We start from the raw sequence: 56,175 nt of genomic DNA, 5'->3' as shown, positions 1-56,175 counted from the left end.
TCTTTCCCCCCACGCCGTGCCCAACGCCGTCCATCCGGCATTGACGCCAACCAGGCCCGGTCAGGATCGATCCGATGAGTGACACCGCCATCCGTCCCGCACCCGTCGCGGCGCCAAAACTGCGCCGCCGCGCTGCATTATTGCCATATCTGCTCAGCCTGCCCGCGCTGCTCGTGTGCATCGGCATTCTGATCCCGTTTTTCACGGCCGCCTGGTACAGTCTCGAATCCTACAACATGGCGTTCCCGACCGGCCGACACTTCGTCGGCATCGGCAACTACATAGATCTGTTCTCGAGCAGCGAATTCTGGCAGACCATTGCTGTCTCCATGATCTACATGGGAGCCAGCGTCAGTCTCGAACTGCTGCTCGGCCTCGGCATCGCCATGCTGCTGCGCGAACGCACGCGCCTGAACAATGTCATCTCGGTCGCCCTGCTGATGCCACTGATGGTCGCACCGGTCATCGCGTCACTGATCTGGAAGTTGATGACCAATCCGAATTTTGGTGTGTATGCCTGGATCGTCAACGGATTGGGCTTGACCGGCTTCCGCTGGGCCTCGAGCCCGGATACCGCCATGTTCACCGTCGTGTTGATCGATATGTGGGTGAACACCCCGTTCATCATGATCCTGCTGCTCGCCGGACTGCGCAGCCTTCCGACCCAGCCGTTCGAGGCCGCGCGGCTCGACGGCGTGCCGGCTCGTTTCGTGTTCTTTCGCATCACGCTGCCGATGCTGATGCCCTACATCATCACCGCTGCCCTGTTCCGCCTGCTCTCGGCGATACAGGAATTCAGCATCATCTACGGCATGACGCAGGGCGGGCCGGGCGATTCCCTGATGGTCTTTCAAATTCGCTCGTATATCGATTTCTATCAGAACACCAATGTCGGCCGATCCTCGGCGATCCTGATGGTGCTCTGGGCGATCACCTTCGCGCTGTCCAAACTATTCGTCAATCAATGGCATGCGATGCGTCAACGGAGCAAAGCCGGTGCGTGATACCATCCTGAAATCCCTACGCGGCCTGGCACTGACGTTGATCGTGCTATTCTTCATGTTCCCGATCTTCTGGATCGTGGTGATGTCGTTGCAGACCAACACCGAAATCTTGTCGCTGCCGCCAAAGCTGGTGTTCGTCCCCACTCTGATCAACTATGCAGCCCTCATCACCGGGCATCTGAAAACGTCCGTCGGTGAACTGAACATCGCCTTCATGCATAATCTGTGGAATTCGTTCTTCTTGTCTGCCTCGGCCGTGATCATTGCCCTGCTGCTCGGCGTTCCGGCGGCATATGCCTTCGCGCGCTTCAAGTTCCGCCTCGGCGAAGACATGGCCTTCACGCTACTGTCGCTGAAATTCTCGCCACCGTTGCTCGTGCTGCTGCCGCTGTCACTCTATTTCGAGGAAATCCATCTCGACAACACCTATTTCGGACTGATCTGGATTTATCAGTTGATCACCCTGCCGCTCATCCTGTGGATCGTGCGCGGCTATTTCGAAGATGCGAGCCCCGACATCGAATACGCCTACCGCGTCGATGGTCATTCCTGGTTCAAGGGCTTCATCAAGATCGCCATTCCCCTGGCGGGACCGGGCATCGCCGCGGCCGGCCTGCTTGCCTTCATTTTTGCCTGGAACAATTTCATCTTCGCGCTCGTCCTGGCATCGGGCTCGAAGCAGCCGGTCACGCTCGGCGCACTCGCCTTCGTCACGGCATCGGGCATTCAATACGGCCAGATCGCGGCGGCCGTCGTGCTGTCGATCATCCCTACCCTGGCCATCGCCCTCTACGCGCAGCGCTGGCTGGTCGAAGGCCTCAGCCTCGGAGCGGTCAAAGGATGAGCGCGCCCGTGCATGCCGCCCTTGCGGTTACCGGCCTGTCGGTCGCCTACGGCGCCGATCCCGTGCTCGACGCGGTCGATCTCGATGTGCAACCGAATGAACGGGTCGTGCTGTTCGGCCCCTCCGGGGTCGGCAAAACCGTCATGCTGCGCGCCATCGCCGGGCTCGAACCCAACGCCGCCGGCCGCATCCTGCTCGCCGGGCGCGATGTATCGAACGACCCGCCGGAAGCCCGTCACCTCGGCATGGCGTTCCAGAACTTCGCGCTCTACCCGCACATGGCGGCGCTCGAAAACATCGCGAGCCCACTGCGTGCCCAACGGCTCGACGGCGCAACCATCACCCGAAAGGTCGATGCGGTGGCGGCGCTGCTGCGGATCGATCATGTGCTCGATCATTTTCCCCGCCAGCTTTCCAATGGCCAGAAGCAGCGCACCGCGCTCGCGCGTGCTCTGGTCGGCGAGCCCCGCCTGATCCTGTTCGATGATCCACTACGCAACGTCGATGCCAAGCTGCGTTACGAAATGCGCGTCGAACTGCCCCGCCTGCTCGCCCGCCGTGAAACAGCCGCAGTCTACGTCACCCAGGATTTTCGGGAAGCCATGGCGATCGGCGATCGGGTCGCGGTGCTGATCGGCGGCAGGATCGTGCAGTTCGCGACGCCGTCTGATGTCTATGATCGCCCCGCCACCATCGCGACCGCCCGTTTGTTCGGCGACCCGCCGATGAACCTGATCCCAGCCCGCGCCACCGCCCGCGGCAATGCGAGCCGGATTGACGCCGCCGGCCTCGCCTTCGGGTTCGATGCGCCGCCGGTTGCCGAACCGGTGTTCGGCGTGCGCCCGGAGGCGGTTATGCTGCATCCGGCTGGCGGGGCGGGCAGGGTGGCCGCCCAGATCATTGCCATCACGCCGATGAACGAGCGCTTCCTCGTGCTCCTGCGCACCGCCGATGGTGTCGAACTGGTTGCCAGCCACGATACGCCGCCACCCCACGGCACCGCCCTGTTCATCAGCGTCGCGCCCGGTTACGGCGCCTTGTTCGATGCCGAGTCGGGTCACTGCGTCGCGGCGACGCCGGCCGCGCTGGAGATCGCCTCATGAGCCTCAACCTCGCGGCGATCAACAAAATCTACGGCGAGGGGTCGCGCCACCCGGTCCATGCCGTCCGCACCATGGATCTCGATGTGCAGGATGGTGAAATCATCGCCCTGCTCGGCTCCTCGGGCTGCGGCAAAACCTCGACCTTGCGCATGATCGCGGGGTTCGAGGCGGTCAGTAACGGCGAAATCCACCTCGCCGGCCGGCGGATCGATACGTTGCCCCCCGCGCAGCGCGGCGTCGCGATGGCGTTCGAAGGCTATGCACTCTACCCGCCGCTCACCATCGCCGAAAACATCGGCTTCGCGCTCCGCAGCGACAAGGCCCAGGCGAACACGGCATCCGCCCAGGTTCGCGAAGTCGCCGATCTGCTTGAAATCGGCCCGATCCTGCACCGCCGCCCGAACGGTCTGTCCGGCGGCCAGCAGCAACGCGCCTCGCTGGCCCGCGCCCTGATCCGTCACGCCGATCTACACCTGCTCGACGAACCAATGGGCCAGTTGGAGCCGCAGTTGCGGGCCATTTTGCGCGGCCGCGTCAAGGCCCGCATCAAGGAGCGGGGCTACACCGCGGTTCTGGTCACGCACGACCAGGGCGAAGCCACCGCAATGGCGGACCGCATCGCGGTGATGGAGGCGGGCGCGCTCCAGCAATACGCCACCCCCGCCGCCCTGCGTGACCGGCCGGCCAATCTGTTCGTCGCGACGTTTTTTGGCGAACCGCCGATGAACACGCTGCAGGGCATCGTGACCGATCGCGGGTACGACGCGCTCGACGAATCCGGCGCCGTCGCTTTGCGCATTCCGCTCGCAACCCCGCGCACCCTCACGCTCGGGCAGCGCGTCGTGCTCGGGCTGCGGCCCCACCGGCTGCAACTGCACCTGGCGGATTATCAGGGCGTGCTGGTCTCGAACCAGTGGCTGGGCGATCAGGCGCATGTCGCCATCGAAGTTGCCGGCCGCACCCTCACAGCCATCCACAACACCCGCGTCGCCGCACGGTTGGGCGATACCATCCATTTCGGGTTCGACCCGGTCGATCTGCATATTTTCGATGCCGCCAGCGGCATCGCCCTCGCGCACGGAGCCATCGCATGACCACCGAACCCCGCATCATCGCCCTCGATGCCGGCACCTCCATGCTCAAGGCGGTCGCCTTCGATCTGGCCGGCCAGCCGGTCGCGATCGAGAGCCGGCCCAACCGCTATCGCGAAGCACCAGGCGGCCTCGCCGAACAGGACATGGCGCAAACCTGGGAGGATGCGGCGGCCACCATCGCCGCCCTGGTCGCCCGGCTCGATGGCGCGCCCGTCGCGGGCCTCGCCATCACCGGCCAGGGCGACGGTACGTGGCTGATCGATGCCGCGGGCGCCCCGGTCGGGCCCGCCCTGCTCTGGCTCGATGGCCGGGCCGGCCCGATCGTCGAGCGCATCCGCGCGAGCGAGGCCGGCCCCGCCATCTTCGCCGAGTCCGGTACCGGCCCAGCCGCCTGCCAGCAGGCCGGCCAATTGCTGTGGCTGGCCGCCAACCGCCCCGACCAGCTTGCCCACGCCACCACTGCGTTCCATTGCAAGGACTGGATTTATTTCAACCTCACCGGCGTCCGTGCGACCGATCCGTCTGAGGCGTGCTTCACCTTCGGGTCCTGGCGCACCCGGGCCTATTCGCCGGTCACCATCGCCGGCTATGCGCTCGAACCCTACCGCCATCTGCTCCCGCCGATCGTCGATGGCATGACGACGCAGCACGCGCTCACCCAAGCCGCCGCTGCAAGCCTCGGCCTCGCGGCGGGCACACCGGTGGTGCTCGGCTATGTCGATGTGCTGTGCAGTGCGCTGGGCGCGGGCATCTATGGCACCGGCGCCGATTGCGGCACCTCCATCATCGGTAGCACCGGCATGAACATCCGCCTCGCCGACGATGATTTCGAGCGCGAAGCCGGCGCGCCGCTGAGCGGCTATCGCATGGTGTTTCCGGTCAAGGGCAAGACCGCGCTGCTGCAATCGACCCTCGCCGCCACGCTCAACATCGACTGGCTGGTCGGCATCGCCGATCAGGCGGTCAAACTCGCCGGCCACCCGTCCGATCACGGCGCCATGTTGCGCGCCCTCGACGAACAGGTACTCGCCGCGCCGCCGGCGCGCGCCGTCTATCACCCCTATATTTCAGCGGCCGGCGAACGCGGGCCGTTCACCAATTCGAACGCCCGCGCCAGCCTCGCCGGGATCGACCGCAGCCTCGACCTGACCGGCCTGATGCGCACGATCTACGAAGGTCTCGCCCTTGCCGCGGCCGATTGCTACGCCGCGATCGGCGGCGCACCGGACATGATCAGCATAACCGGTGGTGCGTCCCGTTCGGTCGCGATGCGCCGGATCTTTGCCGCGATGCTCAACCGCCCGGTGCGGATCATCAAGGAACACGGCAGCGGTGCGCTGGGTGCGGCCATGATCGCCGCCGTCTCGCTCGGCATCGCGCCCAGCATGGATGATTGCGCCCGCGCCTGGGTCGCCCCGCTGCTCGGCGCGCCCGAACCGCCCGATCCCGCGCTCGCCGAGCATTACGCCCCGCTGCTGCCCATCTATCAGGCCGCCCGTGACGCCGCGCCGCCGTTCTGGCACCAGTTCGCCGGTTTCACGGAGACGAGGCATGGATAACCCAGCGCGCGACTGCGCGGTGATCGGCGATCATTTCATGCGCCCGGCGGCGTTCGAGCAGGCCATCCGCGCCGCGTGCGGCGATGCGGTGGCGCTCCGCTCGATGACGCTGCCTTGGCCCGACCTGCCGATGGAGCATGGCTATGCCACGCCGGGCATGGACGGGTTGAAGGAATACCAGGGCGATCCCGCAATCATCGCCGGTTTTGTCGGCGATGCGGAAATCCTGGTCACCCATCTCGCTCCGGTCTCGGCGCAGATGCTCGAACGGATGCCGCGCCTGCGGTTGATTGCAGTGTCGCGCGGCGGCCCGGTCAATATCGACATGCAGGCTGCCCGGCTGCGCCAGATCCGCGTGGTCAACACCCCCGGCCGCAATGCCGGCGCGGTGGCCGAATTCACCATCGGCGCCATCCTCTCGCAAACCCGCCTGATCGGCGCCGGTCATGACAGTCTGCGCCGGCAGGACTGGCGCGGCGATCTGTACCGCGCCGATCGCACCGGCCGCGAACTGTCCGAAATGACCGTCGGCGTGATTGGCTACGGCCAGATCGGCACGCGCGTCGTGCGCCTGCTCAAGCCGTTCGGCTGCCGCATCCTGGTGCACGATCCCTACGTGCCGCTCGATCCGGCGGATATTGCCGACGGCGTCAGCCCCGCCACGCTCGAAACCCTGCTCGCGCAAGCCGATGTCGTCACGCTGCACGCCCGCGTCACCGCCGAGACCACGGGATTGATGAACGCGCAGCGCATCGGCGCGATGAGGCGGGGTGCCTATCTGGTCAACACCGCGCGGGGCCCGCTGGTCGATTATCCGGCGCTCACCGCCGCGCTGCGCGACCATCACCTGGCCGGCGCCGCGCTCGATACCTTTGCGGTCGAGCCGGTCCCGCCAGACTGGCCGTTGCTGAGCCTGCCGAACGTGACCATCACGCCGCACATCGCCGGCGCGTCGGTCAAGACCGTCACCATCGCCGCCGCCGCCGCGGCCGAGGAACTCCGCCGTTTCCTCGCCGGCGAACCACCCCGCAACCCGTGTTGACGAACCGCCCCCTAACCCAAGGTGACCACACATGAACGAACGCGACCTGCGCGAATCCCTGATCCATGCCTGCCAGCAAATGAACGCGCTCGGCATCAACCAGGGCACCTCCGGCAACATCAGCATCCGCCACGGCGACACCATGCTGATCTCGCCATCCGCGACGCCCTACCACCTGATCGAGCCCGACATGGTGGCCGCCATGCCAATCGAGGGTGAGTACGGCAGCTGGAGCGGCCCGAAAAAACCTTCGACCGAGTGGCGCTTTCATCTCGATATCATGCGCGCCCGGCCCGATGTTCACGCCATCGTCCATAGCCATCCCACGTTCGCGACCACGCTCGCGATCGCGCGTAAACCGATCGAGGCCTGCCACTACATGGTCGCCGCCTTCGGCAGCACCGATATCCGTTGCGCGCCCTACGCGACGTTCGGCACCAAGGAACTCTCGGTGCACGCCCTCGCCGCCCTGCAGGACCGCATGGGCTGCCTGCTTGCCAACCACGGCATGATCGCCCTGGGTGAAACGCTCGACAAAGCCATGTGGCGCGCGGTCGAACTCGAAACCATCGCCCGGCAGTATTACTATGCGCTGCTGCTCGGCCAGCCGCATATCCTGTCCGCCGCCGATATCGATGCCACGCTCGATCAATTCGCCGGCTACGGCATCCAGGACGACGCCCCAGCGAGTGCCGCATGAGTCCAGACTACGATCTCGTCGTCATCGGCGGCGGCATCAACGGCGCGGGCATCGCGCGCGATGCCGCCGGGCGGGGCCTGAAAACCCTGCTCTGCGAGAAGGGCGATTTCGGCCAGGGCACCTCGTCGCGCTCGGGCAAACTGGTCCACGGCGGTCTGCGCTACCTGGAATATTACGAATTCCGCCTGGTTCGCGAGGCATTGATCGAGCGCGAGGTTCTGCTCCGCGCGGCACCGCACATCGTCTGGCCGATGCGGTTCGTCCTGCCGCACAGCCCCGAGCAACGCCCGGCCTGGATGGTGCGGCTCGGGCTGTTTTTGTACGACCATCTGGGCGGGCGCAACCTGCTGCCGGCAAGCCGTTCGCTCGATCTGCGGCGCGCACCGGAAGGTGCTCCCATCCGCCCGACCTTCCCGAGCGGTTTTGAATATTCCGATTGCTGGGTCGACGATGCACGCCTCGTCATCCTTAACGTGTGCGATGCCGCCGACCGTGGTGCCACCATCCGCGTCCGCACCGCCGCAACCTCGGCCCGCCGCGCCGATGGGTTGTGGTCGGTCACGCTGCGTCACGATGATGGTCCGGTCGAAACGGTCACCGCGCGCATCCTGGTCAACGCGGCCGGCCCCTGGGTCGCCGATATCATGCAGGGCGTCGTCGGTCTGAACACGCCCGCCAAGGTCCGGTTGGTCAAGGGCAGCCACATCATCGTCCGCAAATTCTGGGACGGGCCGCAGGCCTATCTGCTCCAGAACGACGACAAACGGGTGATCTTCGTCAACCCGTACGAAGATGGTTCATATGAAACCGGGCTCTGCCTGATCGGCACCACCGATATCCCCTACGAGGGCGATGCCGATGCGGTCAGCGTCGATGCGAGCGAGCGCCATTATCTGCTGCGCGTGGTCAATCGCTACATGAACACGCAACTGACCGTTGACGACATCGTCAGCGAGTTCGCCGGCATCCGGCCCCTGTACGACGATCAGGCGGCGAATCCCTCCGCCGTCACCCGCGACTATGTGTTCGATATCGACCACCGCCCCGGCGATGCCCCCCTGCTGTCGGTGTTCGGCGGCAAGATCACCACCTATCGCAAGCTGGCCGAACACGCGCTCGACAAGCTGACCCCCTTCATCGCTACGGCCGGTCCGGTCTGGACCGATCGCGCGCCGCTGCCCGGCGGCGACATGCCCGATGCCGATTTCGACCGGTTCCTGCGCGAATTATCCCGCGACTACCAATTCCTGCCGGCGTCGCTCGCCCGCCATTACGCCCGCCTCTACGGCACCAGGGCGCGCACCCTGCTCGGCACCGCCGATGCCATGGCCAGCCTCGGCCGGCATTTCGGCGGCCTGCTCTATGAAATCGAGGCGCGTTATCTCCGGCATACCGAATGGGCCCGTCGCGCCGATGACATCCTGAGCCGCCGCACCAAGCACGGCTTGCACCTCACCCAGGCGGAACAGGCGGATTTCAGTGTATGGATGGGCCAGCAATCATGAACGACGCGCCACACCGCACGGCCGAGGCTCTCGCTGAACTCGCCGCCGCCTCGACCATGCTCGGCGCCGACCCCCTGCGCGTCCAGGCCGCGGGCGGCAACACCTCGCTCAAGCTCGACGATACACTGTGGATCAAGGCCTCTGGTCAATGGCTGGCTGATGCCGCAGAGCGCGACATCATGGTGCCGGTCGCGCTCAGCGCCTTGTGCGAGGCGTTCGGCCGGGGCGACGATGTCGAAAACGCCAACCGCTTTCTACGCGGCACAGCCGCGCTCCGCCCCTCGATCGAAACCGCGATGCACGCGCTGCTGCCCGATCGCGTCGTGCTGCATGTTCATTGCGTCGCGACCATCGCCGTCGCGGTGCGCCACGATGCCAAGGCCCGGCTCGACGTGGCGCTCGGCGACCTGCGCTGGACCTTCATCCCTTATGTCCGGCCCGGCCAGCCGCTCGCCGAAGCCGTCGCCGCGCGCCCTGGGTTCGACATCTACGTGCTCGGCAACCACGGCCTGACGGTCTGCGCCGCGACGGTTGCCGCTGCCTGCGCCCTGCTCGACGCGGTTGCCCGCCGCCTCGCTGTCCGACCCCGCATCGCCCCGCCGCCCGATCGCGCACGCCTTGCCGCGGTTGCGCAGGGCACCGAATACCAAATCGCACCCGAAACGCTGCACGGCATCGCCACCGACAGCGCCAGCCTTGCCGCCGCCCGCACCGGCTCGCTCTACCCTGACCACGTCATCTTTCTGGGACCGGGGATTACCGAATCACCCGAATCCGGCGCGCCGCTGATCATCGTGGCCGGCGCCGGGGCCCTGATCCGCCGCGACATCACCCAAGCCGCCCTGGCCATGGCCGAATGCCTCGCCGCGGTCACCGCCCGGATCGACGCGCAAGCCTCGCTTGTCGCACTGACCCATGACGATGAAGCCGCTCTGCTGGGCTGGGAAGCCGAAACCTACCGCAAGCGGCTCAAGCGATAGACGGCGCTTCCCGGCTCATCCCCGTCCCGCCGTTGCGCCCAGCGGGTAGGGCGCCTCCAACTGCCCGGTCATCCGCTCGGTCCAGCCGTTGGCCGCCGGAAGCTTCTGATCGAGCCCCAGCCGCCGCAGCGTGTCGCATAGGCAACCGACGCCGGGTGCGCTGCAAAAACAATGTCCAAGCGCCGGATCGCCCAGCCGCAGCCCGACCGACCCGCCGATCTGCGTCGCTTCGCCGCTGCCGCTGCGGTTCAGCACGATCCGCACCGGCCCCGCGATCGCATCGGCCGCATCGGGCGCGCGCACGCTGTAAATCACCACCGGCACATCGACAGAACGCCCGGAGCCGAATCGCGGCAGCCGCAGGGCGAAATCGCCCGGCCGGTCGTCGCCGGTGTGAAACACCGCGTGATCCGCGCGGTAGCGCACCGGCAGGTCGGTGAACACATCCTTGTCGAACCCCCAGGCGCGCCTGCCCGGCTCGACCGAGAATCCGTCGCTCACGATGATCCGCACATAAAACGCCCCGGGCTCCGCCGCCGATTCCCGCGGTGTCAGGCTCACGGCAAGCTGTATTTCACGATACCGCCCGAAATCGCTGACCCGGAAATCGATTGCCAGCAGCGTCACCATGCTCCGCCCGCCGCCGCAATCGAGCGGCTCGAACGCCGCCGCCGTCGCCGCATCGAGCAACGCGGTGATCGCTGCCCGATCGACATACCAGGCCGCCCAACCTTGCGACGCATCGATCACCCGCGCCGGCAGCGTGAACGGCACATCCCCCGCTGGCCCGACCTCGAACATCGTGCCGATCTCCTCGGGATCGGCTCCCGCGATCGGCACCTGATAATCGCTCAGCAGACCCGCCGGCGGATTGTCGAGCCGGTTCGCGATGTTCTCGATCGCGGTCGGTACCGCCGTCGCGAGGTTGGCCAGCAGATTGAAATATTCGGTTCCCAGCCCCTGCACCAGATTCGCGGCACTCCACGGCCCCAGCAACCCCTGCTCGACCAGTGCTGCCGATCGCCGCGCCGCATCGGCGGTCAGCCGCCACGGCCGCCCGACCATCTCCTCGCCCGCCCGCACGTAACTATCCATCAACCGGAACAGATCGAGCGTGGTGAACCGTGGGCGGCGCATCACAGGCGGGCGCTTGTCCGGCATCGCGGGCTCCTTGGCAGGCATCGCCGGACCATCCGTTACGGTGCCGGATAATCGTCCCTGATCCGCTAGGCCGCTGTCAACCGCTCCAAGCGCGCAGCCACGTCGCGGCTGGTTCCGGCCGGCCGAACAGATAGCCCTGCATCATGTCGCAGTTGTGCGCCCGCAGAAAAGTCGCCTGCGCCTCGGTCTCGACCCCTTCGGCCACCGTCGTCAGGCCCAAATGCCGCGTCATCGACAGGATCGCCTCGGCCAGCGTCGCATCGCGCGGGTTGTCGGGCAGGCGCTGGATGAAGCTGCGATCGATCTTGATCTCCGCGATCGGCAGATTCTGCAGATAACCCAGGCTCGAATAGCCGGTCCCGAAATCATCGACCGAAAACCGTATGCCGCGTGCAGCCAGCGCATTGAGCAACGCCGTGGTTTCCTCGATGCGGTCGATCAACAGGCTCTCGGTAATCTCGATCATCAGGTCCCGTGCATCCGCCCCCGCCTCGATCAGCGCCGCCTCGATATCGGCGATGAAATCCGGGTCATGGAACTGCCGCGGACTGACATTGATCGACACGCGCAGCCGCCGCCCGCTCGCCGCCTGCTGCGCGATGATGCGGCAGACGGAGCGGAGCATCCAGCGTCCCATTGCGAACACGATGCCGGTTTCCTCGGCAATCGCGATGAAACTGTCGGGTGGCACGATCACGCCGTCCGGCCGGCGCAACCGGATCAGAGCCTCCGCGCCCGATATGCGACCCTGCTGATCCACCTGCGATTGCAGCCAAACCTCGAACCGGTCGTGGATCAACGCATCGCGCAGCGCGAGTTCGATCAGATGCCGCTCGGCCACCCGCGCCTGCATCCGCGTCTCGAAAAACACGATCGGCGTCCGATCGCCCGCCCTGGCCTGGCGCACCGCCATGTCCGCCTGCCGAACGATATCCTCGATCGCATGAACCTCGCCGGGAAACATCGCGATGCCGATATTGGCGCTGATATGGCACTCATGCCCCGCCGCGTGGATCGGCTCGGCCAGGGCAGCCAGCAATGTCTCGGCAATCCGCTGCCCGATCTCCGCAGCCCGCAGGCGCGTCTCACCCAGCGCGGCTAGCAGGATCGCGAATTTATCGTCCCCTACCCGTGCGACCACGTCGCCTTTGCGCAATTTGGTCGGCAATCGCCGGCCGATCTGGCGCAGCACGGCATCGCCGGCGGCATGCCCATGGAGATCGTTGACCGCCTCGAACCCGTTCAGATCCAGGAACATCAACGTGCCGTGTATGCCGGACTGACGCGCCTGCACCAGCACCTGCGCCAGATGCGAGAGCAACATCGCCTTGTTGGGCAGGTCGGTCAACGCATCGTAATAGGCAAGCCGTTCGATCGCGGCGTCCGCCTGATGCTTCTCGGTGATGTCGACCCACGCCCCGACAATCTGATCCCCACAACCTCCAGAACCCGCCACGAGGGAGGCTTCGTCGCGCACCCACCGATAAACCCCGTCCGACCGCGCGAACCGGTACCGATGGCGGCGTCGCGGTCATCGGGGTGTACATGATCAATCCACCAGTTCGGTGCTCGTACTGCGGCCTGATCATACCCGTACAACCGCTCGACATTGGCGCTGAAGTCGGTCACGCGCCACAACGCTTTGTCGCCCATGCCGTTCGGCCGTTCTAAAGCGTAGACTACGGTTTGGCTGGCTTCGAGCAGGCGGGTGAGGCGCTGCTCGCTGTCCTGCCGCCCGACGACGGCGGCATCCCGCGAGCGGCGCATCCGCAACGCGCAGAGGCCATAAGCCAGATCACCGGCAAGCTGACCCAGCAACCGGATCTCTTCGCCATCGAAGCTCTCATCTCCCGGCAGGACGCTCACGGCTCGATCGGTCGCGAGCAACGTCAGGCAGCCGAAACTTGCTCCGGTCTCGTCGCACAGCGGTAGAGCCACAGCTGAAACGCGCCCTTCCAGATCGGCATCGTCGTGCCACGCGCTCAGCTCCGCCGTGTTCATCACGTCGTCGATCACGATCGGCCGCGCCTCACGCACGACCCTGCCGGCAGGCCCGCGACCATGAGCATCATCGCCCCAGGAAATATGGACATCGAAAATCCGGTCGATCCCGTGCCCCGCCATCGCAACCGGGCGCAGGGTGCGGCGCTCATCGGTTTCCGCCATGCCGACCCAGGCTGCACTGTAGCGCCCCAACCTGACCGCAATATCACAGATCGCCTGGGTCAGCGCCGCTTCATCGGTCGCGCGCGCCACCGCTTCACGGCTGGCCTGCACCGTCTGCAAGGCGCGATTGCTGCGTGAGAGCAGCGCATTGGCCCGCGCCAGCGCATCCTCGCGCAATCGTCCCTGGAGCAGCGGCGTGATCCATTGCACCAGATCAGCGCAGGTCGCCCGCAACCCGGCGCTCAACTCCGGCTCGCGAAACCCGATCGTGAGGGCAAATCGACGATGGTCCGTCGCAATTGGCATCGTGATTTGACGGCGCGTACCGCAATTGACCGCGAAGGCGAATCCCGGATAATCGCCCACTTGCTCGGGCAGCAAAACCGGGCCGGAATCCACCGCCACCTGATCACTCAGTGCGGCCGCGCACGATAATTCGGCGAGCGGCCGCCATGCAGTCCGTCGTTCCACGCCGATGATCCGTTCAATCTCGGGCAACTCTGCGTGGCCGGCCAGGACCCGATACGTCAAAGCCTGTGTATCGCCCTCGCTGACCGTGCAATAGGTTGCGCCGAGCCTGCGGCCAACATGCGCCAGCAATGTATCGAGCGCATCGGTCAGGCTTGCTGCGCTGGCCGTTATCTCCGCAATCTCCTGGCGCAGCGACAATTCGGCGATCATGCCGCGCGTCTCGGTCAACCGTCGTCGTAATTCGAGTTGCGCAACCACCGAGCGTGCCAGTTCACCCAGCATCGCCATTTCCCGTTCATCGAACTCGGGCCGCTGCACCCGGTCGGCGAGGGCAAATGCGCCCAGCGTCAGACCATCGTCCGTCCGTAACGGCGCGCCGGCATAGAACCGGATGCCGAACGTACTCACCATCCGACTGTCCATGGTCAGTGGGTCGTTCAACGCGTCGTGCACCACCAGCGCCGTGCCGCTGTTGGTCACGGCGTCGCACAGTTTGTTTCGGCGCGGCATGTCGACGACATCGATGCCATGGCTCGACTTGAACCGCACGACATCCTGACCGACCAATGAAATCAACGCGATCGGCATGTTGAACAGAGTGGCGGCCAGCTTCGTGAACCGATCAAACAACTCATCCTGTTCGGCATCACCACCACCATAGCGCTGCACGGCCGAAAGGCGCTCGACATCACTCTCGCCAAGGTTGTGTATGAGCTTACTCATCTTGCTCAACATATCTCAAATACTATACGAATGCAAAAATAATTATGACGGCAGAACGGTTGTATTGTGACCGCTTGTCTTGTGAACGCATTTCCGCCATAGAACCGTCTCCAATCCGTCGCGCTGCGAGTCTCGCACCGCGGCGCCTTTTTGTTGTGCCCACCACCGGGCCAGGAGAGACCGATGTTTGACGCCCTTTCGGGCAAGCTAGGCGACGTGTTCGACCGGTTACGCCGGCGTGGCGCCTTGTCCGAGACCGACGTGATCGAAGCGATGCGCGACATTCGTCTCGCCCTGCTCGAAGCGGACGTCGCCTTGCCGGTCGTGCGCGACTTCATTTCCAAAGTTCGCCTGCAAGCCGTGGGTGCGGATGTGCTGCGCGCGGTCTCGCCTGGTCAGCAGGTCGTCAAAATCGTCAACGATGCGCTGGTCGAGGCCCTCGGCGGCGAAGGCGTGGTGCCCCTTAACCTCAACGCCGCCGCTCCGATCCCGTTCCTGATGGTCGGCCTGCAAGGCTCCGGCAAGACCACCACCTCCGGCAAGATCGCGCTCTATCTAAAGGACAGGCAGCGCAAGAAAGTGCTGCTCGCCAGCCTCGATACCCAGCGCCCGGCCGCCCAGTTGCAGCTCGCCCAGCTGGCCGAGCGCGCCGGCGTCGCCTCGCTACCGATCATCGCTGGTGAAACTCCGGTACAGATCGCCCGCCGCGCCATGGATGCCGGCCGGCGGGAAGTGTTCGACGTCGTCATCCTCGATACCGCTGGCCGCCTCTCGATCGACGAAGCGCTGATGGATGAAGTCAAAGCCATCCGCGCCGCCACCGACCCCGCCGAAACCCTGCTGGTGGTCGATGCCATGACCGGGCAGGATGCCGTCGCCACCGCAACCGCCTTCAACGAGGCCGTCAGCATCACCGGCATCGTGATGACGAGGCTTGATGGCGATGCCCGCGGCGGCGCCGCCCTGTCGATGCGCGCGATCACCGGTGCGCCGATCAAATTGATGGGCATGGGCGAAAAGCTCGACGCGCTCGAGCAATTCCACCCCGAACGTATCGCCAGCCGCATCCTGGGCATGGGCGATATCGTCTCGCTGGTCGAAAAAGCCTCGGAAAACGTCGATCAGGCGAATGCCGAGAAACTCGCCAAAAAAATGGCGAAGGGCAAGTTCGACCTCGAGGATTACGGCGAACAGCTCAAGCAGATCACCAAAATGGGCTCGCTCTCCGGCATCATGGGCATGCTGCCCGGGGTCGGCAAAATCAAGCAGCAACTGGCAGATGCGGATCTGGATACCTCGATCCTGAAACGCCAGGGCGCGATCATCTCGTCGATGACCAAGGCCGAGCGCGCCAATCCCGACATCATGAAGGCAAGCCGCAAAAAACGCGTCGCCGCCGGATCGGGCACCTCGGTGCAGGAAGTCAATCGTCTGCTCAAGCAGTTCGACATGATGAAGGACATGATGAAGCGCGCGTCGAAACTGGGCCAGAAAGGTCTGGCGCGCGGCGGTCTGGGGGCGCTGATGCCGCAAGGCGGCGGTCGGCGTCCGTTCTAGTTTGCCCCATCGTTCGGGGGTTAAGTTTTTGTTTACTTTGGAGAGTTATAGACAATGTCGTTGAAGATCAGACTGGCCCGCGCGGGCGCAAAAAAGCGCCCGTTCTACCACATCGTCGTGGCCGATGCGCGCAGCCCGCGCGATGGCAAATTCATCGAGCGTCTGGGCAGCTACAACCCGATGCTGCCGGCCGAGCATGAAGACCGCGTCCGCCTGGTCAACGAGCGCGTCACCCACTGGCTGAGCCAAGGCGCCCAGGCGACCGATCGCGTTGCCAAGTTCCTCGGCAAGGCCGGCCTCGCGCCGATGCCTGTTTACCGCGACCAGCCGATCCAGGCCACGCCGAAAAAGAAGGCCCAGGAACGTGCGGCCGAACGCGCGAAAGCCGCCGCGGCCTGATCGATGGATCATGCGCTGATTCTGATGGGCGTCATCGGCAAGCCGCACGGGGTACGGGGGGCGGTGCATGTGCACGCCTACACCGAAAACCCCGCATCGCTGGCCGATTTCGCCCTGCGCGATCAGCGCGGCCGCACCATCGACCTCGCTTGGATCACCGAAGGCGTCGCCCGCATCACCCTGCACGAACCCACGGGCAAGCACATTGTGGCGGACCGTGATGCCGCGGCGAAGCTGGTTAACCTCCAGTTGTTCGTCGAGCGCAGCGCCCTGCCACCGGCCGATGACGACGAGTTCTACCTCGCCGACCTGATCGGCCTTGCCGCGATCGGCGCGGACGGCACCACGCACGGCACCATCACCGCCGTGCACGACTATGGCGCCGGCGCTAGCCTCGAACTTGACGACGGCTCCCTGCTGCCGTTTACCCGCGCGGTCGTGCCCGAAATCGACCTCGCGGCAAAACGCGCGATCGTCGTGCCGCCGATTGAGATCCGCGGCGAGATTGAGGTGCGGGAATGAGCTTCCGCGCCACCATCCTCACCCTGTTTCCCGAGATGTTTCCCGGTCCGCTCGGCCATTCCCTCGCCGGGCGCGCGCTCGGCGACGCCATCTGGTCGCTCGACTGCGTCAATATCCGCGATTTCGGCCAGGGTCGCCACCGCGCGGTCGACGATACCCCGTTCGGCGGCGGCGCCGGCATGGTCATGCGACCCGACGTGCTCGACGCCGCCATCGCCTCGGTTGCCGACCATCGTTCCCTGATCGCTCTGACCCCGCGCGGCAAGCCGCTCACGCAAGCCCGCGTGAAAACGCTTGCCGCATCGCCCGGCGTCATCCTGCTCTGCGGCCGCTACGAAGGCTTCGATCAGCGCGTGCTCGATGCCCGCAACGCCGAGGAAATCAGCATCGGCGACTATGTTCTCGCCGGCGGTGAAATCGCTTCCCTCGCCCTGCTCGACGCGACCATCCGCTTGCTGCCCGGCGTCATGGGTGCGGCCGAGAGCGCCGAAGACGAAAGCTTCTCCGCCCCGCTGCTCGAATACCCGCACTACACCCGCCCGGCCGACTGGAACGGTCACGCCGTTCCGGACATCCTGCTCTCGGGCAATCACCAGAGCATCGCCGCCTGGCGCCGCGCCGGGGCGGAAACCATCACCAAAACCCGCAGACCCGATCTGTGGGCACACCATATTGCCAGCCAGCCGGCTCGGCCATAACGAGACCTCGAAAGGACCAGCCCATGAACGTCATCCAGACCATCGACGCCGAACAAATTGCCAAACTCGGCGAAACCCGCGGCGTCCCCAACTTCCAGCCGGGCGACAACCTGCGCGTCTCCGTCCGCGTCAAGGAAGGCGAACGCACCCGCATCCAGGCGTTCGAAGGCGTCTGCATCGCCCGCTCCAACCGCGGCATCAACTCCAACTTCACCGTGCGCAAAATCTCCTACGGCGAAGGCGTCGAACGCGTGTTCCCGCTCTACTCCCCCAACGTTACCGAAATCGCCGTCACCCGTCGCGGCGACGTCCGCCGTGCCAAACTCTATTACCTCCGCGGCCGCCGCGGTAAATCGGCACGCATCGCCGAAGCCGCGCGGGAAACACCGGCGGCTTGAGGTTAGGTCAGGAAGGCCAGGGGCTCTGCCCCTGGACCCCGCTGGGGCCTTAGGCCCCAGACCCCGCTAGTTTCAGATGAGAGGGGGCGGGCACCGGCTTTTGCAAGGCACCGGACGTGACGCCCCCTCTCATCTGAAACTAATGAGGTCCAGGAACTAAGTTCCTGGCGGGGGTCAAGGGGGCAAAGCCCCCTTGCCTTGCTCACCCAGCCTCAAACCACCGGAGTGACCCGCATGGCATCGACGTTGTTTGACAAAATTTGGCAGGCGCATGTTGTTGATGTGATGCCGGATGGTACGGCTGTGCTGTATATCGACCGGCATCTTGTCCATGAGGTGACGTCGCCGCAGGCGTTCGAGGGGTTGCGTCTTGCCGGGCGCCGGGTGCGGCGCGTCGATGCGACGATTGCGGTGGCCGACCACAATATTCCGACCGAGAATCGTGCCGCCGGCATTGCCGAGCCGGAATCGGCGTTGCAGGTCGCGACGCTGGAGCGGAATGTCGCCGAGTTCGGCGTGCCCTATATTCCGGTAGTCGATGCGCGTCAGGGCATTGTGCATATCATCGGGCCGGAGCAGGGGATTTCGCTGCCGGGCATGACGATCGTATGCGGCGATTCCCATACATCGACTCATGGGGCGATGGGTTCGCTGGCGTTCGGCATCGGCACGTCGGAGGTCGAGCACGTTTTAGCCACGCAGACGCTGTTGCAGAAACCGGCGAAGAACATGCTGGTGCGGGTCGATGGCGTGTTGCCGGCCGGCTGTTCGGCCAAGGACATCATTCTCGCCGTGATCGGGCAGATCGGCACGGCCGGCGGCACCGGCCATGTCATCGAATATGCCGGCGCGGCGATTCGTGCGCTCGACATGGCGGGCCGCATGACGGTGTGCAACATGTCGATCGAGGCGGGTGCGCGCGCGGGGCTGATCGCGCCGGACGATGTCACGTTCGATTACGTGCGCGGCCGCCCGTTTGCGCCGCAGGGCGAAGCGCTGGATCGCGCGATTGCGTACTGGCGCACGCTCGCCTCCGACGATGACGCGCATTACGACAAGGTGGTCATTTTGGACGCGGGCACCCTGGTGCCACAGGTCACCTGGGGCACCAGCCCGGAAACGGTGGTGCCGATCACCGGTCATGTGCCGGACCCGGCGGCGGAGCCCGATGAGGGCAAACGCGGCCAGATGCAACGCATGCTGGAATACATGGATCTGCGGCCGGGCCAGGCGTTGGCCGGCACCAGGATCGATGCCGTGTTCATCGGTTCCTGCACCAACGGGCGGATCGAGGATTTGCGCGCCGCCGCCGGCATCCTGCGCGGTCGTCGCGTGGCGCCGCATGTCCGCGCCATGATCGTCCCCGGCTCCGGTCTCGTCAAAGCCCAGGCCGAGGCCGAGGGTCTCGCGCAGATGTTCATCGATGCCGGGTTCGAATGGCGCGAGGCCGGCTGCTCGATGTGCCTGGGCATGAATCCGGACAAGCTGAAATCCGGCGAGCGTTGCGCGAGCACCAGTAACCGCAATTTCGAGGGTCGCCAGGGTCCGGGCGGGCGCACCCATCTGGTCTCGCCGGCCATGGCCGCCGCCGCCGCGGTTGCCGGCACCCTGATCGATGCGCGGGAGATGGCGTGATGGACAAGTTCGACCGCCTCGAAGCGATCGCCGCCCCGCTGCGCATGAGCAATGTCGATACCGACAAGATCATCCCCGCCCGGTTCCTGAAAACCATCAAGCGCAGCGGTCTCGGCATCCACGCCTTCGCCGGGCTGCGCTACCGTGCCGATGATAGCGAAAACCCCGATTTCGTCCTCAACAAACTGCCCTACCGCCAAGCGCACATCCTCATCGCCGGTGAAAATTTCGGTTGCGGCTCCTCGCGGGAACACGCCCCCTGGGCCTTGCTCGATTTCGGCATCCGTTGTGTCATCGCGCCGAGTTTCGCCGATATTTTTTTCAACAACTGCTTCAAGAACGGCATCCTGCCGATCGTGCTGCCCCCGGCGCAATGCGACGCGCTGATGGACGATGCCGAATCGGGTGCCAACGCCCGGATCATCGTCGATCTCGCCGCCCAGACGGTCTCCCGCCCGGATGGTGAGGCATTTCCCTTCGAGATCGACGCGTTTCGTAAGCGCTGCCTGCTGGAAGGGCTCGATGATATCGGCCTGACACTCGAAAAATCTCCTTCGATCGATGTGTTCGAGGCACGGACGGATGCCGAGCCCTGGCGACCCAAGATCGTCCTCGAAGGTTAAGGAAGTCCTGCTTTTTTTGAAAAAAGTAGCAAAAAACTTTTGATCCCGGAGCACCCCGACCCATGATCCCCAACAAAAAACTGCTGCTCCTGCCCGGCGACGGCATCGGGCCCGAGGTCATGGTGGAGGCCCATCGGGTGATCGACTGGCTCGCCCGCACTGGCCGCGCCCGGTTCGACCTCGCCGAGGATCTGGTCGGGGGCGCCTCGATCGATGTCCACGGCAAGCCGATCACCGAACGCGTCATCGAGCGCGCGCTCGAAGCCGATGCTGTGCTGTTCGGCGCGGTCGGCGGCCCGCAATGGGACAGCCAGGGCTTCGCCAACCGCCCCGAAATCGCCATCCTCGAACTCCGCAGACGCCTCGGCCTGTTCGCAAACCTGCGTCCCGCCCCGGTGTTCGATGCGCTGGTCGATGCCAGCCCCCTGAAGCCCGAAATCGTCCGCGGCCTCAACCTCATGATCGTGCGCGAAGCCACCGGCGGCATCTATTTCGGCGAGCCGCGCGGCATCGAAACCCTGCCGGACGGCAGCAAGCGCGGCGTCAACACCGAAGTCTACACCACGCCCGAAATCGTGCGCGTGGCGCGCGTCGCCTTCGAACTCGCCCGCAAGCGCGCCGGCCGCGTCATGAGCGTCGAAAAGGCCAATGTGATGGAAAGCGGCCTGCTCTGGCGCCAGACCGTCGCGGCCCTCGGTAAGGCCGAATACCCGGACATCGAACTCTCCCACATGTACGCCGACAATTGCGCGATGCAACTCGCCAAAAACCCGCGCCAATTCGACGTCATCGTGACCAGCAACCTGTTCGGCGATCTGTTGTCGGACCTCGCCTCGATGCTCACCGGCTCCCTCGGCATGCTGCCCTCGGCAACGCTTGGCGCCCCTGATGCCAGCGGCCGTCGCCACGCCCTCTATGAGCCGATCCACGGTTCCGCGCCCGATATCGCCGGCAAGGGCCAGGCCAATCCGCTCGCGCAGATCCTCAGCCTCGCTATGCTGCTGCGCTACTCGTTCGACATGCATGAAGACGGCGCGCTGATCGAACAGGCCGTCGCCGGCGTGCTGGCCAGCGGCATGCGCACGGCCGACATCCTGCAACCCGGCACGGCCAAAATCGGCACTCGCACCATGGGCGACGCCGTCATGCGCGAACTGGATAAGCTCGCCGACTGATCGTCAGATTCACGCAAAAATTGTACGCGGTCAAATTTTACAATCTAACAGGGAGTTTGTTAGCAGTTTAGGCAACCGGTCGTTGTAGAATGATCACATAAATACCGGCAGCTTTTCTGGTCAAATCACCCAGCTTGCAAGTCGGCACGTCGTCTACACTTGATAATTGTTATGGTCACACGTGATCGTCGGCAAAGGCCGTCGCGATCTCCGGCTCGGCACCGATCCCAAGCGTCAGCTACGCGCTAGTCGCTTCGCCGTTCGCAGCAGAATCTGCCGGTCTTCGGGCGCACAGGCGCGATAAAGCCGCATCAACGCCAACTCATCGCCTTGCAATGATCCAGTCTCACCCGACACCAGATACGCCAGCGACGTTCCCAGAACCTTCGATATACGCTCGAGATTCTCTCTCACCTGTCCCGCCCGGTCGGTCTCCCACTGCGCAATCGCCGAGCGTGATACCCCAAGCTGAGCGGCAAACTCATCCTGTGTAAGGTTATTCGCGAGGCGGAGCGCACGGATCCGCTGGCCGACCGAATCTGTGGAAACTTGTTTCTTTACTGACATGACGCGCAACATATACATATCCCCATCCGAATGCCAGCGTTTGTTATCGCGTTAGGCGCCGGAACCCGTATCGAATCGAAACTTTTATACGTTGCGCCGGTCCCGCATGTGTCAATAAAGATCCGATTTCGGGATAAAAATCTCCTATGGGCATGAATCAGAGTTTATCATTAATAGTCGCTAAAAATGAACGATTTGTCGGGACACGCAGCGACCAGTTAATCCGCCATATCGGCCATTCGCCGGCCTCACGCCGCAACCGCGCCGCCGATCACAAATCCGGCTGCCCCACACTGCATCTTCGGTCATCGCCCCGGCATCGGGGACAGTGCCATTCGCTTGGAAGGATCCCGAACCACCCAGCGATATCACGCCCATCCGCACGACAAAGGTACAATATACCAGTACAGCGCGATCCACTTCGGACATTTGTATTGTAAAGTTGTAATACTGATAAATAATCTCGCTGCCACGAAACCTACGCGGTACCGCCAACTCAAGCCTCAGTCCGCCACCACACCACCGCCCGTCACGTCGCAGTCACCGCCTTGACCAATCGCGCTGCGAAAAACCCATCCATCCCGCCGCGATCCGCCCACATCCCGGGATGCGTCCGCAAATCCCCCAGCGGCGTAATTGCCTCAGGCAACCAGGGAACATCCTCGGCCGTAAGCGGCAGTCGCTGCAACCCCAGCCGCGCGCAGGCCGCCGCCACCCGGCCGAAGCCTTCCTCGTCCTGCAACGAACACACCGCGTAAATCAGCGTGCCCCCCGGCGCCAGCATCGCATCAGCCGCATCGAGCAACCGGTCCTGCATCGCCGCACAATCGGCAATATCGCCCGGTCGCCGCAAATGCGGAATCTCCGGATGCCGGCGGATCGTCCCGGTCGCCGAACACGGCGCATCCAACAAAATCGCCTCGAAAGTCTGGTCCGGCCGCCAGGTCAGCGCATCCGCCGTCACCACCTCGACCGCCATGCCCATCCGCGCGCAATTCTGCCGCAGCCGATCCAGCCGCTTGCCGTCCCGATCGAGCGCGCTCACCACCGCCCCCGCCGCTGCCAATTGCATCGTCTTGCCGCCCGGCGCCGCGCATAAATCGAGCACCCGCCGCCCGCGCACATCACCGAACAACCGCACCGGCAACGCCGCCGCCGCGTCCTGCACCCACAGCGCCGCATCCGCAAAGCCGGGCAGGGCGGTCACATCGCTCCCCGCCGGCAGCCGCGCCGAACCGCCTGGCAGCAGCATCGCCCCCTCCGGCGGCATCGCCCCGGGCGTCATCGAAACATCGAGCGGCGCCTCGAAATGCTGCGCCACCGCAATCGCCCGCGCGGCCTTGCCCCACGAGGCCCACAGCCACGAAGGCGTGTCCAGCCGCGGCTGATCAAGCTCCGCCAGCGCCGCCATGCCGGCCTCGGTCACCCGGCGCAGCACCGCATTCACCAGCCCGGCAAACTTGCCCACCCCCTGACCATGCGCCAGCGCAACAGATGTACTGACCGCAGCATGCGCCGGCGCGCCAAGAAACAACGCCTGCGCCGCGCCGATCCGCAGTATATGCCGCACCTTCGCCGGCGGCGCCTTGGTCAGATGCGTCTCGAGCACAGCATCGATACTACCCAGATGCCGCAACACGCTCGCGGCAATCCGGTGCGCCGCCGCCTTGTCACGCGCGTCGATGCCGGAGAGCTGATCCAGCGTCTGGTCCAGCGGCCGGCGCCGATCCAGCACGCCGCTCACCAACGCAAACGCTGCGTCGCGGGTCGGGTCGCGGTCCATCGAATTCATGATCACCTTTGCAAGGGAGTGGGATGGTGGAGCTGAGGGGAATCGAACCCCTGACCTCCTCATTGCGAACGAGGCGCTCTCCCAACTGAGCTACAGCCCCATCCCAGGTGGGCGCATCGCGCGAATGGACGATGAAGTCAAGAGTCGGCCCCGCTTTCCCCGCCGTTGCACGATCGCGCGGTCTTCGCTAACCCGGCAGCGACCCTTGGAGGCAACAATGCTCGCAGCCGTGTTCTGGTTTCTGAACGAAGTCATCCAGATTTACATCTATATCATGATCGCCGCCGCCATCTTCAGCTGGCTGCTCGCGTTCGGCGTGCTCGATACCCGCAACCGAATCGTCTACCGGATCGAAGATTTCCTGATCCGCGCAACCGAACCCTTCCTCGCCCCGTTCCGCCGCTTTATCCCCACCGTCGGCGGCATCGATATCTCGTTCATCATCGCCTTCCTGCTGCTGCGCGCCGTGCAGATCTTCCTCGCCGGCCTCTACGCCCACCTCGCCCTCAACGGATACCAGTAACCCGATCATGACGGCCCGCATCATCGACGGCAAAGCCATCGCCGCTGCCCTGCGTGAAACCATCGCGACACGCATCGCAGCACTGCCCTACCGCCCTGGCCTCGCGGTCATCCTGGTGGGTGACGACGCTGCCAGCACCGTCTACGTCCGCAACAAAGACCGCGCCGCCAAAGCCGCCGGACTGAACGCCTCAAGCATCCGCCTGCCCGCCGAAACCAGCCAGTCCAGCCTCCTCGCGACCATCCAGTCTCTTAACGACGATCCGGATATCGACGGCATCCTGGTCCAACTCCCCCTACCGCCCCATATCGCGACCGACGTCATCATCCGCGCGATCGATCCCGCCAAAGATGTCGATGGCTTCCACCCCGACAACGTCGCCGCCCTCGCCCTCGGCGCCCCAAGCCTGGTGCCCTGCACCCCCAGCGGCGTCATGCACCTCCTGCACGCCGCCGGCACAAACATCAGCGGCGCCCGCGCCGTCATCCTCGGCCGCTCCAACATCGTCGGCCGTCCGATGGCCGCCCTGCTCCTTGCCGCGGACGCCACCACCACCATCGCCCACTCGCGCACCACCAACCTGCCTGATGAATGCCGTCGCGCCGATATCCTCATCGCCGCCGTCGGCCGCGCCAACATGGTCACCGCCGATTGGATCAACCCAGGTGCGACCATCATCGACGTCGGCATCAACCGCACCCCGGACGGAACCCTGACCGGCGATGTCGATTTCGCAGCCGCCCTGCCCACCGCCGGCGCCATCACGCCCGTCCCCGGTGGCGTCGGCCCCATGACCATCGCGTGCCTGCTGGACAACACGCTGCTGGCTGCTGGGCGCCGGCGGGCAGGCAAGGCCGGGGGCCCTCCCTCGGAGCTATTTCAGCGATGAAGAGCATCGCTGGAACCTTCGGCTCCTCCGCCCCTGGACCCTGCCAAAGGCCCCGCGCGCAAGATGCCCGCTACCATATAATGAGGCGCGCGACGCGCGCCGGGCTTTAAAATCCATTCGTTTTAGGCAAGGGGAGGGCGACCCAGGCCAGATCGACGGAAAGTCCGCGGCAGCGCCCCCTGGCCTTACTGCGCCGCCGGCGATAGCACCTCGCAGCCGGTCGGCCCGCGGTTCAATCGCTGGCATGCCGCGATCGCTTGTTCGTGTGGCAGATCGACGAAGCGGGCGCGGAAAAACTGACCATGGGCAGTCGCGATCGACTGCACGACAGGCTGGCCTTTGATGAGGGACGAGACGGCCGAGAGTTCTGCGATTCCGAGTGCGGCCTTGGCGTGGGCTGGCGTATCGTAGGCGCCGACCTGAATGCCCCAGCGCGTCGCGGTGCTGCGTGTCGCGGTCTGGCGTAGCATCGGCCGGGGCGGCGGTGCCGCGGCCTCGGCGGAGGGGATCAGCGAAAAGCCGACGTTACGATGCACAGGCGGCATCACGCGGGCCGCCGGCGGCGTATAGCGCGCCCGTTCGACGACGGGTGGCGGCGTCACCATCGCCATCTGCACCGGTGCCTGGCGCGGCGCGGGTTGCGGCCGCGGTGCTTGCGGCATGACGGGTACTGCGGCGGCTTCGATATGCTGCGAAATCATGGCGGTTTCGACCCGCGGTGCGGCCACCGGCCTCACGACGGGCGCGGGCAGGGGGGGGGTCGCGGCGAGTTGCGAGGCGTTGAGCGATTCGGTCGATGCGTCCTGATAGCCGCCGCGAATACCGGGGCGGATCTTGTTCGGCATGGCGTTCATCGCGACATCGACGGCCGCCGGCTGGCTGGCCGGATACACGCCCTGGATGTTTGGTGCGATCATCGCGACATACTGGCGCGTCTGGTCCGGCAGCGGCTGTTTGTAGTCTAGGTAGCTATCGAGCCGGCCCGGCCCGGCGTTATAGGCCGCCAGGAACCCCGGCGAGCCGTAGATCTGGTACATTTCGTGGATATAGGCGGTCCCCGCCATGATGTTGTTGTATGGATTGTACGGGTCGTTGCCCAACCCGTAGCGCGCCGCCATCTCCCGATAGGTCTCGGGCTCCAACTGCATCAGCCCCATCGCTCCGGCATAGGATACCGTCAGGTGCCCGTGCATATATTCGTGACCACCCGATTCCACCCGCATCACCTGACGGATCCAGCGGGTTGGCACATCGAACCGCGCGGAGGCCTGCTCGATATAGGGTCCCCAGGGGTCGCTCGCCGGGCCGGGTGCGGTGTAGTCGCCCGGCGAATGCGCGGCATAATTGGCCGCTTGCTGGGTCGGCGGCAGGCTCGACTCGTGCGATGCGCAGGCCGAGAGCAGCGCCAGCACCGCAACACCACCCAGCCGCGCTGCCAATTTAGGCGCGCGCCGGGTTCGCTCCGCCAAGTTTCGCATCATGGCGCCCCGCGGTTTTGCGGTGGGCAGAACCGTCACTGTCGAACCATGCTGCACGAGCGAAGTCTCCCTTTCGCCGCCGTGGCGGCGATTTATGCGGTGTAAAGCATCCCATGCCGCCCGAGAGCGAAACCATGGCGCGCGGCCGAACCGGCCAGCCGGGCGCGACGCCTCGAACGGTAAATTAAGTTCACCTCATAAACCCCTAACTTAATGGTGATTTCATGGCAACCACCAAATGCATCCAAGCGGCAGAATCCGCTCATCGGTTGCGACGCCCGACCCAAGAGTCTGCCCCACCCGAGATCAAAAAGTCTTTTGCTCTTTTTTTCGAAAAAAGAAGAGCCTTCTTGCTCTACCGCCTGGAACGCCCCCCATCGATAGACATGATTTGATTTCCACCTATGTTTCAACACGAGGTTTTATTGTCCCGTCCATCACGGAGTTGCCATGTCCCATCCCCGAGCGGCGAAACGAGGTTTACGCACCGGCGGTCTCGCTGCGCTGGCACTGCTCACCGGACTAAGCGCCTGCGCCACACGCCCCAACGCCGTGCCGATGGCGGCCGCACCGGCGACCATGCTCACCGGCACCATTTTGTCCTCCCGTCTGGTCATGCTGCAGATTGCCGGGGCCGAGGGTGGTGTGCTCGGCGCGCTTGGCGCACCGGCCAGTGCCGGTGAAACCCTGGCACCGGCTACCGAATTCATCGTGCGTGAGACCGGCGGCACCATCATTTCCGTCATGCAGCCGCAGCCGACCAGTCTGCGCCCGGGCGAGCGCGTCGAGATTCTGCGCGGCCTCACCACAAGATTGGCTCCTTTGCCGCCCAGCCCCCCGACATGAAATCGCGGCAAGCTTGCGGCCGGATGCCCGGGGTTCGGTTGAAGCGCCTGTCCGGTTCCTGTATCGCCAGACCATGAGCACGACGGCAACCAGGCCCAAACCCGAAACCGTCCCAGGCGATGCCGCGCCGGGGACGCTGCCGGTCCCCGCATCGACGGACGCCCCCGCATCGGACGAAGGCACGGTGCTGAACCGGCGTGACGCGCACCTGGTCATCACCGCCGGCCTTGGCTGGCCCGGGCTGATTGCGCAGGCCGGCCGCGACCTCGCCGAAACCTGGACCTTGCGGCGCCTAGTCTGGACGTTGGCCTTCCTCGATATCAAGCTCCGCTACCGAGGCTCCCTGCTCGGCCCGTTTTGGCTCACTTTATCCACCGGCGTGATGATCGCGGCGCTCGGCTTCGTTTATTCGCATCTCTTCAAGACCGATCTGCACACCTATCTGCCGTTCCTGTCGCTGTCGCTGGTGCTGTGGAACAATTTCATCACGGCCACCGTGACGGACGGGTGCGTCGCCTACACCACCAACAACGCGACCATTCATGCCATGCGCATGCCAATGTCGATGCATGCCGCCCGCTCGGTGGTGCGCAACGTCATGGTGCTGGCGCATTCCGTTATCGTGATCGTCATCGTGTTCGCTCTGGAAGACACCTGGCCCGGCCGCACCGCCTTCATGGCGCTACCTGCGTTCGGCCTCTGGCTGATCGACGGAATGGCGGTGTCGTTGCTGCTCGGCGGCTTCTGTGCCCGTTTCCGCGACGTGCCGCCGATCGTTGCCAGCATCATGCAGATCGCCTTTTTTGTCAGCCCGATCATCTGGAGCCCCGCCATCCTCAAGGATCGCGGCATTGGCGTCATTCTGCTGAACTGGAACCCGTTCTATTCGCTGTTGCAAATCATGCGTGCGCCGCTGCTGAACGAAATGCCGAGTGTGGCGACCTGGGATTCCGCGCTCGGTTACTCGGCGGCCCTGATCTTCATTTCAGGATTGTTCTTCGTCCGCGCTCGCAGCCGCATCGCCTTCTGGGTCTGACGCCATGGCCATGATCCGCGCCGAAACCCTCTCGATCGATTTCCCGCTCTATCACGGCGAGAGCCGCAGCCTGAAAAAGACCATGTTCGCCGCTGCCTCGGGCCGCGGCAGGTTGGGCGAGGATGCGCGCAAGCGCGTCGTCGTGCAGGCGGTGCGCGGGGTCGATTTCGAGCTTCGCTCCGGCGATCGGCTCGGCCTGATCGGCTCCAACGGCGCCGGCAAGACCACGCTGCTGCGTACGCTCGCCGGCATCTATGAACCCAGCGGCGGGCGCATCACCATCGATGGCGCGCTTTCAGCCTTGCTCGATCCCGGTCAGGGCATGAACCCCGACCTTACCGGGCGTGAGAACATCCGCCTGCGCGGCCTGTTCAGCGGCCTGCACGCCGCCGATATCGATCGCCTGCAGGAGGATGTCGCGGCGTTCGCCGAGTTGGCCCAGTTCATCGACCTGCCGGTGCGGATCTATTCGTCGGGCATGATGGTGCGCCTCGGTTTCGCGCTCGCCACCGCGATCCGGCCGCAGATCCTGCTGATGGATGAGTGGATCCTCGCCGGCGATGCCGCCTTCATGGGCCGCGCGCGCGAGCGCCTGGAATCGATGGTGCGCGGCGCGGAAATTCTTGTTCTGTCGAGCCATTCGGCGGATGTCATCATGCAGTGGTGCAACCGCGTGATCTGGATGGATCAGGGCCAGGTCCGCGCCGACGGCACGCCGGATGAGGTTCTGTCGCAATATCTGCCGCCCGACCAGTTCGCCCAGGCGCGCGCCGCCATCACCGCCCGCGCCGCGACCGCCGGCCTGGCGAAGGACGCACCGCATGCCGCCGAGGCCGCGCCGGAACAATTCCAGGTCGCCTGAGCAGGCTTGATCGCCTGCTCGCGCATTGTTTCCGGTCTCCCGCTTGCCAAGCCGCCCCGATCGGCCACATGCATGGTCTATGGAAAGACGTTGTTCGCACCGTTTCGGGAGAGATTACCGATGAACGAACGCAGGCTGGGTCGTTCGCTGGTGGTCTCCGCCATCGGCCTCGGCTGCATGGGGATGTCGGATTTCTATGCGGGACGCGATGATGACGAGGCGATTGCCACCATCCGCCACGCCGTCGCGCGTGGTGTCACGCTGTTCGACACCGCCGACATCTATGGCATGGGGGCCAACGAAATCCTGCTCGGCCGCGCCCTGGCGCCGTTTCGCGACCAGGTGACCATCGCGACCAAATTCGGCAATGTCCGCGGGCCGGACGGCAGTTTCCGCGGCGTTTGCGGCACGCCGGACTATGTGCGGCAAAGCTGTGATGCCAGTCTGAAGCGCCTCGGCGTCGAGATCATCGATTTGTATTATCAGCACCGCGTCGACCCCGCCGTGCCGATTGAGGAGACCGTGGGTGCGATGGCCGACCTCGTGAGCCAGGGCAAAATCCGCTACATAGGCCTGTCGGAGGCCGCGCCCAACACGATCCGCCGCGCCCATGCGACCCACCGGATCGCGGCGCTGCAAAGCGAATACTCGCTCTGGACGCGCGACATGGAGGCGGATGTGCTGCCGACCCTGCGCGAACTCGGCATTGGTTTCGTGCCCTATTCGCCGCTCGGGCGGGGGTTCCTGACCGGCGCGTTCAAAGCGCCGGACGATATCCCCGAGGGTGATGTCCGCCGCGCGCAACCGCGTTTCACTGGCGAGAATTTCGCCCGTAATTTCACGCTGGTGACGATTCTTGAGGAAATGGCCCAGCGGCTGAAATGCACTGCCGGTCAACTGGCGCTGGCCTTCGTGCTGGCACAGGGCAGTGACGTGGTGCCGATCCCCGGCACCGGCAAACGCCATCACCTCGATGAAAACCTCGCAGCCCTCGATGTGCCGCTTTCGGCGGGCGACCTCGCGAAACTCGACCGCGCGATGCCCCCCGGTTCCGCTTCAGGGACCCGCTACGCCGCCGGCCAGATGGCGGCGCTCAACCGGTAGACGTCAGGCCAGCGGCGCGAGAAATTCGTCCAGCACTGCTCGAATACGGGCAATACCCTTGTAGTCCGTCACATCCGGCGGCAAATTGGCGGCCGTTGCACGCAGCGCGGCTGCCGCGCCGGGTATCGCCGCGACGCGCGCGAGGCTTTGTTGATGGGTGCGGATGGTGAACAACACGGCACCGGTTGCGGGTAGCCGGCTCAGGGTCTGGCGTTCGATGCGCAAGGTCAGGCGCGTGCCGGCATCAGCCGCGGTGATCGCACCGGCGGTCTCATCGTCGTGGTCGTGCGGCTGGAACAGGGCGGGATCGTCGTGGATCGACCAGTTGAACCGCTCCACCAGTCGCCCTGACCGAAGCTTTTCGATGAATCGCTCGACCGGCGTTGCCAGTCGCTCGGCATAGAGCGGTACCGGGCCATGGATGGCAGCGAGCGGCCGACCGATCTTGTCGGCCAATCGCCAGCGCGACGGAAAACAGAGGACGGCAGCGACCAGTGGCAGGCCTGTTTCGGGTGCCAGCAGACACAGATCCTCCTGCACCAGCCGCCCCGCCAGTTCGAGCGGATCGCACACTGGCGCATCGAGATCCCAGCGTTCATCGGTCAGCCGGTTGATCAATGTGCGGCCGCTGCGCCTGAACCAGCCGGCGCGATCCGCGAGCAGATGCGCCACCAGCACGTCGAGCGCTTCGGCGCACATCGCCGCCGCGTGTGGCAGCGCGGCGAACACCTCGTCATGCCGGGTTGCGAGCAGGTCGCGCCGCAGCGCGATCTGCACCGGGTACTGCGTGTCGAATTCGGTCAGCGCCTCGAGCGGCCGTGACAACAAGCCCATGCTCGCGCGGTACGGACCGGGCTGAAACGGCAGGTACAGCGGTTGCGGGGGTAACGGCGCCATCGGGTCGGCGCCGGGATCGCGCTTGGTCATGGGCTGGCAGCCTATCATCGGTCCGGCACCGCCGCCCAGGCCGGGCTGCATGATGCGCCGATCGCGCATTGCCAGCATCCGCGATCGCCGGCGCCACAGACCTTATAGAGTGCATCGAAAACAGACGGATGGATCACGAGGCTAGAAAATCCCGAAAATCTCCCCATCGGCGTTGACACCGATACTATCGGCGGCGGGTACTCGCGGCAGGCCGGGCATGGTCAGAATATCGCCGGCCAGTGCGACGATGAAACCGGCACCGGCCGACAGCTTGATTTCCCGGATCGGCAGGGTGAAACCGCTCGGCGCACCGCGGCGGGTCGGATCGGCGGTGAAGCTGTATTGGGTTTTGGCCATGCACACCGGCAGATTGCCATAGCCGCGCGCCTCGAGCCGCGCGATTTGCCGCGCGGCTTTGGGCGCGAGGTCGATATCATCACCGCCGTAGATTTTTTGCACCAGGGTGCGCAGCTTGTCCGCGATCGGCATATCATCGGGATAGAGCGGCGCATAGCGCGCGGATTTCGCCTCGGTCGCCGCGATTACCGCTTTGGCCAGTTCCGCCGCGCCGGCCGAACCATCGGCCCAATGGGTGCAGAACACGGCGGTAATCTTATCGGCATCGAGTGCCGTGCGCAGTGCCGCGCGTTCGGCCTCGGTATCGCCGAGGAAGCCGTTGATTGCGACGATCACCGGCAGGCCGAACGCGCGCATCGCCGCGACGTGGCGGCGCAGGTTCGAGGCACCTTCGGCGACCGCTGCCGGGTTGGGCGTGCCGAGATCGGCCTTGGCGACGCCGGCGTGCATTTTCAGGGCGCGCATGGTGGCGACCACGACGGCGCAGGACGGGGCGAGACCGGCCTGGCGGCATTTGATGTCGAGAAATTTCTCGCCACCCAGATCGGCGCCGAAGCCGGCCTCGGTCACCACGAAATCGGCCAGTTTGAGGGCGGTGGTGGTGGCCATGACCGAGTTGCAGCCGTGTGCGATGTTGGCGAACGGGCCGCCATGGACCAGGGCGGGGGTGCCTTCGAGCGTTTGCACCAGATTGGGTTGCAGCGCGTCGCGCAGCAGGGCGGTCATTGCGCCGACCGCGTTGATATCGGCCGGCGTGACCGGGCTGCCGTCGCGCCGCTCAGCGATCACCATGCGGGCAAGGCGGGTTTGCAGGTCAGCGAGGTTTTTCGCAAGGCAGAACACGGCCATCACCTCGGACGCCACGGTGATGTCGAATTTCTGTTCGCGCGCCGCCCCGTTGGCGCCGTGACCGAGGCCGAGTACGGTTTCGCGCAGCGATCGGTCGTTCATATCGATCGCGCGTTGGACCGAGATTTTGCGCGGGTCGACCCCGAGCGCGTTGCCCCAGTATAAATGGTTGTCGAGCAAGGCGGCGAGCAGGTTGTTGGCGCTGGTGATGGCGTGGAAATCGCCGGTGAAATGCAGGTTGATCTCGTCCATCGGGGCGACCTGGGCATGGCCGCCGCCGGTCGCACCGCCCTTCTGGCCGAAACACGGGCCGAGGCTCGGCTCGCGCAGCGCGATCATGCTGCGCTTGCCGGCCGCGCGCAACGCATCGCCAAGGCCGATGGTGGTGGTGGTCTTGCCCTCGCCGGCCGGGGTCGGGCTGATGCCGACCACCAGCACCAGCGCGCCGTTGGGCCGAGGCTGGAGTTTCTCGATGAAGCCGAAATCGACCTTGCCCTTGTAGCGGCCGTAGGGGATCAGAGCATCGGCCGGAATGCCGGCGGCGGCGGCGATATCGCCGATCGGGCGCAATGTCGCGGCGCGCGCAATGTCGAGATCCGATGCCATGAAGCCTCCCCTGGTTGGCACACCGTTATGTCCGCGCTGGGCGCCTTTACGCAAGGCTTGCCTGCACCACGGCCAAACCGGTAGATAGCGGCATGACCTTGCCCTTCACATTGCCCTCCTGGATGCCCGAATGGCTTGGCCTGATCCTGCTGCTGATCGGGCTGCTCTATGCGCTGGCCATGCTGGCGATGCCGTTTTCGGTGTTCGGCGTGAAATCGCGGCTCGAAGCGATCGAGGAGCGGTTGGACCAGGTGCAGGAGGAACTGCGAATTCTGACGATGCGCCTGCCCGAGCCGTTGCGCGGCGTCGCAATCGATGAAACCCCCTACGATCCGCTGCCGCGCTCGGCCGCGGCGCATTACGAGGCGCCACGGCGCGCGCCTGCGCCGCCGCCGGAACCCTATCGGGAGCCGATTGGGCGGGCGCGGCCGGCGGCGGCCCCGCCGAGGAGCGCGCCGGTACGGCGGATCGAGCCGCGGTTGGATTGATGAAAGCAAGGCTTCTTTTTTGTAAAAAAGAAGCAAAAAACTTTTGGACTCCAGGTTTGGGACGTTGAATCGTTTGCGCGACTGGCGGAGGGGCGGGAAGTTTTTTGGAAGAAAGACCAATTTGCTCCCTACCGCGTCACGGCCAGCGGATCGACCTGGATATCGCGCGCGGTCAGGCGCATCCAGAGCCCGGCAGCCAGCAAGCCCAATCCGGCCGTCAGAATCGCGGTGGCGACAAACTGACCGGCGGGCGCCAGCAAATAATCGGTGATGACGACGGAAGGGATGAACAGGCCTAGCGCGATTAATTCCCAGCCGACCCAGATCCCCAGGACCAGCAGGCCGAGCATGATGAAGGTGATCTGGAACAGGACGCCGGCGTTCTGCTGATCGAGGCTGAGGCCGCTGAGCGGGGTGGGGATGCCGAGGCTCTGCCACAGCACGGACCAGCCGAAGAAGGCGACGAAGCACCAGAACAGTTTCTGCGCGTGTTCGGCATGGGCGGGGGCGCGGGCGCGGACCTGGCTGATCGCCCAGGTGCCGAACAGGCCGGCGACGCCGATCGCTAGGGTGAGGATGCCGGCGCGGGGGGCGAGCAGGATCAGCGCATCGTTGATCAGGAGAATGAGGCCCCAGAGCAGCAGCACATCCGCAAGCCCGGCATAGACCAGTTTGCGGGCGATGCCGCGCTTGAGGCGGGCGACTTCCTCGTCGATGTTGGTGCGGGCGCCGATCGGTAGGGTCATGGGCGCATGGATACAAGCGCGGTTTGTGGCGTCAATTGCGGTGTGTGAGGTGGGGTAGGAAGGAAGGTCTGCTTTTTTGTAAAAAAGCAGCAAAAAACTTTCATTAATCTGGTGCACAGACCCGAAACCAGCACGGACCAAATTCATAAAGTTTTTTTTGCTTCTTTTTTGTTCACAAAAAAGAAGACTCTGCTTGCCTTGCCTTATCTTGCCCTGAGCCGAAGCCCTCAGTGCGCAATCGGCTCAGGCTCGGAATCGATTGTTTCGCGCAGGGCGACGTCTTCCACTTTCAGGCCGATCAGCAGGCCGATCGCGGCGAAGCCGGCGACGGCGAGGAAGGTGATGTGGAATGCGGCGGCCAAGGCCGGGTTGAATGCGGGGGTGGTGGTGTGGTGGGCGTTGCCCAGGGCATCGATCGCGTTGCCGAGGCGCATGGTGAGGATGGTGCCGGCCAGGGTGGCGCCGAATGCGCCGCCCATGGCGCGCAGCAGCAGCAGGGTGGCGGTGGCGGCGCCGACATCGGCGCGGGGTGCGGCGTTCTGGATGGCGACCAGGGTGGAGGGCAGGATGAAGCCGAGGCCGACGCCGACCGCGAAGCACACCGCGACGATCAGGGCGAGGGGGAGGGTGTCGGGCAGGATGCCGAGCAGGAGGAAACCGAGTGCGGTGGCGGCGAGTCCGACGAGCATCAGGCCTCTGGTGCGGCCGAGTTTGCGCGCGAGTTGGCCGGAGGTGTAGGCGCCGATGGTGCTGGCGACGAGGAAGGGCATGATTTCCCAGCCCGACTGGGCGGCGTTGGCGTGGAACACCAGTTGGAAGAACAGGGGCAGCGAGAAAATGGCCGAGAACATGATCAGGGCGGTGAGAAAACCGATCGCGACCAGGCGGTTGAACGAGCCGTTGGCGAACAGGCGGACCGGCAGCAGCGGGGTGGAGGCGCGTTGTTCCCAGGTCCAGAGGGCGGCGATCAGGGCGAAGCCGGCGACGAAGACGCCTATGACCGGCACGGACAGCCAGGGGTAGGTGTGGCCGCCCCAGGACAGGCCGAGCAGAAAGGCGGTGACCGCGAGGGTCAGTAACCCCGCGCCGGCGAAATCGATTTTCCCGCCGCGGGTGACCTGGCGGAGCTGGCGCAGGCCGATCTGGCTGAGGATGAGGGCGGCGATGCCGAGAGGGAGGTTGAACCAGAAGATCCAGCGCCAGGTGAGATGATCGGTCACCCAGCCGCCGACCACCGGGCCGGCGGTGGAGGCCACACCCCAGGTGCCGGCGAGCCAGCCCTGGTATTTGCCACGTTCGCGCGGCGAGACGACATCGGCGATCGCGGCCTGCGAGATGGCGAACAGGCCGCCGCCGCCGATGCCTTGCAGGGCGCGGGCGGCGACGAGTTCGGGCAGGGTTTGGGAGATCGCGCAGAGGCAGGAGGCGATGACGAACAGGATGATCGAGGGGATCAGGGTGGTTTTGCGGCCGAATTGATCGGATAGGCGGCCGTAGAGCGGGGTGGTTGCGGTCGAGGTGAGGAGGTAGGCGGTGACGACCCAGGACAGATGGGCGAAGCCGTGCAGATCGGCGCCGATGGCGGGCACGGCGGGGATCACCACGGTCTGATCGATCGCGGCGAGCAGCATGCACAGAATGATGCCGAAAATGACCTGTAGCCGCTGCTTGTGGGTGTATTCCATGAGGCCCCGTTTGAAGATTTGCATCATTGTCCCTGCGCTGGCGGGGGGCAATGGTGTTTATGCGATAAGGTGCAGCAAGGCTGACATGCATCAGCGGGCCGCGGGTTTGCATGGTGGGCGCGGCTCGCTTACCGTATGCGGCAACCACATTCAGAACGAGAGATGCCCAAATGCCATTGAGCCCAGCGGAGTCCCGCGAATTGCTGCATCTGCGCGACATCGATATCCGCGGCTATCTGCGGACCGACGGGATGCTCGATATCGAGGCGCATATGGTCGACACCAAGACGTATAGTTTCGGCAATCATGATCGCGGCCGGATCAACGCGGGTGAGGCGCTGCACGGCATGTGGCTGCGCCTTACGGTGGATACCGGGCTGACGGTGCGACGGGCGGAGGCGGCGATGGATTCGACACCTCATGCGATCTGCTCCGGGGTTGCGCCGAATTTCGCGCGGTTGGAGGGGCTGACAATCGGACGCGGGTTTTTGAAAGGCGCGATGGAGCGCGTTGGCGGCACCCAGGGCTGCACCCATCTGCGCGAGTTGCTGCAGCAGGTGGCGACGGTGTCGATCCAGACGATGTTCAGCATCAAGGCGCACAAGGCGGCGCGCGAAGGTGGCGCGAGCGAGGACCGGTGGGAGATTCCGGCGGCGTTGCTGAACTCGTGCCACGCCTATGATGAGGAGGGTGAGTTGGTGAAAGCGGTGCGTGAGCGGGCCGCGGCGCGGGCGCTCAGCGCGGTATAAGGGTCAGGGGAAGATCAGGCGCAGTCGGCGGTTGGCCTCGGTGACGGTTGGTTCATCGAGCCTCGCTTCGAATTGCAGGCTGCGGGACTGATAATCCAGCGATCGGAGGTTGGACAGGATTGTCGCACCTTTGACGCGCCCGGCGGTGATCGGCAGTTCGAAGCCGCTCAGCTTGCCGGTTTTGGACGTGATCGGCACGACCATGACCATGCCAGTGCCCTGGTTGAACAGGGTGGCGGAGAGGACCAGGCCGTAATGCGGGCCACGCATTTCATGGCCGATGGTGGGAGACCAGTCGAGATGGATGATATCGCCGAGCGCGGGGACGTAGCCGTGGCGTGCAAAATCGTCGCCTCGTTTGGGACCATTTGTGGGCTTGGCCGGCGGTGGCACGGTCAGAGTGTTTCACGACCGGATGGTTGTTCATTGATCCAGGTGGTGAGGCGTTGCTTTACATCGTTCGGGTCGTAATCGACCAGCAGATCGGCCAGGGTTTTCGGGCGGGGATCGGCTGCTTCGGCGATCATTGTTTCGAACTGAGTTTCGCGGAGGAGTAGGAAGGCTTCGCCGCGCCGCTTGATCCGGACGACGCCCTGGGTTGCGGCATCGAGGATCGGGCCGGATTGTTTCAGATCGCTGGCCGTGAAGTTGGCAATGGCGTCGATCGACATTGGCACTATACCTCGATTTCGGATAATCCGTAAAATACGGATATAACGGAATAAAGGCAAGGGCGGTATTGAGCCGCAGTTAGCGTCACCGGCGCGGCACAGATGACCAAAGTTTTTTTTGCTTCTTTTTTGTTCACAAAAAAGAAGACCTTACCTTGCCTTCAGCTTGCTACGATAACCCGAATTGCCTGACCAGGGCCGCGACCTGATCTGGTGTCAGCATCCGTGGATTGAGGTTGCGCAGCAACAGGACCAGTTTGGCCGTTTCTTCGAGTTCCTCGATGGCGAAGACGGCGGCGTCGAGTTTTTTGGCGGCGACGACGGGGCCGTGATTGGCGAGCAGCACGGCGCTGTGGCGGCCGGCGAGGCCGCGGATGGCGGTGGCGACGGCGGGGTCGCCGGGCATGTGGTAGGGGATCAGGGCAAGTTTGCCGACGCGCATGACAGCGTAGGGGGTGATCGGCGGCAGGGCTTCGGCGGGGTCGAGATTGGGCAGGGTGGAGAGGGCGACGGCGTGGGTTGAGTGGAGGTGCACCACCGCGCCGGCATCGGGCCGTGTGTCGTACAGCGCATCGTGCAGCGGGATTTCCTTGGTGGGTTTATCGCCCGAGAGGAGGGTGCGGTTGCGGTCGAGCCGGGCGATGCGGGCGGGGTCGAGGAAGCCGAGCGAGGCATCGGTGGGGGTGCAGAGCCAGCCGCCGTCTTCGAGGCGGACGCTGATGTTGCCCGAGGCGCCGGGGGTCAGACCGCGCTCGAACAGAGAGCGGCCGAACCGGCAGATGGCTTCGCGGAGGGCGGATTCGCTCACGATTTGGGGGGCAGGCCGTTCAGCTCGGCGATGATATCGGACAGCATGGGCACGTAATCGTCGCCATGGCCGGTGCCGATGGCCAGCGCGTAGGAGTTGCGCACGGCGGTGGCGATCGGGTTGGCGGCGTTCTGGGCCTGGGCGAAGGCGTTGAGGTAGGAGGTGTCCTTCAGTGCGTTCGAGAGGGTGAATTTATGGGCGTTGCGATCGCGCCCGACCACGTAGTTCATGTAGGTTTGGTAGAAGCCGCAATCCATCCGTCCGCCGCTGATCACACTGTGGAAGGTCTCGGCGCTGAGGCCGGATTTTTCCCCGAGCATGAGCGCTTCGGCGTAGAGCGCGCCGTAGCCGAGCGAGAGGAAATTGTTCAGCAGTTTCATGGTGTGGCCGGTGCCGGTGGGGCCGGTGTGGATCATGCGCTGGGAGAAGGTTTCAATGATCGGGCGGATCCGGTCGATCGTGGCCGGATCGCCGCCGACCATGACATCGAGCGTGCCCTCCCAGGCATCCTTGGGGGTGCGGCCGAGCGGGGCGTCGATCAGGGTGATGTGTTCGGCGGCGAGGCTGGCCGCGAGTTTGGTGGTGACCGAGGGATCGGAGGTCGAGCAATCGACGATGATCAGCGGTTTGCCGGCGGCGGCGAGACCGTGTTCGCCCTGGGTGACCGCCATGACCTGGTCGCTGCCGGTGACGCAGAGGAAGACGATGTCGCTTGCTTCGGCCAGGGCTTTCGGGGTCTTGGCTTCGGTGGCGCCGCGACCGATCAATTCCTCGACCGGGGTGCGGTTGCGGTGGCCCATGACCGTGAGGGGATAACCCGCCTCGATGATGTTTTTCGCCATGCCGTGGCCCATGAGGCCGACGCCGATGAAGCCGATTTTGTCTTTGGTCATGTTGGGCCTTTATAGAAATAAAAGAGGAAGTAGTCCTTTTTTGAAAAAAAGGACCAAAAAACTTTTGTCAGTTGACGTAGTCGCGCCAGTGGTGGGCTTGTTTGAAGCCTAGGACTTCGCGGGTTTTTTTGTTCGAGAGCAGGGTTTCATATTCCGACAGTTCGCCATGGACAGGGACGCCGGGGTAGAAGCGGCTGAGCAGCTCGGCGGTGGGCAGGTCCGACGAGGTATCGCCGCTGGCGGCGTTGAACACCTGATAGCCTAGCCCATCCTTTTCGATCGCGAGGCGGCAAATCTCGCCGAGGTCGCGCGCATCGATATAGCTCCAGGCGATGCGCTTGCGAAAACCCGGATCGGCGAAGAATTGCGGGAACTGGGCGTATTCATGCGGCTCGATCACGTTGCCGATGCGGATCGCGTAGATGTCGATGCCCGAGCGCAGGGCAAAGGCGCGGGCGGTGCGCTCGTTGCAGATTTTCGACAGCGCGTAGCTGTCCATCGGGTCGACCGGATATTCCTCGTCGAGTGGGAAATAGTCGGGGTTGCGCGGTTCGTTGGCGAACACGAGACCGTAGGTGGTCTCGCTCGATGCGATGATGACTTTTTTAATGCCGAGCTTCACCGCGGCTTCGATCACGTTGTAGGTGCCCATGGTGTTGATGCGGAACACCTCGTTGTCCGGCGTAATCATGATGCGCGGGATGGCGGCGAAATGGACCACCGCATCGATCGGTTCCGGGCGGAGCGACGGGTCGAACTCGTGTAGGCCGGTATAGCTGGACAGGGCGTTGAACACCTGGCCGGAATCGGTGATGTCGGTGATCAGGGTGCGGACTTTGGGATTATCGAGCGGCTTGGTGTCGAGGTTGAGCACGCGATAGCCGTGCTCGACCAGATGCGCGACGGCGTGCTTGCCGGCTTTGCCGGTGCCGCCGGTGAAGATGATTTTTTTCATGAGGGAGACTCCGTATCGAGGGAAAGTCGCCGGCGGCTGGGCCGCCGGCGTCAGGGTCAGAAGTGGTACTGGTCGATATTGGCCGCGGTGAACACCAGCGGCTTGCTGAAGACGATGACTTTGTCCTTCACGGTGTAGGTGCCAAGCCCGGTGACGGTGAAGGTGTCGTTGGCTTTGAGCTTGTCATCGGCGGCGAGGCGGGAGACGTTCATGACCAATTCGCCTTCCTTGACTTCATCCCACAGCGGGCTTGCCTTGATGATGCCGTCCTTGACGTATTGGCGGATCGAATCGGGGTCGCTCGCGCCGGTGACGAAAACCTTGCCGGTGCGGCCTAGTTTTTTCACCGCGGCGGCCGCGCCGACTTCGGCGGCACCGTCGGGCGCGATGATTGCGGTGACATCCGGATAGGCCTGCAGGATGTTGAGCCCGGCCGAAAGCGATTTCGAGGGGCTGGATTCACCATATTGCGTGGTCACCACAGTCATTTTCGGAAAATTCGCGGTCATGTAGGTTTTGACCGCGCCGAGCCAGGCGTTCTGAATCGCGGCATCCGGGGTCGAGGACAGGATGGCGACTTTGGCGTCCGGCCCTGCGTATTTTTCAACCGAGTCGACCATCGCCTTGCCCATTGCGGGGTAGGAGGTGTTCTGGATGAAGAAGTCCCGCGCATCGGGGGCGACATCGGAATCGTAGCTGACCACTTTGATGCCCTGTTTCATCGCGCGTTCGAGGGCGGGGGCCGGCTGGGTCGGGTTGTTCGAGGTGATGGTGATGACGTTGAAGCGGCGCGCGATCAGGCTGTTGATGATATCGACCTGGCCCTGTGCGGAGGCGGTAACCGGACCGGTGTAGAGGAACTGGATGTTGAGTTTTTTGGCTACAGCAATTGCGCCTTTTTCGTTCGCCTTGAATACCGAAAGGCCGATGAGCTTGGGTACCATGGCGACCTTAATGCGCTTGCCCTGCGCGTGAGCGGGGGCGATGCCGGCGAGGCTGCAAAGGGCCGAGGCGAGAAGCAGGGTTTTGGTGATGGATTTCATGGAAAGTCTCCGCTGATGCTGTTTTTGATTGAGGTTGATGGCTGGGTCAGGTGTTCGGCGGCGCGGCCTCCTGTTTGCGGGAATCGATCAGGCGCAGTAGGAGCGCGCCGTAGCCGAAGCCGCGATCGGACAACAGGTTTTTCGCGGCGATCGAGACGAGGAGGATGGCGCCGGTCAGCATGGTGGTGACCATGTCGGAAAATCCGGCGATCAGCATGCCCTGACGCAATACGCCGAGGATCAGCACGCCGAGGGTGACGCCGAGAATGCCGCCTTCGCCGCCGAAAATACTGACGCCGCCGAGCACGACCATGGTGATGGCGGTGAGCAGCAGGATGTTACCCATGTCCGGCCGGACCGCATCGTAATAGGAGGCGAGCACGATGCCGGCGAAGGCGGCCATGAAGCCGCTGATCGCGTAGACTTTGCGCAGCAGGCCGGGAACCGCAACACCTGCGTAATGCGCGGCATCGCGATTGTAGCCGACCATGATGATGCGCCGGCCGAAGCCGGTGCGGGTGACCAGGATCGAAAATCCAATGGCGATCATGATGAACATCAGAAGCTGGACCGGCAGGACGACCGCGATTGTGCCGCTGCCGAGCACGGCGAAGGGTTTGCCGAAACCGTAGGGCGGCGAGGCGCCGGCGAGTGCGGTGGCGATGCTGGTGTAGATGAAACTGGTGGCCAGCGTGGCGATCAGCGGTTCGATCCGCAGGCGGGTGATGACGATGCCGTTGAGCCAGCCGAGGGCAGCACCGATGATCAGCGCGAGCAGCGATGCAAGCCAGATGTCGAGCCCGGCGGATTTGGTGAGGATTGCCATGATGACGGCGCTGAGGCTGGCGATGGCGCCGACCGAAAGATCGATCCCGCCGGTGAGGATGACCACGGCGAGGCCGATGGCGACGAAGCCGAACGGGAGGAATTGTTCCGTGATGGCGAGCGTGCCGCCGAAGCCGGCATAGAAGCCGGGGATGAGGGTGCTGAAGGCGAGCAGCAGGGCGATCAGGATGATCGCGAGCGTGCGGTCCCACGCGTCGCGGGGGAGGAAGCGTTTCATCGGGCCGCTCCGCGTTTGGCGCCGAGGGTGACGGCGGCGAGGATCATCAAGCCCTCGCCTGCGGAATACCAGATGGCCGGAACATGGAGGAACACCAAGGCGGTGATGACGACGCTGAGGAAAATGCTGCCGATGACGGTGCCGGCGAGGTTACCGCGGCCGCCGCTGATCAGCGTGCCGCCGATCAGCGCGATGGCGATGGATTGCAACTCGACATGGTCGCCGGTTCCGGTTGTCGCGGTGGCGGAGCCCGTATAGGCGACGAAGACGAGGCCGCCAAACGAGGCGAGGGCACCGGCGATCATGTAGACGAACAGCAACGTGCGTTTGACCGGGATGCCGGCGTTGTAGGCGGCGCCCGCGTTGTTGCCGACCGCGAGGATGTTCCGGCCGAAGATCATGTGGTTCAGCACGAACCACGCGAACAAGGCGACCGCCGCGAGCGCGAGCACTGGGGTCGGCACCGGCAGGTGGGGGATCAGGTTGCCGTTGCCGAAGGTCGCGAACTGGTTCGAGACCTGATCGACCTGGGTGCCGTTGGAGACGATGAAGGTGAGGCCGCCGAACAGGCTGTAGGTGCCGAGGGTCGCGATGATCGGTGGGATGCGGACCCAGGCGACCAGCAGGCCGTTGATGCTGCCGAGCGCTGCACCGAGGATCAGGCAGAGCGGCAGGGCGGCGGCGAGCGGCAGATGGATCGTGGTGGAGGCGAGGCCGAACACCACGGCGCTGAGCCCCATGACGGCGGAGACCGAGAGATCGATCCCACTGGTCATGATGACGAAGGTCTGGCCGATCGCGATCAGGCCGAGCACGACGGCGCTGAGCACCATGAATTCGAGATTGTCGTATTGCATGAAGCTCGGCTTGACGATGCCGACGCCGAGCACGATGGCGATGGTGACGACGAGCAGGGTAATTTCGCGAATCTCGCGGCGCGGGCGGCGCTTTTGCAGCGCGGCATTGATCGTTGTGGTGCTCATGCCGGCCCGCTCCCAGCGCCGAGGAACGCCGCGCCGACGCTGGCGGCGGTGATTTCGGCGCCGCGCAGTTCGGCCGTGATCCGCCCGCCATAGATGGCGAGAATGCGGTCGCACAGGGCGATCAATTCTTCGAGTTCCGAGGAAATCACGATGATTGCCATGCCGGCTTGCGAAAGCTCTTCGATCAGGCGGTAGATGTCTTCCTTGGCACCGACATCGACGCCGCGGGTCGGTTCATCGAGGATGGCGACCGTGGGGTTGGTGCTCATCCATTTGCCGAAGACGATCTTTTGCTGGTTGCCGCCGGAAAGTTCGCGCATCGGCTGGGCCGGGCCGCGCGCGCGGACCCGAAAGCGCGCGATGGTCTGCTTGGCAATCTCGGCTTCACGCACGCGGTCGAGCAGGCCGACGCCGCGCTGCAGCCTGGTGATCTGCCCGGCGGTGGCATTGTCGCGGATCGACATCGGCAGAATCGCGCCGTGGCGGGCACGGTCTTCGGGAACATAGACCAGCCCCGCCTCGATGATGTGCGGGATCAAGGCGGTGGTGATGTCCTGCCCGTTTAGCATGACGGTGCCTGCGGATTTTTCGCGCAGGCCGCAGATCGCCTCGGCGATTTCGGTGCGCCCGGCGCCGATCAACCCGGCGAACCCGACGATTTCACCGGGATGAACATCAAGGTCGATCGCGCGGAAGGCGGTGGGGTGGGTCAGGCCGCGCACGGTCAGCGCAGGCGTGCCGACGCCAGCGCGGTGGATGCGCTTGCGGTCGAAGTTGAGGGTGCGGCCGACCATGGCGCTGACCAGGCGTGAGCGGTCGAAGCCGGTGCGGTCGACCTCGTCGGTCACCGCACCGTCGCGCAGCACGCTGATGCGGTCGCTGATGTCCATCACCTCGTCCATGCGGTGGCTGATGAAACCGAGCGTGTAGCCATCGTCGCGCAGCCGGCGGATGATGCCGAACAGGAAACCGACCTCGCGCGATGTGAGCGGGGAGGTCGGTTCGTCGAACAGGATGATGCGGCAGCCGCGCAGCAGGGCCTTGGCGCACTCGACGAGCTGCTGCTGCGCGATGCTGAGGTGCCGGGCATCGTCGCGCACATCGATATCGAGGCCGAGCGTGCGCAGGGCATCCTGGCTGCGCGCACGGATGCTGCGCCAATCGACGCGGCCGGGCAGTGGGCCGCTAGTGGGCAGCATGCCGAGATACATATTTTCCGCGACGCTGAGTTCGCCCATTAGCGCGGGTTCCTGCGGGACCAGGTAGATGCCGTGGGCTTGGGCGGCGTGCGGGTTGCGCAGGTCGAGCTGTGCGGCATCGAGCGTGATGGTGCCGGCGTCGGGGCGGTGAATGCCGGCGAGGACGCGGAACAAGGTGGATTTGCCGGCGCCGTTTTCGCCCATCAGCGTATGGACTTCGCCGGGTGCGAGGCCGAGGCTGACGCGCTTGAGCACGCGGTTCGCGAGGAAGCTCTTGTCGATCGCGACGGCGCTGAGCCGACCGCTGCGCGGGGCGAACGCCTGATCGGGCGCCTGATCTTGACCGAACGCGAGCGTTGGCGGTGACGTTGCGAGCACGTTTCGTTTCCCTTTGCGCGGTGCGGTTATAATCGGCTGCCCGGCTGAGACCGATATAGGCGGGGATTTTTGGTAGCGCAACCAAAATCTGACAGCGCTACCATCTTGCGCGGCGAACAAAACTTCGCGATAATCGATGTTAATTGAAACAGCCGCGTTCAATCGCGGGACAGTTTGGAGAGACGCGCCGGTTATGGACCCATCGTCCGCCTCGTTGCGCCCGCGCGAACCGCGGCGCGGCCGTCGTACTGCCGTGACGCTGAGCGACGTGGCGGCGGCGGCCGGTGTTTCACCGATCACGGTATCCCGCGCGCTGAATACGCCTGAGACGGTTTCGGAGGTTTTGCGCGGGCGGATCAATGCGACGGTCGAGGCTTTGGGCTATGTGCCCAACCGGATGGCGGGTGCGCTGGCCTCGGCCAAGACACGGGTGATTCCGGTGATCGTGCCGTCATTGTCGAACGTCGTGTTCGTCGAGGTGATAGAGGGGATTCAGGAGACGATCGAGGCGGCAGGCTATCAGATGCTGCTGGGCAGCACCGATTATGATCTGGATCGTGAGGCGGCACTGGCTTCCACCTTGTTGGGTTGGGCGCCGCCAGGTGTTTTGCTCGCGGGATTACGGCATCTGCCGCGCACGGCGACGCTGTTGAAGAACGCCGATGTGCCGGTGGTCGAGTTCATGGAATATGGCGCGCGCTGCATCGACATGAATGTCGGCTTGTCGCACGTGCGAGCCGGCGCGGTGATGGCGGCGCATCTGCTCGAGCGCGGGTATCGGCGGATTGGGTTCGTCGGCACGCGGATGCGCGATGATTATCGGGCACGACAGCGTTATGATGGCATGCGCCGACATATTGCCGAGGTCGGTGGGGCAAGCGATATTTTGTTTGAGTATCCATGGGGACCAGGGCAGGAGGTTGGGTGGCATGCGCTGGCCGATGTTTTGGCGGCGGATCCGCAGGTCGATGCGCTGTTCTTTGCCAATGACGAGATGGCGGTGGGGGCGGTTTTGCGGGCGCAGCGCGAGGGCATTGCGGTGCCGGGGCGGGTTGCGGTTGCGGGGTTCAATGGCTTGCCGATGAGCGCGTTGGTGACGCCGGCGCTGACCACGATTACTTCGCCGCGAAAAGAAATCGGCAAGCAGGCGGCGACCATGCTGCTATCCCGGATCAATGGCACCCCGCCCGCGCAACGCCGCATCGACGTAGGTTTCGTGCTGGAAGCCCGCAGCAGCACATGATCGAAATGAATAAAAGTTTTTTGGTTCTTTTTTTCAAAAAAGAACTGTCTTCTTTCCTTTTTGATTTGGAGTTCACCCCATGACTACGCCCCGCATCGCCGTAATCGGCCTAGGTTCGATGGGTTTCGGCATGGCGGTATCGCTGGTCCGTGCGGGGTTCGATGTGGCCGGCTACGATGTGGTTGCGGCGAATGCGCAGCGCCTTGCCGACGCCGGTGGGTATGTGGCGGCAACGCCGGCGGCCGCCGCTGTGGGTGCGGATGCGGTTGTGTGCGTGGTGGTGAATGCGGCGCAGACCGAGGCGATCCTGTTTGGCGCGGATGGTTGTGCTGCCGCGATGGCGCCGGGTTCGGTGTTCATCTCCTGTGCGACGATGGCGCCGGATGTGGTGCGGGCTCTGGCGGCGCGGTTGGAAGGGCAGGGGCTGCATTATCTGGATGCGCCGATCAGTGGCGGCGCGGCGCGGGCGGCGGAAGGCAAGCTGACGGTTCTGGCCTCCGGCAGTGCGGCGGCGTTCGAGCGGGCGCGACCGGTGCTGGGGGCGCTGGCGGCGACGCTGCATGAGCTTGGCGATGCGCCGGGCGTTGGTGCGGGCTTCAAGATGGTCAACCAGTTGCTGGCCGGGGTGCATATTGCGGCGGCGTGCGAGGCGGTGGCGTTCGGCGCTTCACTCGGGCTGGATTTGCGGAAACTCTACGAGGTGATAACGGGTTCGGCCGGCAATAGCTGGATGTTCGAGAACCGGGTGCCGCATATTCTGGACGCGGATTATGCGCCGCGCAGCGCGGTGAATATTTTTACCAAGGATCTGGGAATCGTGCTCGACATGGCGCGGACGGCGCCGCTTGCGGTGCCGATGGCGGGATCGGCGTTGCAGTTGTTTCTGATGACGGCGGCGGCGGGGATGGGGCGGGATGATGATGCCTCGGTCGCGCGGTTGTTTGCGATGATTTCCGGGGTGCAGTTGCCGCAGGGGCAGTAAGTCAGTTGTTCTTTTTTATGAAAAAGAACCAAACAACTTTTATTATGGGATCACAGATATGGTTCGGTTTGCGGCGAATTTGACGATGATGTTTACTGAGCATGCATTTCTCGATCGGTTCGCTGCGGCGGCCGATGCGGGGTTTGATGCTGTGGAGTTCCTGTTTCCGTATGAGCATCCGCCCGAGGCGATCGGCACGCGCCTCGCGCAGCACGGGCTGACGCAGGCGCTGTTCAATCTGCCGCCGGGCAATTGGGCGTCGGGCGAGCGGGGGCTGGCATCGTTGACGGGACGTATCGATGAAATGGTCGATGGGACCGCGCGGGCGCTTGAGTATGCGGCGGCGACCGGGGTGACGCGGCTGCATCTGATGGCCGGCATCGGTGACCCGCACGATCCGGCGGCGATGGCGCGCTATCGGGATGCGGTGGTGCGGACGGCGGAGACGCTCGCGGCGCATGGGATCGATCTGTTGCTGGAGCCGATCAATGCGCGCGATATGCAGGGATATTTTCTCAATGATATCGATGCAGCGGCGGCGATGATCGCTGAGCTTGGGATCGGCAATGTGCGTTTGCAGTTCGATATGTATCACTGCCAGATCATTCACGGCGACATCACGATGCGGTTACGCAACCATATCAAGATGATCGGCCATGTGCAGGTTGCCAGCGTGCCTTCGCGCAACGAACCGGATGGCGAGGAGGTGAATTACCCGTTCTTGTTCGATGAACTAGACCGGCTGGGCTATGCCGGCATCGTCGGTTGCGAATACCGGCCGCGTGGGGCGACGCGCGAGGGACTCGGCTGGTTCGAAAGTCTGCGGCGGTGAGCCTGAAGCTGGGTTGCATTGCCGATGATTATACCGGTGCGTCCGATCTGGCGAACACGCTGACGCGGCAGGGGCTGCGCACGATCCAGACGATCGGCGTGCCGGAGGCAGGGTTGGCGTTGGGTGAAGTCGATGCCGTGGTGGTCGCACTCAAGACGCGCTCGGTGCCGGCGGCGGATGCGGTGGCACGGTCGCTGGGAGCGCTGGCCTGGCTACGGGGCGAGGGCGCGGGGCACATCATGTTCAAGGTCTGCTCGACCTTCGATTCGACGGATGCCGGCAATATCGGGCCGGTGACCGAAGCGCTGGCGGCGGCGCTGGATGCATCGGTGGTTCCGGTGACGCCGGCGTTTCCCGAAACCGGGCGCACCGTGTTTCAGGGGCATTTGTTCGTGGGCTCGCGGCCGCTGCACGAAAGTCCGTTGAAGGATCACCCGCTGAACCCGATGCGGGATTCCGATTTGGTGCGGGTGCTGGCGCGGCAGTCGGCGCGGGCTGTCGGGTTGGTTGCGCTCGACTGCGTCGAGCGCGGCGCGGCGGCGATTAGTACGCGACTGGCGGCGCTGGGCGATACCGGCGTGCGGAGCGCAATTGTCGATGCTGTGTCGGAACGAAATCTGTTCGCTCTGGGTGAAGCGGCGTTTGCGATGAGGCTTTCGACCGGGGCGTCTGGCCTGGGATTGGGACTGGCACGGGCAGCGGTGGGTGCGGGGCAGGCGGCTGCGGTGCCGGCCTGGCCTGATGTTGACGGTCACGCCGCGATCATTGCCGGCAGTTGTTCGGCCGCGACGTTGGAACAGATCGATGCGGTGGAGAGCACTTTGCCGGTGGCACGGCTCGATATCGATCGGCTGCTGGGTGATGCGGGGTATGCGGCTGGGATGCTGGCGTGGGCCGCGGAGCGCCTGGCGGATGGGCCGGTGCTGCTTGGGAGCAGCGCGACGCCTGCTGTGGTCGGCCGGTTGCAATCGGTGCATGGCGCTGGTGTGGGCGCGCGGATTGAGGCGGCGCTGGCGGAATTGGCGGCGGGCCTGGTTGGGCTCGGGGTTCGGCGGTTGATTGTTGCGGGGGGTGAAACCTCGGGGGCGGTAATCGATCGGCTTGGAGTGACGGCGCTCGAAATCGGCGGCGAGATTGCCCCGGGGGTGCCGCTGTTGCGCAGCCTGGGCGGGGAGACGATGCTGTTTGCGCTGAAATCGGGCAATTTCGGCGGGCCTGGGTTTTTTCGGGCGGCGTTGGGGGCGATGGGGTTATAACAGTGAGAAAAGCGCTTCTTTTTTTGACCAAAACGAAGACTCGTCCTTCCCTTTCGTGCTGACCTTTTTTACGGCTTGATATAGCTGAATCCATGCGACTCAAGCTGCACGATCCGCACGATTCCGGCGGGCACGATCATGGCCTGCGGCACCAGTTTGGGAACGTGGCCGAGTGCGCGGGCCATGGCTTGGAGCGTGTTGTTGCAGGCATCGAACTCGACCCCAGACTTATTGAGCGCGTTGATCCGGTCGGCGACCGGTGAGTTCGCCAGCAGCATGTGCAGACCGGGGCCGAAGGCTACCAGGACGATCTGTGTCTGGTCATTTCCCAGCAGTTTCAGCGCGTTTTCGGCGTTGTTCAGGGCGAGCGACCAGATTGCCGGATCGTTCCCGCTGATCTGGATGACCATGTGGCTGGTGGCGAAAGGGTGCGGGTGCTGGAAGATGGGGTGGTCGAACTGGAATGTTTTCAGCATTGCTGGAAGATGGGGTGGTCGAACTGGAATGTTTTCAGCATCGAAGGGTTCGCGTAGGCGGCGCCGGTGATTGTGAGGCTTGTGGCCACGGCGATGCCGGTGATGGTGCGGCTGATTGAGCTGAACATGACATCTCCGTTGCCGACCCCGCGCCTATGCGACGTCTGGCACAGTATAGGCGGGCACCTGGCGGGGGGGAAGTGCGGCGGTTGCTACGATTTGACGAAGACCTCGAAGGCGGCTTGGTAATCCGGGTGCCAGCGCGAGAGTGCCGGGCGGTTGTGGATGATGTCGCCGGCGGCCCAGGCGATGCGCTTGTGGTCGATGGCTTGAGTTACCGCGTTGTCTGGGCAGAGGATGTAGAAATCGCCCTGCGCGAGGCGTTCGGCCATGAAGGCGACCACTTGTTCCGGTGTCCATGCGGCATCGGGTTTTTCGGCGACGCGTTTTTTGGTGAAGCCCGTGAAGGTGAAGCCGGGGATCAGGAGATGGGCGGTGACCGGTGATCCGGCTTCGCGCAGATCGTGCGCCAGGGCTTCGGTGACGGCTTTGATGCCGGCCTTGGAGACATTGTAGGCGGTATCGCCGGGCGGCATGGTGATGCCCTGTTTCGACCCCGTATTGATGATCGCGGCCGGGATACCTTGCGCCATCAAGGTCGGCATGAAAACCTGCACGCCGTTGATGACGCCCCATAGATTGGTGTCGATGATGGTGTGCCAGCGGGCGGCATCGGCGGTGAGGCCGCCACCACCTTCGACGCCGGCATTGTTCATCAGCAGGCCGATCGGGCCGGATCGCGCGGCGATGTCGTGCAGACGCTGGACGTCGGCACGGTTTCCGACATCGGTGACGATGGTTTCGATCGTGGTGCCTGGATGGTCGGTGAAGATGGCGGCGCGGGCAGATTCGAGCGCGGTTTGGTCGATATCCGCAAGGAACAGGCTCATTCCATTTGCGGCGCAGTGTTGCGCGGTGGCGAGGCCGATGCCGCTGGCGCCGCCCGTGATGACGGCGCCGCGACCGGCGGTGAATGCGGGGTGTTGGCTCATGGGGGTTCTCCGAAAGGGGCTGCGCGCTGCGCTGCCGGTTCAACCCATACGATTGGCACGCGCGAGCACGACGTCAAGCAGGATCTGGGTGCCGGCTTCCGCTTCGTCCGGCGTGATCGATTCCGCTTCGTTGTGGGAGAGACCGTCCTTGCACGGGGTGAAGATCATGGCGGTGGGGATGACGGTGGCAACGTGTACGGCATCGTGCCCGGCGCCGGAGACCATTTCGCGGGCGGGGTAGCCAAGGCGGGCGCAGGCCTGGCGGACCAAATCGATGCAGTCTGCATCGAACGGGGTGGCGGCAACGCGGAACACCGGGGTGATGCGGAGCGCGAGGCCGCGGGCGGCGGCAAGATCGGCCGCCTGCTTCGGGAAATCATCGACGATGGTGGCGATCACCGCATCGTCAGGATGGCGGAATTCGCAGCCGAAGCGGATTTCACCAGGGACGACATTGGGCGAATTGGGGTGTACGGTCAGGCGGCCGACCGTGCCGCGTCCGGCATCGCCCTGCGCGCGCATGATGCGTTCGACCAGCAGAATGATTTCGGCGGCGCCTGCGAGCGCATCGCGCCTGGCGTCGGGCGGGGTGGTGCCGGCGTGGGAATCCTGGCCGGTCAGTGTGGCGTCGAACCAGACCTGTGCTTGTGCGCCTGTGACGATGCCGATGGTTTTGGCCTCGCGCTCGAGGATGGGACCTTGTTCTATGTGCAGTTCAAAATAGGAATCGGCCGGCGTGTGCGTGGCGGGTTCCGCGCCTTCGGCACCGATGGCGGTGAGCGCTTCGGCGACGGAGATGCCTTCGGCATCGCGCAGGGATTTGATGGTGGCTTCGGGATGGACGCCGGCCCAGACGGCGCTGCCCATCATGGCGCGGCCGAAGCGCGATCCTTCCTCGTCGGTCCAGTTGATCAGTTCGACCGGGGCTTCAGTGACGATGCCGAGATCGTCGAGCGTGCGCATCACTTCGAGTCCGGCGATGACGCCCAGCGCGCCGTCGAACTTGCCGCCGGTCGGTTGGCTGTCGAGATGGCTGCCGAACAGGACGGGCGGGCGTGAATTGTCACGTCCGGGGCGGCGGGCGAACATGTTGCCCATGCTGTCGGACCGGAGGGTGAGGCCGGCCTGTTTGCACCAAAGGGCAAACTGGGCGCGGCCGCTGCGATCGACCTCGGTGAGGGTGACGCGGTTGACGCCGCCTTTCGGCGTGGCACCGATCGTCGCCATTGCCATCAAAGTGTCCCAGAGGCGTTTGCCGTCGATCCGATAATTGCTGCTTTGCACCATGATGCCCCCGCGTGGTTCAAGTTGGGCGCAAAATCGCGCGGCGTGGCGCGCAATGCAAGCGCGCCGTGGCGGGGGTTGCCCTGGGGCGGTCGGGGCGACAATATGTGCGCAGGAAATATTGAGGGTACGCCATGAAATCGCGCGGTCATTTCATCGACAACCAACATATCGATGGCGAGGGAACACGGCACCTGCCGGTGTTCGACCCAGCCCTGGGGACGCAAACCGGCGTGGTCGCGGTGGCGACGCCTGCTGAGGTCGAGCGCGCGATTGCCGGCGCTGTGGCTGCGTTTCCGGCCTGGGCGGCTACCCCGCCGCTGCGGCGCGCGCGGGTGATGTTCAAGTTCAAGGAACTGATCGAGACGCATAAGGGCGAGTTGGCCGCGCTAATCACCAACGAGCACGGCAAAGTGCTGTCGGATGCGGCGGGCGAGGTGGTGCGCGGCATGGAGGTGGTGGAATTCGCCTGCGGCATTCCCGACGTGCTCAAGGGGGAATATTCGCGCAACGTGGGCACCAACGTCGATAGCTACACGATCCGCGCACCGCTTGGCGTGGTGGCGGGGATTACGCCGTTCAATTTTCCGGCGATGGTGCCGTTGTGGATGTTTCCGGTCGCGATTGCGTGCGGCAATTGCTTTATCCTGAAGGTTTCCGAGAAAGTACCCTCGGCCGCGCTGCGGTTGGCGGAATTGTTGAAAGAGGCCGGCTTGCCGGCGGGCGTGTTCAGCGTGGTCAATGGTGATCGTGACGTGGTGGATACGCTGCTGACCGACAAGCGGATTGCCGCGATCAGCTTTGTCGGCTCGACGCCGATTGCCGAGCATATTTTCACCACGGCTTCGGCACATGGCAAGCGGGTGCAGGCGCTGGGCGGGGCGAAGAACCACATGGTGGTGATGCCGGACGCGGATTTGGATCAGACCGTCGATGCGCTGATGGGGGCGGCCTATGGCTCCGCCGGAGAGCGCTGCATGGCGATTTCGGTGGCCGTCGCGGTGGGTGATATCGCCGATGAGTTAGTAGACCGGCTTGCGAGAGGTGCAAGGGCGCTGAAGATAGGGCCGGGCACAGATCATGAGGCCGAGATGGGGCCGTTAGTGTCCAAGGAACATAAGGCCAAGGTCCTGTCATATATCGATATCGGTATCGCGGAGGGGGCGAAACTGGTGGTCGATGGCCGCGGGTTGAAACTGCAGGGGCATGAGGACGGGTATTTCGTCGGGCCGACCCTGTTCGACCATGTGCGCCCGGGCATGCGGATTCATTCCGAGGAAATTTTCGGGCCGGTGCTGTCGGTGGTGCGGGAAAAGACGTTCGATGATGCGGTTTCGATTATCAATGCGCATGAGTTCGGTAATGGCACGTCGATTTTCACGCGCGACGGCGATGCGGCGCGCAGTTTTGCCGATCAGATCGAGGTCGGCATGGTCGGGATCAACGTGCCGATTCCGGTGCCGATGGCGTTTCATTCGTTCGGCGGGTGGAAGCGGTCGAGCTTTGGCGATCACGGCATGCACGGGCGCGAGGGTGTGCATTTCTATACCAAGCTCAAAACCATGACGTCGCGCTGGCCGACCGGTATTCGCGCCGGTGCCGAGTTCGCCATGCCGACGATGCGGTAAAGGGGGCTATCATGTCACTCACGAAAATCTGGGGTGAAAATCGCGCGGTGTTGAATGGCTGGCTGGCGATTCCTGATGGATTTGCCAGCGAGATCATGGCGCACCAGGGTTGGGACAGTCTGACGGTCGATCTGCAGCACGGCGTGGTCGATTACGCCGCCGCGGTGCGGATGCTGACCGCGATCAGCACGACCGACGTGGTGCCGATCGTGCGGGTGCCGTGGGTCGATCCCGGCATCATCATGAAATCGCTCGATGCCGGCGCGCTCGGCGTGATCTGCCCGATGATCAACTCGGTCGAAGACGCCAGGGTGTTTGCCAATGCGATGCGCTACGCACCGCAGGGTGGGCGGAGTTACGGGCCGATCCGCGCGAGCTTCGTACATGGTGCCGATTACGCCAGCCAGGCGAACGACCTGGTCACCGGCTTTGCCATGATCGAGACCAAACAGGCGGTCGGCGTGCTCGATGATATTCTGGCGGTGCCCGGGATCGATGCGGTGTATATCGGGCCAAACGATCTGGCGCTGACACTCGGTATGGCACCGCAGTTCGACCCGACGCATCCCACCATGATGGAGGCGATCGAACATATCCTGGCGCGCGCGAAACATCACAACAAGCGGGCCGCGATTCACACCGGATCGGCGGGGTATGCGAAAATGATGGTGGGCAAAGGCTTCGATCTGGTCACGGTCGGGTCGGATTCGCGCTTCATTGCGCAAGGTGCGGCTGAGGCGGTCTCAGCGTTTCGCGCGACGACCTGACCGCATATGGCAGGCGGTGCGCATTTCGATGTCGTCGTGGTGGGTGCCGGCCTGTCCGGTATTGGCGCGGCCTGCCATCTAATGCGCGAGACACCGGAGCGCAGCTACGTCGTGCTGGAGGGGCGCGATGCGATCGGCGGGACGTGGGATTTGTTCCGCTATCCCGGAATTCGATCTGATTCGGATATGTATACGCTGGGGTACTCGTTTCGTCCCTGGACCGACTCCAAAGCGATCGCGCCAGGCCCTGCGATCCTGAACTACGTGCGCGAGACGGCGCGGGAATTCGGCGTCGATCGGCACATCCGGTTCGGGCACCATGTCAAAAGCGCTGCGTGGGACAGTGCACGCGCGCTGTGGACTGTGACCGCAACCACTGAGGCTGATGGCAAGACGGTCGAATTTACCTGCGATTTTCTGTTTATGTGCAGCGGCTATTACGATTATGACGGCGGTCATTTGCCTGCGTTTCCGGATGCCGCTTCGTTTGGCGGCCGCATCGTTCATCCACAGTCCTGGCCGGCTGATCTTGATTATGTCGGCAAGCGCATCGTGGTGATCGGCAGCGGCGCCACCGCCGTGACGCTGGTGCCGGAACTTGCGAAAACCGCAGCACATGTGACGATGCTGCAACGCTCGCCGACGTATATCGTTTCTCGCCCGTCCGAAGATGCGTTCGCCAACCGGATGCGCCGGCGCCTGCCCGCCCAGCTTGCCTATGGTGTCACGCGCTGGCGGAACGTGCTGCTTGGGATGTTTTTCTACAACCTCGCCCGCCGCAAGCCCGAACGGGTCAAAGCCGGGATCATCGGCCTCGCGCGCCAGGCGCTTGGGCCGGATTACGACGTCGCGACCCATTTTACGCCACGCTACAAGCCCTGGGATCAGCGCCTCTGTCTGGTGCCCGACGGTGATTTGTTCACCGCTTTGAAATCGGGCGCCGCGAGCATCGTCACCGATCAGATCGAGCGGTTCACCAGCACCGGTATCGCTCTCCGCTCCGGCGCAACACTCGCCGCTGATATTATCGTCGCTGCCACCGGCTTGAAACTGAAGCTGCTCGGCGGACTCGACGTCATGGTGGACGGCAAGACAGTCGATTTTGCAAAAACGCTGAGCTACAAGGGTATGATGATCAGCAACGTACCGAACTTCGCGGTCTCGTTCGGCTATACCAACGCGTCCTGGACCCTGAAATCGGACCTGACCGCAGCCTACGTCTGCCGCCTGCTCAATCACATGAAGCGCCATAACTACACCAAATGCACGCCGCTCCGTAACGATCCATCAGTCACCGAAGAACCATTCCTCGACTTCACCTCGGGCTACGTGCAACGCGCCATTGCGCTGTTCCCCCGCCAAGGTTCGAAAAAACCCTGGCGCCTCTACCAGAATTACGTCCGCGACCTGCTCATGATGCGCTGGGGTAAACTCGCCGACGGTACCATGGCATTCACCCGCCATCCGCATGGGTGATGTCGCGATAGCAAGCAAAGCGGGGGGATTTCCCTCCAGAGCCATTCCAGTGATGACGAGCATCGCTGGAACCTTCGGCTCCTCCGCCCCCTCGACCCCCACTAAGGGCTTAGCCCATAGAATCCGCAAGTGTTAGGCAAGGGGAGGGCGCTGCCTCGGTGGTTCAACTGTTTGGGCCTGGGTCGCCCTTCCCTTGCCTAAAACTAATGGATTTTAAAGGCTCTGCCTTTAAGGAACCTCTGAACAGCGCAATTTTTCCCTTTCGTTCGTTCGTAGGACGGATGGTAGGCCGGTAGCGTCTGTGTTGGGCTGCCTGACGTCCG

The 56,175-nt window shown here is 64.4% G+C and carries 55 protein-coding genes and 1 tRNA gene; 32 read left to right on the top strand and 24 right to left on the bottom strand.

Going from position 1 to position 56,175, the window contains the following annotated elements; all coding sequences use genetic code 11:
• Window positions 1-74: 74 nt before the first annotated feature.
• Genes B7X49_RS03600 through B7X49_RS03560 form a run of 9 tightly spaced genes read left to right on the top strand, consistent with a single transcriptional unit; the run spans window position 75 to window position 9,831 of the window.
• Window positions 75-1,004 carry a carbohydrate ABC transporter permease gene (locus tag B7X49_RS03600; protein ID WP_286703829.1) on the top strand — a complete coding sequence of 310 codons (930 nt, stop codon included), beginning with the start codon at window positions 75-77 and terminating at the stop codon, window positions 1,002-1,004.
• On the top strand, window positions 997-1,848 hold the full coding sequence (locus tag B7X49_RS03595) for a carbohydrate ABC transporter permease (RefSeq protein WP_286703828.1): 852 nt from the start codon (window positions 997-999) through the stop codon (window positions 1,846-1,848). Before B7X49_RS03600 ends, B7X49_RS03595 begins: the two co-directional genes overlap by 8 nt.
• Window positions 1,845-2,951, top strand: coding sequence for an ABC transporter ATP-binding protein (locus B7X49_RS03590; protein WP_286703827.1), 1,107 nt, complete (start codon window positions 1,845-1,847; stop codon window positions 2,949-2,951). The genes B7X49_RS03595 and B7X49_RS03590 overlap by 4 nt, the downstream gene beginning before the upstream one ends.
• On the top strand, window positions 2,948-4,045 hold the full coding sequence (locus B7X49_RS03585) for an ABC transporter ATP-binding protein (protein WP_286703826.1): 1,098 nt from the start codon (window positions 2,948-2,950) through the stop codon (window positions 4,043-4,045). The genes B7X49_RS03590 and B7X49_RS03585 overlap by 4 nt, the downstream gene beginning before the upstream one ends.
• On the top strand, window positions 4,042-5,604 hold the full coding sequence (locus B7X49_RS03580) for an FGGY-family carbohydrate kinase (protein WP_286703825.1): 1,563 nt from the start codon (window positions 4,042-4,044) through the stop codon (window positions 5,602-5,604). The genes B7X49_RS03585 and B7X49_RS03580 overlap by 4 nt, the downstream gene beginning before the upstream one ends.
• The gene (locus tag B7X49_RS03575) at window positions 5,597-6,646 is read left to right on the top strand and encodes a 2-hydroxyacid dehydrogenase (protein WP_286703824.1); all 1,050 of its coding nucleotides are present in this window, start codon (window positions 5,597-5,599) and stop codon (window positions 6,644-6,646) included. Before B7X49_RS03580 ends, B7X49_RS03575 begins: the two co-directional genes overlap by 8 nt.
• A 31-nt stretch (window positions 6,647-6,677) precedes the next feature.
• Entirely contained in the window at window positions 6,678-7,346 is a 669-nt protein-coding gene (locus B7X49_RS03570; RefSeq protein ID WP_286703823.1) for a class II aldolase/adducin family protein, read from the top strand.
• Window positions 7,343-8,851: a glycerol-3-phosphate dehydrogenase gene (locus B7X49_RS03565; RefSeq protein WP_286703822.1), complete on the top strand. Its 1,509-nt coding sequence runs from the start codon at window positions 7,343-7,345 to the stop codon at window positions 8,849-8,851. The genes B7X49_RS03570 and B7X49_RS03565 overlap by 4 nt, the downstream gene beginning before the upstream one ends.
• Window positions 8,848-9,831 carry a class II aldolase/adducin family protein gene (locus B7X49_RS03560; protein WP_286703821.1) on the top strand — a complete coding sequence of 328 codons (984 nt, stop codon included), beginning with the start codon at window positions 8,848-8,850 and terminating at the stop codon, window positions 9,829-9,831. The genes B7X49_RS03565 and B7X49_RS03560 overlap by 4 nt, the downstream gene beginning before the upstream one ends.
• A gap of 15 nt (window positions 9,832-9,846) precedes the next feature.
• Here B7X49_RS03560 and B7X49_RS03555 read toward each other — a convergent pair whose 3' ends face one another.
• The 3 genes from B7X49_RS03555 to B7X49_RS03545 all read right to left on the bottom strand — a co-directional run bounded on the left by B7X49_RS03555 (window position 9,847) and on the right by B7X49_RS03545 (window position 14,352).
• On the bottom strand, window positions 9,847-10,992 hold the full coding sequence (locus tag B7X49_RS03555) for a hypothetical protein (protein WP_286703820.1): 1,146 nt from the start codon (window positions 10,990-10,992) through the stop codon (window positions 9,847-9,849).
• A 76-nt stretch (window positions 10,993-11,068) separates the two neighbouring features.
• Window positions 11,069-12,448, bottom strand: coding sequence for a bifunctional diguanylate cyclase/phosphodiesterase (locus B7X49_RS03550; protein ID WP_286838305.1), 1,380 nt, complete (start codon window positions 12,446-12,448; stop codon window positions 11,069-11,071).
• On the bottom strand, window positions 12,337-14,352 hold the full coding sequence (locus tag B7X49_RS03545) for a GAF domain-containing protein (RefSeq protein WP_286838302.1): 2,016 nt from the start codon (window positions 14,350-14,352) through the stop codon (window positions 12,337-12,339). Before B7X49_RS03545 ends, B7X49_RS03550 begins: the two co-directional genes overlap by 112 nt.
• A 183-nt stretch (window positions 14,353-14,535) precedes the next feature.
• On the opposite strand from B7X49_RS03545, the gene ffh reads away from it, so the two are divergent.
• From ffh to leuB, 8 genes are all read left to right on the top strand, one after another.
• Window positions 14,536-15,909 carry a signal recognition particle protein gene (gene ffh, locus B7X49_RS03540; RefSeq protein ID WP_286703818.1) on the top strand — a complete coding sequence of 458 codons (1,374 nt, stop codon included), beginning with the start codon at window positions 14,536-14,538 and terminating at the stop codon, window positions 15,907-15,909.
• A gap of 54 nt (window positions 15,910-15,963) precedes the next feature.
• A complete protein-coding gene (rpsP, locus tag B7X49_RS03535) occupies window positions 15,964-16,308 on the top strand; it encodes a 30S ribosomal protein S16 (protein WP_029310420.1) in 345 nt (114 codons plus the stop codon).
• A gap of 3 nt (window positions 16,309-16,311) precedes the next feature.
• Window positions 16,312-16,830, top strand: a complete 519-nt coding sequence (gene rimM / locus B7X49_RS03530) for a ribosome maturation factor RimM (RefSeq protein WP_286703817.1) — start codon at window positions 16,312-16,314, stop codon at window positions 16,828-16,830.
• The gene (gene trmD, locus B7X49_RS03525; protein WP_286703816.1) at window positions 16,827-17,528 is read left to right on the top strand and encodes a tRNA (guanosine(37)-N1)-methyltransferase TrmD; all 702 of its coding nucleotides are present in this window, start codon (window positions 16,827-16,829) and stop codon (window positions 17,526-17,528) included. Before rimM ends, trmD begins: the two co-directional genes overlap by 4 nt.
• Window positions 17,529-17,551: 23 nt before the next feature.
• Window positions 17,552-17,926, top strand: coding sequence for a 50S ribosomal protein L19 (rplS, locus tag B7X49_RS03520; protein ID WP_029310423.1), 375 nt, complete (start codon window positions 17,552-17,554; stop codon window positions 17,924-17,926).
• Between the two features lie 234 nt (window positions 17,927-18,160).
• Complete coding sequence (gene leuC, locus B7X49_RS03515; protein ID WP_286703815.1) at window positions 18,161-19,561, top strand: 3-isopropylmalate dehydratase large subunit; 1,401 nt, start codon at window positions 18,161-18,163, stop codon at window positions 19,559-19,561.
• Window positions 19,561-20,184, top strand: a complete 624-nt coding sequence (leuD, locus tag B7X49_RS03510; RefSeq protein ID WP_286703814.1) for a 3-isopropylmalate dehydratase small subunit — start codon at window positions 19,561-19,563, stop codon at window positions 20,182-20,184. The genes leuC and leuD overlap by 1 nt, the downstream gene beginning before the upstream one ends.
• Before the next feature lie 62 nt (window positions 20,185-20,246).
• The gene (gene leuB, locus B7X49_RS03505; RefSeq protein ID WP_286703813.1) at window positions 20,247-21,359 is read left to right on the top strand and encodes a 3-isopropylmalate dehydrogenase; all 1,113 of its coding nucleotides are present in this window, start codon (window positions 20,247-20,249) and stop codon (window positions 21,357-21,359) included.
• 234 nt (window positions 21,360-21,593) lie between these two features.
• On the opposite strand, the gene B7X49_RS03500 is transcribed toward leuB, so the two are convergent.
• From B7X49_RS03500 to B7X49_RS03490, 3 genes are all read right to left on the bottom strand, one after another.
• Window positions 21,594-21,944 (bottom strand): helix-turn-helix domain-containing protein, encoded by a 351-nt coding sequence (locus tag B7X49_RS03500; protein ID WP_286703812.1) that lies wholly within the window; start codon window positions 21,942-21,944, stop codon window positions 21,594-21,596.
• 511 nt (window positions 21,945-22,455) lie between these two features.
• Window positions 22,456-23,718: a transcription antitermination factor NusB gene (locus tag B7X49_RS03495; protein WP_286838296.1), complete on the bottom strand. Its 1,263-nt coding sequence runs from the start codon at window positions 23,716-23,718 to the stop codon at window positions 22,456-22,458.
• A gap of 24 nt (window positions 23,719-23,742) precedes the next feature.
• A tRNA-Ala gene (locus B7X49_RS03490) sits at window positions 23,743-23,818 on the bottom strand.
• Between the two features lie 117 nt (window positions 23,819-23,935).
• On the opposite strand from B7X49_RS03490, the gene B7X49_RS03485 reads away from it, so the two are divergent.
• Both B7X49_RS03485 and folD read left to right on the top strand, forming a co-directional pair.
• On the top strand, window positions 23,936-24,241 hold the full coding sequence (locus B7X49_RS03485; RefSeq protein ID WP_286703811.1) for a YggT family protein: 306 nt from the start codon (window positions 23,936-23,938) through the stop codon (window positions 24,239-24,241).
• 7 nt (window positions 24,242-24,248) lie between these two features.
• Complete coding sequence (gene folD / locus B7X49_RS03480) at window positions 24,249-25,130, top strand: bifunctional methylenetetrahydrofolate dehydrogenase/methenyltetrahydrofolate cyclohydrolase FolD (RefSeq protein ID WP_286703810.1); 882 nt, start codon at window positions 24,249-24,251, stop codon at window positions 25,128-25,130.
• 185 nt (window positions 25,131-25,315) lie between these two features.
• Here folD and B7X49_RS03475 read toward each other — a convergent pair whose 3' ends face one another.
• On the bottom strand, window positions 25,316-26,599 hold the full coding sequence (locus B7X49_RS03475) for a lytic transglycosylase domain-containing protein (RefSeq protein ID WP_286838292.1): 1,284 nt from the start codon (window positions 26,597-26,599) through the stop codon (window positions 25,316-25,318).
• Window positions 26,600-27,058: 459 nt separating this feature from the next.
• On the opposite strand from B7X49_RS03475, the gene B7X49_RS03470 reads away from it, so the two are divergent.
• From B7X49_RS03470 to B7X49_RS03455, 4 genes are all read left to right on the top strand, one after another.
• Window positions 27,059-27,454: a hypothetical protein gene (locus B7X49_RS03470; protein WP_286703808.1), complete on the top strand. Its 396-nt coding sequence runs from the start codon at window positions 27,059-27,061 to the stop codon at window positions 27,452-27,454.
• A 73-nt stretch (window positions 27,455-27,527) separates the two neighbouring features.
• On the top strand, window positions 27,528-28,490 hold the full coding sequence (locus tag B7X49_RS03465; protein ID WP_286703807.1) for an ABC transporter permease: 963 nt from the start codon (window positions 27,528-27,530) through the stop codon (window positions 28,488-28,490).
• Between the two features lie 4 nt (window positions 28,491-28,494).
• Window positions 28,495-29,352 (top strand): ABC transporter ATP-binding protein, encoded by an 858-nt coding sequence (locus tag B7X49_RS03460; protein WP_076454379.1) that lies wholly within the window; start codon window positions 28,495-28,497, stop codon window positions 29,350-29,352.
• A gap of 120 nt (window positions 29,353-29,472) precedes the next feature.
• On the top strand, window positions 29,473-30,456 hold the full coding sequence (locus B7X49_RS03455) for an aldo/keto reductase (protein ID WP_286703806.1): 984 nt from the start codon (window positions 29,473-29,475) through the stop codon (window positions 30,454-30,456).
• 3 nt (window positions 30,457-30,459) lie between these two features.
• Here the strand turns inward: B7X49_RS03455 and B7X49_RS03450 are convergent, their stop codons facing one another.
• Both B7X49_RS03450 and B7X49_RS03445 read right to left on the bottom strand, forming a co-directional pair.
• Window positions 30,460-31,461 (bottom strand): DUF3445 domain-containing protein, encoded by a 1,002-nt coding sequence (locus tag B7X49_RS03450; protein WP_286703805.1) that lies wholly within the window; start codon window positions 31,459-31,461, stop codon window positions 30,460-30,462.
• 63 nt (window positions 31,462-31,524) lie between these two features.
• Window positions 31,525-33,195: a formate--tetrahydrofolate ligase gene (locus B7X49_RS03445; protein ID WP_286703804.1), complete on the bottom strand. Its 1,671-nt coding sequence runs from the start codon at window positions 33,193-33,195 to the stop codon at window positions 31,525-31,527.
• A gap of 92 nt (window positions 33,196-33,287) precedes the next feature.
• Here B7X49_RS03445 and B7X49_RS03440 point away from each other — a divergent pair, with 92 nt between their 5' ends.
• Window positions 33,288-33,683, top strand: a complete 396-nt coding sequence (locus B7X49_RS03440; protein WP_286703803.1) for a hypothetical protein — start codon at window positions 33,288-33,290, stop codon at window positions 33,681-33,683.
• A 128-nt stretch (window positions 33,684-33,811) separates the two neighbouring features.
• Here B7X49_RS03440 and B7X49_RS03435 read toward each other — a convergent pair whose 3' ends face one another.
• Entirely contained in the window at window positions 33,812-34,429 is a 618-nt protein-coding gene (locus tag B7X49_RS03435) for a hypothetical protein (RefSeq protein ID WP_286703802.1), read from the bottom strand.
• A 227-nt stretch (window positions 34,430-34,656) separates the two neighbouring features.
• Window positions 34,657-36,114 (bottom strand): MDR family MFS transporter, encoded by a 1,458-nt coding sequence (locus B7X49_RS03430; protein WP_286704505.1) that lies wholly within the window; start codon window positions 36,112-36,114, stop codon window positions 34,657-34,659.
• A gap of 170 nt (window positions 36,115-36,284) precedes the next feature.
• Between B7X49_RS03430 and B7X49_RS03425 the strand changes: the two genes are divergently transcribed.
• A complete protein-coding gene (locus B7X49_RS03425) occupies window positions 36,285-36,863 on the top strand; it encodes a DUF2889 domain-containing protein (RefSeq protein WP_286704504.1) in 579 nt (192 codons plus the stop codon).
• 3 nt (window positions 36,864-36,866) lie between these two features.
• Here B7X49_RS03425 and B7X49_RS03420 read toward each other — a convergent pair whose 3' ends face one another.
• The 9 genes from B7X49_RS03420 to B7X49_RS03380 all read right to left on the bottom strand — a co-directional run bounded on the left by B7X49_RS03420 (window position 36,867) and on the right by B7X49_RS03380 (window position 44,856).
• Window positions 36,867-37,256, bottom strand: coding sequence for a type II toxin-antitoxin system PemK/MazF family toxin (locus B7X49_RS03420; RefSeq protein ID WP_286704503.1), 390 nt, complete (start codon window positions 37,254-37,256; stop codon window positions 36,867-36,869).
• Between the two features lie 2 nt (window positions 37,257-37,258).
• Entirely contained in the window at window positions 37,259-37,534 is a 276-nt protein-coding gene (locus tag B7X49_RS03415) for a hypothetical protein (protein WP_286704502.1), read from the bottom strand.
• 169 nt (window positions 37,535-37,703) lie between these two features.
• Complete coding sequence (locus B7X49_RS03410; RefSeq protein WP_286704501.1) at window positions 37,704-38,342, bottom strand: aldolase; 639 nt, start codon at window positions 38,340-38,342, stop codon at window positions 37,704-37,706.
• On the bottom strand, window positions 38,339-39,235 hold the full coding sequence (locus B7X49_RS03405) for an NAD(P)-dependent oxidoreductase (RefSeq protein WP_286704500.1): 897 nt from the start codon (window positions 39,233-39,235) through the stop codon (window positions 38,339-38,341). Before B7X49_RS03405 ends, B7X49_RS03410 begins: the two co-directional genes overlap by 4 nt.
• A gap of 67 nt (window positions 39,236-39,302) precedes the next feature.
• Window positions 39,303-40,190 (bottom strand): NAD(P)-dependent oxidoreductase, encoded by an 888-nt coding sequence (locus tag B7X49_RS03400; RefSeq protein ID WP_286704499.1) that lies wholly within the window; start codon window positions 40,188-40,190, stop codon window positions 39,303-39,305.
• Between the two features lie 56 nt (window positions 40,191-40,246).
• Entirely contained in the window at window positions 40,247-41,233 is a 987-nt protein-coding gene (locus tag B7X49_RS03395) for a substrate-binding domain-containing protein (protein WP_286704498.1), read from the bottom strand.
• Between the two features lie 46 nt (window positions 41,234-41,279).
• Entirely contained in the window at window positions 41,280-42,296 is a 1,017-nt protein-coding gene (locus B7X49_RS03390; protein ID WP_286704497.1) for an ABC transporter permease, read from the bottom strand.
• Window positions 42,293-43,279: an ABC transporter permease gene (locus B7X49_RS03385; RefSeq protein ID WP_286704496.1), complete on the bottom strand. Its 987-nt coding sequence runs from the start codon at window positions 43,277-43,279 to the stop codon at window positions 42,293-42,295. Before B7X49_RS03385 ends, B7X49_RS03390 begins: the two co-directional genes overlap by 4 nt.
• Window positions 43,276-44,856, bottom strand: coding sequence for a sugar ABC transporter ATP-binding protein (locus tag B7X49_RS03380; protein WP_286704495.1), 1,581 nt, complete (start codon window positions 44,854-44,856; stop codon window positions 43,276-43,278). Before B7X49_RS03380 ends, B7X49_RS03385 begins: the two co-directional genes overlap by 4 nt.
• A gap of 193 nt (window positions 44,857-45,049) precedes the next feature.
• Here B7X49_RS03380 and B7X49_RS03375 point away from each other — a divergent pair, with 193 nt between their 5' ends.
• The 4 genes from B7X49_RS03375 to otnK all read left to right on the top strand — a co-directional run bounded on the left by B7X49_RS03375 (window position 45,050) and on the right by otnK (window position 49,169).
• A complete protein-coding gene (locus tag B7X49_RS03375) occupies window positions 45,050-46,099 on the top strand; it encodes a LacI family DNA-binding transcriptional regulator (protein WP_286704494.1) in 1,050 nt (349 codons plus the stop codon).
• Window positions 46,100-46,178: 79 nt separating this feature from the next.
• On the top strand, window positions 46,179-47,081 hold the full coding sequence (gene ltnD / locus B7X49_RS03370) for an L-threonate dehydrogenase (RefSeq protein WP_286704493.1): 903 nt from the start codon (window positions 46,179-46,181) through the stop codon (window positions 47,079-47,081).
• Between the two features lie 58 nt (window positions 47,082-47,139).
• Window positions 47,140-47,913, top strand: coding sequence for a 2-oxo-tetronate isomerase (otnI, locus tag B7X49_RS03365; protein ID WP_286704492.1), 774 nt, complete (start codon window positions 47,140-47,142; stop codon window positions 47,911-47,913).
• Entirely contained in the window at window positions 47,910-49,169 is a 1,260-nt protein-coding gene (gene otnK / locus B7X49_RS03360) for a 3-oxo-tetronate kinase (RefSeq protein ID WP_286704491.1), read from the top strand. Before otnI ends, otnK begins: the two co-directional genes overlap by 4 nt.
• A 68-nt stretch (window positions 49,170-49,237) precedes the next feature.
• Here the strand turns inward: otnK and B7X49_RS03355 are convergent, their stop codons facing one another.
• From B7X49_RS03355 to B7X49_RS03340, 4 genes are all read right to left on the bottom strand, one after another.
• Window positions 49,238-49,645, bottom strand: a complete 408-nt coding sequence (locus B7X49_RS03355; protein WP_286838278.1) for a DsrE family protein — start codon at window positions 49,643-49,645, stop codon at window positions 49,238-49,240.
• The gene (locus B7X49_RS03350) at window positions 49,639-49,773 is read right to left on the bottom strand and encodes a hypothetical protein (protein WP_286838275.1); all 135 of its coding nucleotides are present in this window, start codon (window positions 49,771-49,773) and stop codon (window positions 49,639-49,641) included. Before B7X49_RS03350 ends, B7X49_RS03355 begins: the two co-directional genes overlap by 7 nt.
• An 84-nt stretch (window positions 49,774-49,857) precedes the next feature.
• Window positions 49,858-50,697 (bottom strand): SDR family oxidoreductase, encoded by an 840-nt coding sequence (locus B7X49_RS03345; protein WP_286704489.1) that lies wholly within the window; start codon window positions 50,695-50,697, stop codon window positions 49,858-49,860.
• A gap of 39 nt (window positions 50,698-50,736) precedes the next feature.
• Entirely contained in the window at window positions 50,737-51,984 is a 1,248-nt protein-coding gene (locus tag B7X49_RS03340; RefSeq protein ID WP_286704488.1) for a Zn-dependent hydrolase, read from the bottom strand.
• A gap of 131 nt (window positions 51,985-52,115) precedes the next feature.
• Between B7X49_RS03340 and B7X49_RS03335 the strand changes: the two genes are divergently transcribed.
• From B7X49_RS03335 to B7X49_RS03325, 3 genes are read left to right on the top strand one after another with little or no spacing between them, the layout of a single operon-like run.
• Window positions 52,116-53,609 (top strand): CoA-acylating methylmalonate-semialdehyde dehydrogenase, encoded by a 1,494-nt coding sequence (locus tag B7X49_RS03335; RefSeq protein ID WP_286838272.1) that lies wholly within the window; start codon window positions 52,116-52,118, stop codon window positions 53,607-53,609.
• 11 nt (window positions 53,610-53,620) lie between these two features.
• On the top strand, window positions 53,621-54,376 hold the full coding sequence (locus tag B7X49_RS03330; protein ID WP_286704486.1) for an HpcH/HpaI aldolase/citrate lyase family protein: 756 nt from the start codon (window positions 53,621-53,623) through the stop codon (window positions 54,374-54,376).
• 6 nt (window positions 54,377-54,382) lie between these two features.
• On the top strand, window positions 54,383-55,852 hold the full coding sequence (locus B7X49_RS03325) for an NAD(P)/FAD-dependent oxidoreductase (protein WP_286704485.1): 1,470 nt from the start codon (window positions 54,383-54,385) through the stop codon (window positions 55,850-55,852).
• Window positions 55,853-56,175: the final 323 nt, after the last annotated feature.

The sequence above is a fragment of the Acidiphilium sp. 34-64-41 genome (genome assembly GCF_002282635.1).
Lineage (GTDB): Bacteria > Pseudomonadota > Alphaproteobacteria > Acetobacterales > Acetobacteraceae > Acidiphilium > Acidiphilium rubrum.
This window is presented reverse-complemented; position numbering and strand designations above follow the sequence as displayed.

Bases quoted from the DNA above. Each gene is read 5' to 3' on its own strand.
- B7X49_RS03325 (WP_286704485.1), top strand. From the start codon at position 54,383: ATGGCAGGCGGTGCGCATTTCGATGTCGTCGTGGTGGGTGCCGGCCTG.
- B7X49_RS03445 (WP_286703804.1), bottom strand. From the start codon at position 33,195: ATGGCATCGGATCTCGACATTGCGCGCGCCGCGACATTGCGCCCGATC.
- leuB (WP_286703813.1), top strand. From the start codon at position 20,247: ATGATCCCCAACAAAAAACTGCTGCTCCTGCCCGGCGACGGCATCGGG.
- B7X49_RS03500 (WP_286703812.1), bottom strand. From the start codon at position 21,944: ATGTATATGTTGCGCGTCATGTCAGTAAAGAAACAAGTTTCCACAGAT.
- B7X49_RS03440 (WP_286703803.1), top strand. From the start codon at position 33,288: ATGACCTTGCCCTTCACATTGCCCTCCTGGATGCCCGAATGGCTTGGC.
- B7X49_RS03350 (WP_286838275.1), bottom strand. From the start codon at position 49,773: ATGTTCAGCTCAATCAGCCGCACCATCACCGGCATCGCCGTGGCCACA.
- B7X49_RS03565 (WP_286703822.1), top strand. From the start codon at position 7,343: ATGAGTCCAGACTACGATCTCGTCGTCATCGGCGGCGGCATCAACGGC.
- otnI (WP_286704492.1), top strand. From the start codon at position 47,140: ATGGTTCGGTTTGCGGCGAATTTGACGATGATGTTTACTGAGCATGCA.
- B7X49_RS03455 (WP_286703806.1), top strand. From the start codon at position 29,473: ATGAACGAACGCAGGCTGGGTCGTTCGCTGGTGGTCTCCGCCATCGGC.
- B7X49_RS03355 (WP_286838278.1), bottom strand. From the start codon at position 49,645: ATGCTGAAAACATTCCAGTTCGACCACCCCATCTTCCAGCACCCGCAC.
- B7X49_RS03600 (WP_286703829.1), top strand. From the start codon at position 75: ATGAGTGACACCGCCATCCGTCCCGCACCCGTCGCGGCGCCAAAACTG.
- B7X49_RS03545 (WP_286838302.1), bottom strand. From the start codon at position 14,352: ATGAGTAAGCTCATACACAACCTTGGCGAGAGTGATGTCGAGCGCCTT.
- rimM (WP_286703817.1), top strand. From the start codon at position 16,312: ATGGATCATGCGCTGATTCTGATGGGCGTCATCGGCAAGCCGCACGGG.
- B7X49_RS03390 (WP_286704497.1), bottom strand. From the start codon at position 42,296: ATGAAACGCTTCCTCCCCCGCGACGCGTGGGACCGCACGCTCGCGATC.
- B7X49_RS03340 (WP_286704488.1), bottom strand. From the start codon at position 51,984: ATGGTGCAAAGCAGCAATTATCGGATCGACGGCAAACGCCTCTGGGAC.
- B7X49_RS03485 (WP_286703811.1), top strand. From the start codon at position 23,936: ATGCTCGCAGCCGTGTTCTGGTTTCTGAACGAAGTCATCCAGATTTAC.
- B7X49_RS03395 (WP_286704498.1), bottom strand. From the start codon at position 41,233: ATGAAATCCATCACCAAAACCCTGCTTCTCGCCTCGGCCCTTTGCAGC.
- B7X49_RS03560 (WP_286703821.1), top strand. From the start codon at position 8,848: ATGAACGACGCGCCACACCGCACGGCCGAGGCTCTCGCTGAACTCGCC.
- B7X49_RS03425 (WP_286704504.1), top strand. From the start codon at position 36,285: ATGCCATTGAGCCCAGCGGAGTCCCGCGAATTGCTGCATCTGCGCGAC.
- B7X49_RS03585 (WP_286703826.1), top strand. From the start codon at position 2,948: ATGAGCCTCAACCTCGCGGCGATCAACAAAATCTACGGCGAGGGGTCG.
- folD (WP_286703810.1), top strand. From the start codon at position 24,249: ATGACGGCCCGCATCATCGACGGCAAAGCCATCGCCGCTGCCCTGCGT.
- B7X49_RS03495 (WP_286838296.1), bottom strand. From the start codon at position 23,718: ATGAATTCGATGGACCGCGACCCGACCCGCGACGCAGCGTTTGCGTTG.
- B7X49_RS03460 (WP_076454379.1), top strand. From the start codon at position 28,495: ATGGCCATGATCCGCGCCGAAACCCTCTCGATCGATTTCCCGCTCTAT.
- rplS (WP_029310423.1), top strand. From the start codon at position 17,552: ATGAACGTCATCCAGACCATCGACGCCGAACAAATTGCCAAACTCGGC.
- B7X49_RS03450 (WP_286703805.1), bottom strand. From the start codon at position 31,461: ATGCTGGCAATGCGCGATCGGCGCATCATGCAGCCCGGCCTGGGCGGC.
- B7X49_RS03575 (WP_286703824.1), top strand. From the start codon at position 5,597: ATGGATAACCCAGCGCGCGACTGCGCGGTGATCGGCGATCATTTCATG.
- trmD (WP_286703816.1), top strand. From the start codon at position 16,827: ATGAGCTTCCGCGCCACCATCCTCACCCTGTTTCCCGAGATGTTTCCC.
- B7X49_RS03580 (WP_286703825.1), top strand. From the start codon at position 4,042: ATGACCACCGAACCCCGCATCATCGCCCTCGATGCCGGCACCTCCATG.
- ffh (WP_286703818.1), top strand. From the start codon at position 14,536: ATGTTTGACGCCCTTTCGGGCAAGCTAGGCGACGTGTTCGACCGGTTA.
- ltnD (WP_286704493.1), top strand. From the start codon at position 46,179: ATGACTACGCCCCGCATCGCCGTAATCGGCCTAGGTTCGATGGGTTTC.
- B7X49_RS03375 (WP_286704494.1), top strand. From the start codon at position 45,050: ATGGACCCATCGTCCGCCTCGTTGCGCCCGCGCGAACCGCGGCGCGGC.
- B7X49_RS03345 (WP_286704489.1), bottom strand. From the start codon at position 50,697: ATGAGCCAACACCCCGCATTCACCGCCGGTCGCGGCGCCGTCATCACG.
- B7X49_RS03330 (WP_286704486.1), top strand. From the start codon at position 53,621: ATGTCACTCACGAAAATCTGGGGTGAAAATCGCGCGGTGTTGAATGGC.
- B7X49_RS03570 (WP_286703823.1), top strand. From the start codon at position 6,678: ATGAACGAACGCGACCTGCGCGAATCCCTGATCCATGCCTGCCAGCAA.
- B7X49_RS03385 (WP_286704496.1), bottom strand. From the start codon at position 43,279: ATGAGCACCACAACGATCAATGCCGCGCTGCAAAAGCGCCGCCCGCGC.
- B7X49_RS03400 (WP_286704499.1), bottom strand. From the start codon at position 40,190: ATGAAAAAAATCATCTTCACCGGCGGCACCGGCAAAGCCGGCAAGCAC.
- B7X49_RS03415 (WP_286704502.1), bottom strand. From the start codon at position 37,534: ATGTCGATCGACGCCATTGCCAACTTCACGGCCAGCGATCTGAAACAA.
- B7X49_RS03405 (WP_286704500.1), bottom strand. From the start codon at position 39,235: ATGACCAAAGACAAAATCGGCTTCATCGGCGTCGGCCTCATGGGCCAC.
- B7X49_RS03430 (WP_286704505.1), bottom strand. From the start codon at position 36,114: ATGGAATACACCCACAAGCAGCGGCTACAGGTCATTTTCGGCATCATT.
- B7X49_RS03335 (WP_286838272.1), top strand. From the start codon at position 52,116: ATGAAATCGCGCGGTCATTTCATCGACAACCAACATATCGATGGCGAG.
- B7X49_RS03470 (WP_286703808.1), top strand. From the start codon at position 27,059: ATGTCCCATCCCCGAGCGGCGAAACGAGGTTTACGCACCGGCGGTCTC.
- rpsP (WP_029310420.1), top strand. From the start codon at position 15,964: ATGTCGTTGAAGATCAGACTGGCCCGCGCGGGCGCAAAAAAGCGCCCG.
- B7X49_RS03465 (WP_286703807.1), top strand. From the start codon at position 27,528: ATGAGCACGACGGCAACCAGGCCCAAACCCGAAACCGTCCCAGGCGAT.
- B7X49_RS03435 (WP_286703802.1), bottom strand. From the start codon at position 34,429: ATGACCCTACCGATCGGCGCCCGCACCAACATCGACGAGGAAGTCGCC.
- leuC (WP_286703815.1), top strand. From the start codon at position 18,161: ATGGCATCGACGTTGTTTGACAAAATTTGGCAGGCGCATGTTGTTGAT.
- B7X49_RS03590 (WP_286703827.1), top strand. From the start codon at position 1,845: ATGAGCGCGCCCGTGCATGCCGCCCTTGCGGTTACCGGCCTGTCGGTC.
- leuD (WP_286703814.1), top strand. From the start codon at position 19,561: ATGGACAAGTTCGACCGCCTCGAAGCGATCGCCGCCCCGCTGCGCATG.
- B7X49_RS03555 (WP_286703820.1), bottom strand. From the start codon at position 10,992: ATGCCGGACAAGCGCCCGCCTGTGATGCGCCGCCCACGGTTCACCACG.